The organism is Falsigemmobacter faecalis (assembly GCF_003863335.1).
GTDB classification, from domain to species: Bacteria; Pseudomonadota; Alphaproteobacteria; order Rhodobacterales; family Rhodobacteraceae; genus Wagnerdoeblera; species Wagnerdoeblera faecalis.
Map to the genome: position 1 here is coordinate 1 of NZ_RRAZ01000022.1, position 57,671 is coordinate 57,671.

The window sequence follows — 57,671 nt, forward strand, 5'->3', positions numbered from 1 at the left end:
CAAAACGGAGCTTGACTTATGAGCACCCAATAGAGAAGCCCCGCCGGATCGGGCGGGGCTTTGACAGGCAGCCTCAGAAAGCCTCAGACGTCGACATCTTCGGCATCCACGAAGCGGGCGTTTTCCTGGATATACTGGAAGCGCAGCTCGGGCTTTTTGCCCATCAGGCGCTCGACCAGATCACCGGTCTCGCCCGGTGCGTCTTCATCGATCGTCACCCGGATCAGCTGGCGGGTGGCCGGGCTCATGGTGGTCTCTTTCAGGTCCTTGGCGTCCATTTCACCAAGACCCTTAAAGCGGCTCACCTCGATCTTGCCTTTACCCCCGAGGCCCTTTTTGATCCATTCGTCCTTCTCGGCCTCATTGCCGCAATAGACGCGGCGCGCGCCCTGCGTCAGCCGGAACAGCGGCGGACAGGCGAGATAGAGGTGGCCCTTGTCGATCAGCGGGCGCATCTGCGTGAAGAAAAACGTCATCAACAGCGAAGCGATATGCGCGCCGTCAACATCCGCATCCGTCATGATAACGATCTTGTCGTAGCGCAGATCTTCGGTGTTGAACTTCGATCCCATCTGCACGCCAAGCGCCTGACAAAGATCGCTGATCTCCTGGTTGGAACCCATTTTGGCCCCGGCAGCACCCAGCACGTTCAGGATTTTGCCGCGGATCGGCATGACACCCTGCTTGTGGCGGTCCCGCGCCATTTTGGCCGAGCCGCCCGCCGAGTCGCCCTCGACGATAAAGAGTTCCGTGCCTTCGCGGTTGGTGGCCGAGCAATCGACCAGCTTGCCCGGCAGGCGCAGACGCTTGGTCGCCGATTTGCGCTGCGTCTCTTTTTCCTGTCGGCGGCGCAGACGTTCCTCGGCGCGCAGGATCAGGAAGTCCATGATCGCGCCCGCCGATTTCGGATCCGCTGCCAGCCAGTTGTCGAAGTGATCGCGCACCGCGCCCTCGACCCATTTCGCGGCCTCTTCGGTCGAGAGGCGGTCTTTGGTCTGCCCGACGAAGCTCGGCTCACGGATGAAGATCGACAACAGCGCACAGCCGCCCGTCATCAGATCATCGCGGGTGATCAGATCGGCTTTGCGGTTCTTGATCAGTTCGCCATAGGCGCGAACCCCCTTATAAATCGCGGCCCAGAAGCCCGATTCATGGGTGCCGCCATCCGGGGTCGGAACGGTATTGGTATAGGAATGGATGAAGCCGTCGCGCATCGGCGTCCAGTTCACCGCCCATTCGACCGAGCCCGGAACGCCATATTTCTCCTCAAAGGAGATTTTGCCCGAGAAGGGTTTCTCGGCATAGGTCATGGTATTGCCCATGGTCTCGCCGAGATATTGCGCGAGGCCCCCGGGGTAATGGAAGGTCGCCTCCAGCGGGGTCTCGCCGTCATTCACGGCCGTTTTCCAGCGGATCTCCACGCCCGAGAACAGATAGGCCTTCGAGCGCACCAGTTTGTAAAGCCGCGCGGGCTTCATATGCTGGCTGCCGAAGATCTCGGGATCTGCGTGGAAGGTGACCGAGGTGCCGCGGCGGTTCGGGGCGGAGCCCACTTTCGCCACCGGGCCCTTCGGCTTGCCGCGGCTGAATTCCTGCACGTAAAGTTCGCGGTTCCGCGCCACTTCCACCCGCATCAGATCCGAAAGCGCGTTGACCACCGAAGAGCCCACGCCGTTCAGACCGCCCGAGGTCGAATAGGCTTTGTTCGAGAATTTTCCGCCCGCGTGCAGCGTGCAGAGGATCACTTCCAGTGCGGATTTGCCGGGAAACTTCGGGTGCGGATCGACCGGAATGCCGCGCCCGTTGTCGCGCACGGTGACCGAGCCGTCTTCATGAAGCTCCACCTCAATGCGGCTGGCGTGGCCGGCCACGGCCTCATCCATCGAGTTATCGAGGATTTCCGCCACCATATGGTGCAGCGCGCGTTCATCCGTGCCGCCGATATACATGCCCGGGCGCTTGCGGACCGCCTCAAGGCCCTCGAGCACCTCGATGGAGGAGGCGTCATAGGTCTCGGGCTGTTGGTTCAGAAGGTCGGACATAAATACCCTGCACGCTCAAAGTGTTTCTCAGGCTCGCAATAGACCACTCCGCGCCGCCGCTCGCAAGGTCGCTTACCGCCGAAAGCGGCCCGCCCGCGCCGCGACCATGCGGCGCGGGCGGATCATTGCGCGCCAGTCACGCGGGCTCGGCGGCGCGGTCGGCCATGACTTTCACAAAAGCCGGGCGGCTTTGCGCGCGGGCCAGCCAGTCGGAGAGGCGCGGGTATTCGGCCAGCAGCTCCGTCGCGGTCTGCGCATAGCGCACGCATTCCGCCAGCATGATATCCGCCACGGTGAAGCGGTCCCCCAGCAGCCAGTCGCGCCCTTCAAGCCCCGCCTCAATCAGCGCAAAAGGACGGCGCAGCGCGGCCACATCGGCCTGCACCGCCGGATCCTTCATCGCCGCCTCATAGCCCATGAGGGTCACCGCTTTGGTGATCCTGAGGCCCGCATCCTCAACCGCAGTGCCGCCCACAAAGCCCCACTGCAGCGCCATGGCCTCTTCCTGCGGGGTCCGGGGGGCAAGATCGCCGCCATAGACCCGCGCCAGATACCAGGCGATCGCCAGCGATTCCGTCATCATCAGATCACCGTCCTGCAGCGCCGGAACCAGCCCCTGGGCGTTGACCGCCAGAAACTCCGGCGAGGCGGTGTTCAGCGGCGCGCCCGCTGCCCGCGGCTCCGCCAGCCGATAGGCCTGGATCACCGGGATCTGCTCAAAGGCCACATCCGCCTCATAAAGCACCCAAAGCGGGCGCGTTGCACGCGAACGTGCCACTCCGTAAAGCCGGATCATCTTTCTTCTCTCCCTGTTGACGCCGTGCCCTTGCCCCCCGGAATAGGCCGGGGTCTCTGACCATATACCTAAGATGGATTGTCAGCGGGGGGCATGGCGGGCAGTCTTGATATATCACCAGTGGCAACAGGCGTAGTTGGATCATGGATGAAGCGGGAGGTCTACCACGGGCAGAGGCACTCTCAGGCGATATCCTGCATGCGCTTTATGATCTGGCCGCACGACCCGAGCGGCTGCAGCGGTTTCTGGAAATCTGGGAGGCATGGGCCGCCCCGCAGCGGCTTTTGCCGCCGGCCGCGCAGTCCTGGCCGCTCGCCCATATCGCCCTGGCGCTGGAGCTGATGGAGCGTGGCAGCCGGGCTGAACAGACTTTTGGTGCGGGCTCGGTGCTTGATCTTTATCCCGGCGTCGCAACTTTCCTGGCTGATGGCGGTCCCCGGATCGCGAAGGTTAATCAGGCGGCCACCGGCGCGCTGTCGCTCTGCGACGGGGCGGAGCTGTCACGTCTGCCGCTCGACATACCGGATCTCAACAAGCTCCGGCAGATGATCCGCCTGGTCGCAGAGGGGCGGATGGAGGGGCCGATGACGCTGCGCCTGCGCCATCAGGGCAACGGCGGGCTGCTGATCTGCCGCATCGCGGTGTCGCCGGTGCCGGCCTTTCCGCCCATGGCGCTTATCGTGACCTCAGAGCTGAACTGGACCGAGGAGTGCAGCCGCACCCTGCGGGCCGCTTTTGGCCTGTCGCCCGCAGAGGTGGATATCACCCGCTCGATCTGCCGCGGCCAGAGCCTTGCAGAAGTGGCCGCGCAGCGCGGCCGCTCGGCAGAGACGGTGCGCACACAGCTGCGCACGGTCCTGACCAAGACCGAGACCCACGGCCAAAGCGATCTGGTGCGCGTCGCCCTGACACTGCTGCAGGGCGCGCATCTGCCCAAAGCCCCCCTGCCTGAGGCGCAAAGCCGTCCCTCTCGGGCGGGAGTCAGCCGGATTGAGACCTCTGTTCTGCGGCTGCCGGGCGGACGGCGGCTGGACTATCTGGAATTCGGCACCCCCGAGGGATCACCGCTTCTGTTTTTGCATTCCGACTGGGGGCTTGCGCGCTGGCCCGCACGGGCCGAAGCTGCCGCCGCGGCGCGCGGTCTGCGGGTGATTGTGCCGTTCCGGGAAGGCTATGGGGCAAGCAGCCTGCTGCCGGGCAGCGTCAACCAGCTCGACGGGGTCACCGCAGATCTTTCGGCGCTGCTGGACCATCTCGGGGTGCCCGAGGCGATGGTGCTCAGCCTTGGGGGCGATCTGCGCTTTGCGCTGAACCTTGCCGGGCGCCGCCCCGATCTGGTGACCGCAATCTTAGGTGCCGCCCCGCTTTTGCCCTTCCATGAGGCGACAGACTGGAGGGCCCTCACCGGATGGCCGCGCTGGCTGAGAGCCAATGCGCGCTTCACGCCGGATCTGATGCCGCTGTTGACCCGCGCCATGCTGGCCGCCTCTCCGGCGCACGCGGGCGTGATCGAGACCCTCCTGACCGCCCAGGGCCCCGATCAGATCGCCGCCACCGACCGGGAGATGCGCAGCGCCCTGCAGGCGGGACTTCTGCAGACCCTTCTGCGTCCGCAAAAAGGCCGCTCCGGCGCGCTGGCGCGGGGGATTTTGGCCACTGAGGCGGACTGGAGCGGCCTTCTGGCGCAGAGCGTGGTGCCGCTGCATCTCCTTCACGGCACCGCAGATCCCTTTGCCCCGCCGGACACGTTCAGCCATCCCCTGCGGCGCGGAAACCCGGTTGCGATCCAAAGCCTGCCGGAGGCCGGGCATCTCCTCATGCTCACGCATTGGCACGTCATTCTGACGAAGCTGGACAGCATAATGCGCGCTCATACCGATCGTGCGGAGTGAAGCTTCCGCCAGATCAACGCAGAAAGCCGCCGATTTCAGGCAAGAGCGCGCTGAAAATTGCCGATTATACCCCGAATGGGGTATGTCCCTCCCGCACATCTGCGGCAAAGTGACACTATAGAGCCAAGAACTTCGCCAGCATCATTCATCAAGATATTTGCATAGCAGGGGTGGCGGGAATTTGTTCCCGTCACCCTTTTTTAGTGCCGGATCGCCAGAAAATTCCGGCCTGAACATACCGCATACTGCGAAATTTTACCCTGAACCGGGTATGTGACACCTGACACCAGAAGATAGGCTGTAACTGTCGGCAATCTTTGTTTGGTAACCAGTGGCAGCTTTATTGAACAGGACGGCGGTCCCACCCCAGGGGACCGCCGTTTTTCGTGGTCTTTGGCCCCTGCGATCTCCCCGCGCTGCCGCTGGGGCCATGTTGGGGCGCAGCCGCCTGAAAGCTGCGGAGACCGGCAGTTGAAGTGTTCATGATGTGTGGCAGGCGCGAAGTGAGCGCAGTCCGGCAGTCCCCCGCAGTCCGCCCCCCCCCCCCGCGCGGTGGATGCGCCGCGTCTCATTCTCCGCGCTGCGCCCCCCCTGATCGCCCTGCCCGGCTGAGATATCCACACCGCTCTGCGTGGCCCTCGCCTGGTGCCTTCACGGATCTGGAACGGCTCACCCTCGATCTGCACGGAAGCCTTCTCTCGTTTTTCAAATCTCCGATGCCGCCCGACATTCAGGACGACGGGTGAAGGCCGTGCAGGACGGTTGGCTACGCGCTGAATGCGCCCTGCCTGTCAGCAAAGCATGCTGCGGGCGCCGTCTCCGGTCACGGTGGCAATCCCCCATCGAGCGACAAGTGAGGCGACACCGGACTGTACGAGGTAAAGTCCATCGGTTGCTGTCTCTGTCGCGCGGGCCTGATCTTCCCCCCTCCGGTTCGCCCTACAGCAGCGGGCAGGATCAGGCCCGCGCGTCATATGTCTTCGTCGAAAGCCCCCCGCTGACCAGGAGCGCCTGCCCAACACAAAACAGATTGCGCACCAATCCGCATCGCCCACAGCGACGCCCCAATCGCCCCACAACCTGCACTTGCATCGGCGGGTTCCTGCCGGAATCGGCAGCATCCCGCCCCCGCTGCGCCGCTGCGACCCTAAAGCGGTTGCGCCAGGGCGGACCGGGCGGGTAAATCTTTGCCGGGGAGAGGTCATGCCGCAGGCGGCAGGCCGGGACGGAACCGGGCGCGGCACCAGCGCCTGTCAGACGGAGACAGCCGGCCAATGCCGCAACGCCTTTTGCAACGGGTGAACCATGCCCTCGAGCACCGGTTCCCTGAACAACGGCTTTTCCTGAAGTCGGACCGCGACACGCGGTTCATTCGGTTTCGCCCGCTGACGCAGGCTGCGATGCTGGCGGTCTCGGTCGCGGCGGTGGGCTGGATGATTGCTGCCACCTCCATTGTGATGATTGACCACCTGAGCGCCGGCAATGCCCGCGAACAGGTCGAACGCTCGGTCGCAGATCTGGAGCGCCGTCTCGACAGCCTCTCGCGGGAACGCGATGAGCGCGCGCTTGAAGCGATCCGCGCGCAGGAACGCTTCAACCAGGCGCTCTCCAAAGTCTCAGAGATGCAAAGCCTGCTGCTGGCCAGCGAAGACCGCCGCAAAGAGGTTGAGACCGGGCTTGATGTGGTGCAGCACACCCTGCGCCGCACCCTGCGCGAACGTGATGCGGCCCGCACCGAAGTTACCGAGCTGCAGACCGATCTGGTGGCCCGGGGCGGCGATGGTGTGCCCGAAAAAGACCGCGCCCGCGAGACAGAGGCCACGCTGGATATGCTGGCCTCGACGCTCTCCTCCACCGCGCTGCAGCGCGACCTGATGGTCAGCACCGCCGAAGAAGCCCGCAGCGATGTGCGCGCCGTGGCGGATGAAAAGAAAAAGCTTGAGCAGCGCAACGATCAGATTTTCCGCCGGCTCGAAGAGGCGGTCACCGTCTCGATGGAGCCTTTGAATAAAATGTTCCGCAATGCGGGGCTGAAGCCTGACGATGTGCTGCGCTCGATCCGATCGGGTTACTCGGGACAGGGCGGCCCTTTAGGGGCACTCCGGATCTCGACGCGCGGCCATGAGATTTCGGAGGATGAAGACCGGGCCAACGCCATCCTTGAGGGGCTGGACCGGATGGCGCTTTATAAGATTGCCGCTTCAAAACTGCCCTTCGCCATGCCGGTCAGAAGCAATTTCCGCTTCACCTCGCCCTTCGGCTTCCGGCGTGACCCCAAGGGTGCGGGGCGGCGGATGCATTCGGGCACGGATTTCGCCGGACCGCGCGGCACCCCGATCAACGCAGCCGGAGACGGCACGGTGGTCAAAGCGGGCTGGCAGGGTGGCTATGGCAACACCGTGGTGATCCGCCACGCCTTTGGCGTCGAGACGCTCTATGCGCATATGTCCCAAATCCGGGTTAAATCCGGACAAACAGTCTCGCGCGGGGATAGAATCGGTGATATGGGCAGTACTGGGCGGTCTACCGGCAACCATTTGCATTACGAAGTGCATGTGAACGGACGACCCACAAATCCGATGACTTACATCAAGGCAGCGAGTGATGTTTTCTAAATCCAGGATTAATGAGCCCGGCCCCAAGTCGACCGAGCCTGAGAAGAAATCGACCGATATGGCTGCCAGCGGCGCTCCCCAGACGAATTATTCCGGCGGCGCTCCGCGCACAAAGCCGGCAGCTTCCATTCTTTCCGCCGATCTGACGGTGGTGGGCAATCTGAAAACCACCGGCGATATTCAGGTCGAAGGCGTGGTTGAGGGCGATATCCGCGCCCATCTGCTGACCGTGGGCGAAAGCGCCACGATCCGTGGTGAGATCGTGGCGGATGACATCGTCATCAACGGCCGCGTCATCGGCCGCGTGCGTGGTCTGAAAGTGCGGCTGACCTCGACGGCGCGGGTTGAGGGCGACATCGTCCACAAAACCATCGCCATCGAAAGCGGTGCGCATTTCGAAGGCTCGGTACAGCGTCAGGATGACCCGCTGCAAACCGGCGTCAGCGGCTCGGGCTTCGTCCCCGGCTGATCCGGAACATCGGCTCTCAAAAGCCCCCCTGCCACCGGCACGGGGGCTTTTTGCTGTCACGGCAGCGCGCGGCGGTAAAGATGCCAGCTCGCATGGCCCAGCCAGGGCAGCACGACAAAAAGGCCCAGAAACCCCGGCAGCATGGCGCAGAAGACCAGCACCGCGATCAAAAGCCCCCAGGCGGTCATCACCCCCGGATTGGCCTTCACCACATCCAGTGAGGTGAGCATGGCGGTGACAAAATCCACCTCCCGATCCAGAAGCAGCGGCAGCGCCACCACCGTCAGGCTGTAGAGCAGCCAGGCAAAGACCGCCCCCGCCAGGGTGCCAAAGCCCAGCATGGCCAACCCCTCAGGGCTGAGGAAAACCTCAAAGGAGCTGGAGATATTGGTCATCACCTTCGTCCCCAGAAACAGCGCAAAGACGACATGCGACAGGAAGTTCCAGAACAGAAAATATACCACAATCACCGCAGCGATGGAGGGAAGCTGCCGGTTGCGCTGCGCGAAGATCACCCCCAGAACGCCACCCCAGCTCAGCGCCTCGCCCTGCGACAGGCGGCGGCTGACCTCATATAGCCCGACGGCGATGAAGGGCCCGAGCAGCGGAAAGCCAAAGCTTGCGGGGATGGTCCACCAGATCCGCCCGGTGAGGGTGAGCGCGGCCAGCAAAAACCAGCCCCCCGCCACCCAGAAACTCGCGAAGAAAATCCCGTAAAGCGGCGCAGCCCTCAGGTCGCGCCAGCCCTCTGCCAGGGCCGCGCGCAGATCCGCGGTGGTGAGCTTTGCTGGCTTTGGCAGCTTTGAGGCTGCCGGCAGTGACACAGTCATTCTTCTCTCCCCGTCCTGTCGAAGAGAGCGTGCCACAGGCGGAACGCGGGGAAAATATATATCCGTGGCGGAGATTTAGCGGGCAGCCACCCTGCCCAGGATCTGAGAAAGCCCCGCCGGTCAACGGCGGGGCTTTTGCAACCCGGACGGCCTGAAAACGGCCCGTCAGATCAATCGTCGCCCTGAGCCTCAGCGCGGCTTTTGCCCACCACGTCCTGCGCCAGAGTGGCGGCCATGAACTGGTCCAGATCGCCGTCAAGCACCCCTTGGGTGTCCGAGGTTTCCACCCCGGTGCGCAGATCTTTCACCATCTGATAGGGCTGCAGCACATAGGACCGGATCTGGTTGCCCCAGCCCGCATCGCCCTTGGAGGCGTGCTGCGCGTTCACAGCCGCGTTCCGGCGGTCAAGCTCCATCTGATAAAGACGGGCCTTCAGCGCGTTCATCGCCGCTTCGCGGTTCTGGTGCTGCGACTTCATCGAGGAGGTCACGACGATATTGGTCGGCAGGTGGGTGATCCGAACGGCCGAGTCGGTGGTGTTGACGTGCTGACCACCGGCCCCCGACGAGCGGTAGGTATCGATGCGGATCTCATTGTCGGGGATCACGATCTCGATGTTGTCATCGACCACCGGATAGACCCAGACCGAGGAGAACGAGGTGTGACGCCGCGCCGCCGAATCGAAGGGCGAGATGCGGACCAGACGGTGCACACCCGATTCCGACTTCAGCCAGCCATAGGCATTATGGCCCGTGATCTTATAAGCAACCGAGCGGATGCCTGCTTCTTCGCCTGCGGTCTCCGACTGCTGCTCGACCGTATAGCCCTTTTTCTCGGCCCAGCGGACATACATCCGCGCCAGAATAGAGGCCCAGTCGCAGCTTTCCGTGCCACCGGCACCGGCGTTGATCTCAAGGAAGGTGTCGTTGCTGTCGGCCTCACCGTCCAGCAGCGCCTCAAGCTCTTTTTCGGCGGCATCTTTGACGAGGTCTTTCAGCGAGGCTTCCGCCTCGCGGATGATCTCATCATCGCCTTCCATCTCGCCCAGTTCGATCAGCTCGACATTGTCTTTCAGACCGGCTTCGATGCGTTTGTAAGTCCCGACGGCATCAATCAGCGCCTGACGCGAGCGCATCAGTTTCTGGGCCTTGGCGGGATCGTTCCACAGGTCCGGAGCTTCGATCAGAGCGTCGAATTCCTCCAGACGATGCGGAGCAGTTTCCCAGTCCATCCGCTGCGCCAGAAGCTTCAGCGATTTCTCGATGGCAGAGACATGGTTCTGAGTTTCGGCGCGCACAGGGTTCTTCCACAACGAAAAGGTCAGGCCCCGAAATACACCATCGGAGCCTGAGAGCAAGCGTTTCAGATGCCGCAAGCCCGGGGATCTGCCCCGCAGGCGGCACCTCGATTAATAAAGGCCGCCCGAAGAAACGGTTCCGAAATCGGCCTTTTTCGGGATCGCCCGGGTCTCGCCGGTGGCGGTGGTCATGGTGGTGGTATCGCTGCCGTCGCTTTCACCATAGGCAAAGAGCGGCAGGTTCGAGCCCATGGCAAAGCCACCGTCCACAAAAGAGCCAAAGCCGTAAAGATCTTCCTGGCCTTCGCGGAAATATTCCGAGATCACATTCTCACCGCTGGCGCTGTCATCCAGACGCATGCCGGTGTGACGGTCGATCTTCACCCAATAGCCGCCCGGCGGCACTTTGAATTTACCGCTGCCGTATTTCTTCACGGCTTCGCGCATGAAGGCCTGGAAGACCGGGCCGCACATGCCGCCGCCCGAGGCCGAGCCCAGGCTGCGCGGGGTGTCATAGCCGATATAGCAGCCCGCCGCGATATTGGAGGTATAGCCCACGAACCAGACGTCTTTTGCGTCATTGGTGGTGCCGGTTTTCCCCGCCACCGGTGCGCCGACCGAAATGCCGCGACCGGTGCCGCGCTGAACCACCCCCTCCATCATGGAGGTCAGCTGATAGGCGGTGATCGGATCCATCACCCGCTCACGCTGCGCGTCAATCGTCGGCACCTGACCCCGGGTCAGCGTGGCCACCGAGCAGTTTTCGCATTTGCGCTGGTCGTGGCGATAGATCGTGCGGCCCCAGCGGTCCTGCACCCGGTCGACAAGCGTCGGCTCGACCCGCTCACCGCCATTGGCGAACATGGCATAGGCCGCGACCATCTTGGCCAGCGTCGTCTCTTCCGAGCCGAGCGAGTTCGACAGGAAGTGGCCCATATTCTTATAAACGCCAAAGCGTTCGGCATATTCGGCCACGACATCCATGCCGATTTCCTGCGCGATCCGCACGGTCATCAGGTTGCGCGACTGCTCAATCCCGGTCCGCACCGGAGTGGGGCCGTAAAAGCGGTTCGAGGCGTTCCTCGGCTTCCAGAGGCCCTGGGGCGTGTTCACCTCAATCGGGGCATCGACCACGATGGTGGCCGGGCTGAAGCCGTTATCAAGGGCCGCCGCATAGACAAAGGGCTTGAAGCTGGAGCCGGGCTGACGCTGCGCCTGGGTGGCGCGGTTAAACACCGTGTCCTGATAGGAAAAGCCGCCCTGCATTGAGATCACGCGGCCGTTGTTCACGTCCATCGCCATAAAGGCGCCCTGGATCTCCGGCACCTGCCGCAGCGACCAGCGCTGGAAAGCGCCGTCCTTGGTCACCGCGCGCACGAGGACGATATCGCCAACCTCCAGCAGATCCGCAGGCACCTTGGCTTTGGCACCCAGGCGACCGTTTTCCAGGCGCTTACGGGCCCAGGTCACATCCGCGGCCGGGATCTCATGATCGACCCCCTCCTGGCCCTCAATACCGATGCGGGCCGTGTTGCGGGTCAACTCCAGCACAACCGCCGGGAACCAGCCCTCAACATCGCGGGGCAGCTCCAGCTTGCCAAGCGCCTCACGCCAGGCGGCTTCCGAGCCAAGCTGAGCCTCCTCAAGCTTTTTGCGGGTGCCGCGCCAGATACCAAGGCCACGGTCATATTTCTCAAGCCCGTCGCGCAGCGCCTTGGCGGCGACTTCCTGCAGTTCGGGATCCACGGTGGCGCGGATGGTCAGACCACCGCCGAAAAACTCTTTTTCGCCAAAGCTCGACGAGAGCTGACGGCGGATCTCATCGGTGAAGTAATCGCGCGGCGGCAGCGCCTGGCGGAAAGAGACGTAATCGCCGCCCTGCACCGTGCGCAGCGGCGCAGCGGCCGCCTGATCGTGCTGCTCGCGCGTGATATAGCCGTCTTCCATCATCCGGCGCAGCACATAGGCGCGCCGCTCCAGCAGCCGCTCACGGCCACGGACGGGGTGGAAGTTCGAAGGCTGCGTCGGCAATGAGGCCAGCACCGCCGCCTCTTCGATCGAAAGCGCATGCAGCGGTTTGTTGAAATAGGTCTGCGCCGCCGCCGCCACCCCATAAGAGTTCTGCCCGAGGAAGATCTCATTGAGGTAAAGCTCAAGGATCTTGTCCTTCGACAGCGTCTCCTCAATCCGGGTGGCAAGGATCAGCTCTTTGATCTTGCGCTCGCCGGTTTTCTCACCGCCGAGAAGGAAGTTCTTCATCACCTGCTGGGTGATGGTCGAGGCGCCGCGCACACGCTGGCCCCGCGTCATGACCGCTTCGACCAAAGCCGCCGCCATGCCTTTGGCATCATAGCCTTTGTGGGTGTAGAAGTTCTGATCTTCTGCCGCGACAAAGGCCTGTTTCACGATCGGCGGCACATCCTCAATGGGGACGTAAAGACGACGCTCATGGGCGAATTCATCAATGATCTGCCCCTCAGTGGAATAGATCCGGCTGATGGTCGCGGGCGTATACTGCGCCAGCGATTCATGGCTCGGCAGATCGCGCGAATAGAACCACAGGACCCCCCCCACGGCGAGCACGCCGATCAGGCTGCCAAGCGTCAGGAATGTGAAAATCGCCCCGAAGAACGAGGTAATGAATCTGATCACGCCGCAGAGTCCCTTGTGGTCCGAGTCTCCCCTTTACACGGCCCCCCGGCCCTGGTCAAAGCAAGCCCGCGTCAAAGTCGCGCGACCGGCAGCCCTCAGCGCGCCGGACTTAGAAAAAACTCAACTGATCGCCGGGCCTGGGCGGCGGGCGAAACCCCTCAAGGCTGAGAGGGATCGGGCTGCGATCATAGCCCAGCCGGGTTAAGGCAAGCTTTATGCGCGCCTTCAAAAGATCCGCCCAAAGCCCCTGCCCGCCCATCCTGCGGCCAAATTCAGGGTCATAATCGCGCCCGCCATGCATCTCGCGGACGCGGTTCATCACATGGGCGGCGCGGTCGGGATAATGATGCGCCAGCCAGTCCTGAAACAGCCCCGAGACCTCACGCGGCAAGCGCAGCGGAATGCAGGTCGCCCGGCGCGCCCCGGCCTTATAAGCCGCCTCCAGGATGGCCTCGGCCTCGTGATCACTGAGGCCAGGCACGAGGGGCGACATCATCAGCCGCACCGGGATCCCCGCCTCAGAAAGCCTGCGGATCATGTCCAGCCGCCGCGCGGGCGGCGGGCAGCGCGGCTCCATCCGCCGCGCCAGATCGGGATCAAGCGTGGTCAGCGAAATCCCCACCCCTGCCTGCCCCCGCGCCGCCATCTCCGCGAGCAGATCAATATCGCGCTCAATGAGCGTCCCCTTGGTGGTCACGGCCACCGGATGGTGAAAGTCTGACAGCACCTGCAGGATCTGCCGCATCAGGCCGTAGCGCGCCTCAATCGGCTGATAGGGATCGGTATTGGTGCCAAGAGCGATCACACCCGGTTTATAAGATTTCGCCCGCAGCTCTTTCGCCAGAACTTCGGCGATGCCGGGTCGCGCGATCAGCCGGGTTTCAAAATCAAGGCCCGGCGAGAGCCCCAGAAAAGCATGGCTGGGCCGCGCGAAGCAATAGACACAGCCATGCTCACAGCCGCGATAGGGGTTGACCGAGCGGTCAAAGGGCAGATCGGGCGAGCGGTTAAAACTGAGGGCCGAGCGCGGCACCTCTTCGCGCACCTCGGTGCGCAGCAGGCGCTCGTCCTCGGGGATGTCCCAGCCGTCCTCAAACCGCTCACGCGTCTGCCGCTCAAAGCGCCCGACGGCGTTTGAGGCGGTGCCCCGCGCCCGCAGGCGCAGATGGGCTGGCAGAGTGGGATCCGGATCAGACATCGAACATGTCTGGAACATTTCACGAACAGAATCAAGTCACACAGGCGTTAGCGCCCGGTCCCGGCCCCATGGCATGGACTGGTGCGTCAATCGGTGCCCGGTCTGCGCAACCCGTCCAGTGGCCCAGGGGCTCAGGGGCTCAGGGGCTCAGGGGCTCAGGGGCTCAGGGGCTCAGGGGCTCAGTGAGTAAGGATCAGCCGGTCGCGGGCAATCTCAACCCGGGAAAAACGGTTCAGAAACTCCATCCCCAGAAGAGACACCCCCAAAGGCCCATCCCCGACCGAGGCCTGCAGATCGCCCATCGCCTGCCCCTCAAGGGTGACATTGCGCAAAGTAATCTGCGCGGTGCGGATGATGCCATTGGCGGTCCGCGCCTGCCCCAGGAAGGCGAGTTTTGAGCGCTCGATATTCAGCCTGTCGGTATCGCGGTCGGATAGCACGATGCTGCTCGCGCCGGTATCGACCATGAAGCGCACCGGCACCCCGTCCACGGCCAGCGCCAGATAGTAATGCCCGTCACCGCTGCGCTTAATCTCAAGCTGCCGCGCCTCGCCGCTGACCAGGGCCTGCTGGCTGCCAAAGTTGATGTCTTTGACCAGCCCGTAGCCCGCCGCCAGCCCGCCGAAAATCATCACCCAGGCCAGGGCCTGACGGGTGAACTGACCAAAGCGGCCCCGCGCCTCCACCAGTGCCCAGCCGCCAAGCGCGCCGAGCAGAAGGACGAGATAAATCAGCCGCCCGAGATTGTCTTCAAACATCTGGCCTTCCCTCAGCACGAAGGCCGGCCCCGGGGGGCCGGCCCTGCGCCGTCTTATGCCTCGGTGGAACCTGCGTCAGGCGGGCTGCCGCCTTCGGGAGCCGCTGCCGGGACCTCTGCCCCGACCTCTGCGCCAGCCTCAGTCCCGGCCTCAGTCCCGATGACATCTTCCTCAGCGGCTTCCGCGATACGGGCGACCGAGACGATCTCTTCTTCCGAGCCTGAGAGGTTCAGAACCCGCACACCGCCGCCCGAGCGGGCCATGAAGCGGATGCCCTCGACCGGGATCCGGATCGACTGCCCCGAAGAGGTGACCAGCATGACCTGATCCGGGCGCTCTACCGGGAAGACCGCGACCAGCGGGCCGCCGCGCATCGCACCATCGGTGGCGCGCACGCCCATGCCGCCGCGACCGCGCACCGGATAGTCATAGCTGGAGGTCAGCTTGCCCAGACCCTTAGAGGTCACGGTCAGCAGCAGATCTTCCAGCGCCGACATCTCGGCATAACGCTCTGTGTTGAGCGATCCGGCCTCGACGCCGTCTTCGTCATCGGCGACTTCGGCCTGATCCTCTTCAACCTGGCCCTCCATCGCGCGCTTCATGCGGATATAGGCGACGCGCTCTTCCGGGGTGGCTTCCGTATGGCGGATCACAGCCATCGAGACGACCTCATCGCCTTCGGCCAGTTTCACACCGCGCACACCGGTCGAATCGCGGCCCTTGAAGACGCGCACATCGGTGGTGGGGAAGCGGATCGCGCGGCCCATGCGGGTCACCAGCAGCACGTCATCGTTTTCATCGGCGATGCGGGCGTTCACCAGGGTCACCCCCTCGGGCAGCTTCATCGCGATTTTGCCGTTGCGCATGATATTGGTGAAATCCGACAGCGCATTGCGGCGCACATCGCCTTCCGAGGTCGCAAAGACGACCTGAAGGTTGTCCCACTCCAGCTCCGGCGCATCGACGGGCATCAGAGCGGCGACCGAAACACCCGGCTCAATCGGCAGAATATTGACGATGGCCTTGCCCTTGGCGGTGCGGCCCGCCAGCGGCAGACGCCAGGTCTTCAGCTGATAGACCATGCCGGTGGTGGTGAAGAACAGCAGCGCGGTATGGGTATTGGCCACAAAGAGCGTGGTCACCACATCGTCTTCTTTCGTCGCCATCGACGACAGACCCTTGCCGCCGCGACGCTGGGCGCGGAATTCGGCCAGCGGCGTGCGCTTGATATAGCCGCCCGAGGTGATGGTCACGACCATATCCTCACGCTCAATCAGGTCCTCGTCTTCCATATCGCCGCCCCATTCGGCGATCTCGGTGCGGCGCGGCACGGCGAACAGCTCTTTCACTTCGCGCAGCTCATCCGAGATGATGCCGAGGATGCGCTCACGCGAGCCAAGGATCGTCAGGAATTCTTTGATCTTCGCGGCCAGCTCTTCGAGCTCGCCGGTGACTTCCGAGACACCCAGCTGCGTCAGACGCTGCAGGCGCAGATCAAGGATCGCGCGGGCCTGGGTCTCCGACAGGTTATAGGTGCCGTCGTCGTTCATCTTATGCGACGGATCATCGACGAGGCGGATATAGGCCTCAATCTCAGCGGCCGGCCAGCGGCGCGTCATCAGCTTGTCGCGCGCTTCGGCAGAATCCGACGAGGCGCGGATGGTGCGCACCACCTCATCAACGTTGGAGACCGCCACCGCCAGACCACAAAGGATATGGCTGCGGTCACGGGCCTTGTTCAGCTCAAAGGCGGTGCGGCGCACCACAACTTCTTCGCGGAACTGCAGGAAATGCGTCAGGAAATCGCGCAGCGCCAGGGTTTCCGGACGGCCCCCGTTCAGCGCCAGCATATTGGCCCCGAAGCTCACCTGCAGCGGCGTAAAGCGGAAGAGCTGGTTCAGCACCACATCCGGCGTCGCATCGCGCTTCAGCTCAATGACCACGCGCACGCCGATCCGGTCGGATTCGTCCGCCACCCCGGAGATGCCTTCCAGGCGCTTGTCGCGCACCAGCTCGGCGATCTTTTCGATCATGGTGGCTTTGTTCACCTGATAGGGGATCTCATCCACGACGATGGCATAACGGTCCTTGCGGACCTCTTCGATATGGGTTTTGGCGCGGATGATGATGGAGCCGCGGCCTTCCAGATAGGCCTTGCGCGCCCCTGCCCGGCCAAGGATCAGACCGCCCGTGGGGAAGTCCGGTGCCGGGATGATCTCCATCAGACGCTCGGTCGAGAGATCGGGGTTTTCAATCAGCGCCAGGGTGCCGTCGATCACTTCGCCAAGGTTATGCGGCGGGATCCGGGTCGCCATGCCGACCGCAATCCCCTCAGCGCCATTGACGAGCATATTCGGATAGCGCGCCGGCAGAACCACCGGCTCGCGGTCTTTGCCGTCGTAGTTGTCCTGGAAATCGACGGTGTCTTTGTCGATATCCGAGAGCAGGAAATTCGCGGTCTTGGCCATCCGCACTTCCGTATAACGGAAAGCTGCGGCCGGATCGCCGTCCATCGAGCCAAAGTTGCCCTGACCATCCAGCAGCACCAGGCTCATCGAGAAGGGCTGCGCCATCCGCACCAGCGCGTCATAGATCGCCGAGTCGCCATGGGGGTGGTATTTGCCCATGGTATCCGCCACCGGGCGCGAGGACTTCCGATAGGATTTGTCGAAGGTGTTCCCGACCTCATTCATCGCATAAAGGATGCGGCGGTGAACCGGCTTCAGCCCGTCGCGCAGATCCGGGATCGCGCGTGAAACGATCACCGACATCGCATAGTCGAGATAGGCCGTTTTCATCTCTGCCGAGATATCGACCTGGGGCCCGGAATGGACGGGACGCTCAGGCAGTTCGGCGGAGGTATCGGTGTCTTCCGGAAGGTCGCTCACGTTTGCTCGATCTCTGGATTTGGGGTGCGGGCACCCTGGATATCATTGCCCCGGACTATAGCCACCCGCCACCGCAGGGGCAAGCGACGCGTGCCCCCGTAGGGGGCCACGGGACACAAAAGGCGGCCCTCAGCGGACCGCCCTTGGGATTTCTGCAACAGATCGGTGCGGATCAGGGGATAATGCGGGTGTATTTGATGCCCGCGAGGGTGGCGCCCGCGATCAGACCGGACTGCCCGAAGACCAAAGCCACAACCGGGGCCGTCTCGGTGCTCTCTTTGCCGATCGAAGCGCCCTGATCGGGCAGCGCGTAACGCGCATCCGCGCCCACCGCCCAGCCGTGGTTCTGACGGAACTCGCCCAGGGCCTGCTCGGTCATGAAGAAGAGCGCATGGGCATATTGCTGTGCGCCGATCTGAAAACCCACGGTGGCACGGGTGGCCGAATAATAATCAACGGTGATGTCATTGATGCGCAGAGCGCCCTGCCCGAAGCCCGCGCCAAAGCCAAATCCGGCCTCGGTGATCAGCGGCATATAAAGGATGCCCACCGATTTCATCGCCAGATCGCGGGTGCCGGGATAGCGGCTGAAAAGATAGTCCCGCGTGGCATCCACGCGCGCATCGATCGTCGCACCGCCGGTCGAGCCGATGCCATTGGCACAGGCTGCAAGGCCAAAACTCGCCCCGAGCCCCATAAGAAGCCCGCGCCGCTGCAGGAGGGTGGTGGCTGTCATTTGTCTGCTCCGCCTTTGTGCGGGATTGTTCCCGCTTATTACGGCTTACACTAGGCAGTATTTTCCGCTCTGTCACCCCGCAGGGCGACAAAGCGGCGAAGTGGCGCTGATCAGCCCTTCAGATAGTTCGCAACATCCACCGCGAAATAGGTCAGGATCCCGTCGCAGCCGGCGCGTTTAAAGCACAAAAGGCTTTCCAGCATGGATTTTTCGCCGTCAATCCAGCCGTTCTGCGCCGCCCCCTTCAACATCGCATATTCGCCCGAGACCTGATAGGCGAAGGTCGGCACCTGCAGCTCGCGCTTTACCCGCGTGCAGATATCGAGATAGGGCATCCCGGGCTTCACCATGACCATATCCGCGCCCTCGGCGAGATCGCGGGCCACCAGACGCAGCGCCTCATCGGAATTGCCGGGGTTCATCTGATAGGTCTTCTTATCGCCGACCAGACGCCCCGAGGCGCCCACCGCATCGCGGAACGGCCCATAAAAACACGAGGCATATTTCGCCGAATAGGACATGATCGTCACATCCTGATGGCCGTTTTCTTCCAAAGCCGCGCGCATTGCACCAATGCGGCCATCCATCATATCAGACGGCCCAAGGATATCCGCCCCGGCCTCAGCCTGGGCCAGCGCCATTTTCACCAGCGCCTCAACGGTTTCGTCATTGACGATGATGCCATCGACCACAAAGCCGTCATGGCCATTGGCGTTATAGGGATCAAGCGCGATATCCGTCATCACCGCCAGCGAGGGCAGCTCTTTTTTCAGCATGCGGATCGCGCGGTTGGTCAGGTTTTCCGGGCTCCAGGCCTCGGCGCAGTCTTCGGTGCGCAGCGATTGATCGGTATAGGGAAAAAGGCAGATCACCTGCACCCCCGCCTCATGCGCCTCCGTCGCGCGCACCAGCAGTCGATCAAGCGTCAGGCGCGAGACCCCCGGCATTGAGGCGATCGGCTCTTCAGCATTATGACCCTCGCGGATGAAAACCGGCCAGATCAGATCCGCCGCTGACAGGCGGTTTTCCTGCACCAGATCGCGAAGTGCCGGCGTGCGGCGCAGGCGGCGAAAGCGGGTGGCGGGGTAATCTGCGAAGGTCATGGCCAGGGTTCCATCAACAAAGATGCCCCGTCCTGCCATGATCCGCCCCGCCGCTCAAGCCTGAAGACCGCGCCCTGCCCTTCGCTCTATGGCGGAACTGTCTGGGCAAAGCCGCAGAGCGGCGTTAGACAGGTGCCGAGCCTTTCAGACGGAGCCTGACCCGGGTGGACATCCTGCGCCTGCTGCCGGAAATCATCGACTTCTACAGCTTCTCCAACCTCTGGTTCTGGATAGCGCTGGCCGTGATGTGGTCGCGCGCCAGCCATTTCGTGCTGGGCGTGCCCTGGGATCTGGTGACCCGGGCGCGGCGCAGCGGCGATCCGCAGGTCTTGCGCGATATCACTGCTTTGGCCGAAATCCACGCCCGCCGCATCTGCCATATTGCCCGCGCCGGGGGGGCCGTTCTGACCGGCGCGGTCTTTGCCCTGCTGACCCTGCTGGTCGTGCTGGGCTTTGGCTATGGGCTGCATCTGGCCCAGGCGCTGGCGCTTTTGCTGGTGCCTGCGATGCTGACATCCGTGCTCAGCCGCCGCGCCTGCCTGCGGATTGAGGCCGGGGCCGCAGCTGACGAGACTTTTCGCCTGCTCTCGCGTCACCGCTTCTTCGTACAACTGATCGGAATGATTGCGATCTTTGTCACCTCTATGTGGGGGATGTATCAAAATCTCTCCGTCTCGATTTTGGGAAACTGACCCATGCCTCTTTTGCTGACGGGCGGTGCGCCCGAGGGATTTGACGCCACCCGCGTTCTGTCCGAAGCCGACCGCGCCAAAGGCCCGGTGCTGCATATCGCGCGCGATGACAAACGCGCCGCCGCCATGATCGAAGCGCTTTCCGTTCTCGATCCGGCGCGGGTGGTGCTGCATTTCCCGGCCTGGGACTGCCTGCCCTATGACCGCATCTCGCCCAATCCTGAGCTGTCGGCCCAGCGGATGTCGGTGCTTGCCGCGCTCACCCACGGGCTGCCGGTGCCGCCGATCGTGGTCACCACGCTGTCAGCCGCCATGCAAAGGGTCCCCACCCGCGAGACCGTGCTGCGCGCGAGTTTCATCGCCCAGGTCGGCGATCGGGTGGATGAGGCGGCTTTGCGGGCTTTCCTCGTGCGGGCGGGCTTTTCCTATTCCCCCACCGTGACCGAGCCCGGCGACTGCGCGATCCGCGGCGGCATCGTCGATATCTGGCCGCCGGGCCATGACGCCCCGGTGCGGCTTGATTTCTTCGGCGATCAGCTCGACAGCATCCGCCGCTTTGACGCCGATACCCAACGCTCGGGCGAGCGGCTGACCTCGGTCGATCTGTCCCCGGTCTCTGAGATCATCCTTGATGAGGCGGCCATCGCGCGGTTCCGGCAGAATTACCGCGTGGAATTTGGCACCGGCGGCCAGGATGACCCGCTTTATGAGGCGGTGAGTGCCGGGCGCAAATATGCCGGCATGGAGCATTGGATGGGTTTTTTCCATGACAGCCTCGCCACGCTTTTCGACTTCCTGCCTGGTGCCACGATCACCATGGACGACCAGCTGGATGCCGTGCGCGATGCCCGCTGGCACCAGATCTCAGAGCAATATGACGCCCGCCGCGAAGCGCTGAGCAATAAGGCCCGCCTCGACAGCCCCTATAAACCGGCGCCGCCCGGTCTGCTTTACCTCGATGAGGAAGCCTGGATGGGGGCCATTGGCGACCGCCGGGTCGTGCGCTTTCACGGCGCGCCGCAGCCGCCCGGACCGGGGGTGATCGACACCCTTGCCCGCAAAGGCAAAAACTTCGCCATTGAGCGCCAGACCGAGGGGCTGAACCTCTTTGGAGCGCTGGCCGATCACATCCGCGCCCGCCGCCAGCACGGCCATGTGGTACTGACCCACCACTCTGAAGGCTCGCGTGAGCGGATGGCGGGGCTTTTGGCCGATCAGGGGCTGACCGGGGCCGAGATGGTCGCCGATCTGCGCGCGCTGCCCGAATATAAAAAGGGCAAGGGCCAGCTTTTCCTGGTGATCTGGGGTCTGGATCAGGGCTTTGAGGCCCCGGGCCTTACGGTTGTGTCCGAGCAGGATGTCTTAGGCGACCGCATGATCGGCCGCCCGCGCCGCAAAAAGAAGGCCGAGAACTTCCTGCAAAGCACCACCTCGCTCACCCCCGGTGATCTGGTTGTGCATATTGAGCATGGCATCGGGCGCTTTAAGGGGCTGGAGACCATCAATGCGCTTGGTGCGCCGCATGACTGTCTGGCGCTGGAATATGCGGGCGGTGACAGGCTTTACCTGCCGGTTGAAAACATTGAACTGCTGTCGCGCTATGGCCACGAAGAGGGCCTGCTCGACAAACTCGGCGGCGGTGCCTGGCAGGCCCGCAAGGCCAAGCTGAAAGAGCGGATCCGCGAAATCGCCGACCGCCTGATGCGGGTGGCAGCGGAACGCAGCCTGCGCGCCGCCCCGATCCTGACCCCGCCCGAGGGGCTTTGGGATGCCTTCTGCGCGCGCTTTCCTTATGTCGAGACCGACGATCAGCTCAGCTCCATCGCCTCGGTGATTGAGGATCTCGGCCAGGGCAATCCGATGGACCGCCTGGTCGTCGGCGACGTGGGCTTTGGCAAAACCGAAGTGGCGATGCGGGCGGCTTTTGTGGCGGCGATGGCGGGCATGCAGGTGGCGGTGGTCGCCCCGACCACCCTGCTCGCGCGGCAGCACTTCCGCAGTTTTGAAGCTCGTTTCAAAGGCTTCCCGCTGAATGTTAAACCACTTTCGCGTTTTGTCACCGCCAAAGAAGCCGCGAAAACCCGCGAGGGTCTGGCCGATGGCACGGTGGATATCGTCGTCGGCACCCATGCGGTGCTGGCCCAGGCGGTGAAATTCAAAAACCTTGGCCTGCTGATCATCGACGAAGAGCAGCACTTCGGGGTGACCCATAAAGAGCGGCTGAAGGAACTCCGCTCAGACATCCATGTGCTGACGCTGACCGCAACGCCGATCCCGCGCACGCTGCAACTCTCGCTCTCAGGGGTGCGGGACCTTTCCGTCATCGCCACGCCCCCGGTCGATCGTCTGGCGATCCGGACTTACGTATCGGAATTTGACGGCGTGACGATCCGCGAGGCGCTGCTGCGCGAGAAATACCGCGGCGGGCAAAGCTTCTTCGTGGTGCCGCGGATCTCGGATCTGCCGGATATGGAGCAGTTCCTGCGCGACCATGTGCCGGAGGTCAGCGTGATCGTGGCCAATGGCCAGCTCGCAGCCGGAGAGCTCGACCAGCGGATGAACGATTTCTACGACGGCAAGGCCGATGTGCTGCTGGCCACCACAATCGTGGAATCGGGCCTCGATATCCCGACCGCCAATACGATGATTATCCACCGCGCCGATATGTTCGGCCTGAGCCAGCTTTATCAGATCCGCGGTCGTGTGGGCCGCTCCAAGACCCGCGCCTATTGCTATCTGACCACCAAACCCCGCAGCCCGCTGACGCCCCAGGCCGAGCGCAGACTGAAACTTCTGGCGAGCTTTGACAGTCTGGGTGCCGGATTTAACCTTGCCTCCCATGACCTTGACCAGCGCGGCGCCGGGAACCTGCTCGGCGAAGAGCAGTCGGGCCATATCAAAGAAGTGGGCTTTGAGCTTTACCAGCACATGCTGGAAGAGACGATCGCCAGGATCCGCTCGGGCGAGATTGAGGGGCCGCAGTCCTTCGACAGCGACTGGGCACCGCAGATCAATCTGGGCGTGCCGGTGCTGATCCCCGAGGCCTATATCCCCGATCTCGACGTGCGCCTTGGTCTTTACCGCCGCCTGTCAGGTCTGACCGGAAAGGTCGAGCTTGAGGGCTTTGCGGCAGAACTGATTGACCGTTTCGGCCCGGTGCCGAAAGAGGTGAACACCCTGCTTTTGGTCATGCGCATCAAGGCGATGTGCAAACGTGCCGGAATCGGCAAGCTGGATGCCGGGCCAAAAGGCGCGACCGTGCAGTTCCATGCCGATAAATTCCCCAATCCGGCAGGGCTTGTTGAATATCTGCAGGCCGATCCGCATAATGTAAAGCTGAAGGACAACAGGCTGATCATCGCGCGCGACTGGCCCAATGACGCCGAAAAGATCAAAGGCAGCTTTGCGATTGCCCGCGATCTGGCGGAAAAGGCAAAGCCCTCCTCCGCCGCGCCAAAAGCGCCGCCGAAAGCCGTGCCGCCGCCGATCCACAAGCCCGCAGCGCCGCCCAAAGCCCCCGCAACGCCGCTGCGCCGCGTGCCGGTTGAGCGTCGTCCCCCGCCACGCAGCAAAGCCCCGAAACGGTGGGAGTAAACTCTGCGCCGGTCCTGCAGGACCGGCTGCCGCAGATGCCCTGGATGGACCCGGTGGGCGCAAAGCTGCCGGGCATCCGCCCGCTGGACCCCGAGGCCTGGATCTTTCAGGATGAGGCGTTCACAGGCCAGATGCGGCAGCGCGATGCGCTGATCCGCACCCGGCCAGCGGAGATCCACGCCCTCTTGCCCGAGGCAGCGGAATCCGCCCGGGAACTGCTGTCAGAAACACTCATTCTTTTGTTGAAGAACGCCGCGTATAGTGTTGAATCTGATAGAATAATCCGTCCTGACGGCGAGGCGGTTGAGATCGATTTCACCGCCCCGCTGCTCACCCTTGGACGGCTGGTGCAGGAGGATTTCGTCCTTCATCTGCCCGAGGGCCGCGAGCATGTGATGAAAGCGGCGATCCTGTGCTTTCCCGCAAGCTGGTCTCTGTCAGAAAAGATCGGCAGGCCGCTGACCGGGATCCATCGCCCGGTGAAGGAATATGACGAGAATCTTGCGCTGCGGGTGCAGCGGCTGTTTGACGCCATCCGCCCCGGACAGCCGCTCTGGCGCTCAAATGCGCTGCTCTATGAGGATCCGGCGCTGTTTCAGCCGCGCCGCGAGGGGGAGGTTCGCCCCAAACCCCTCAGCCGCAATTATCTGCGCTCAGAGCGGCAGGCCCTGTTGCGCCTGCCGCAGACCAAAGCGGTGGTCTTTTCGATCCACACCAGCATCCTGCATGTGGATCGGGTCCCGCCCGAGGCCCTTGCGGCCTTTCGGGCGCTGCACCCTTAGTTTTGCAGGAAGCGCCCGGATTCCTTCAGCGCATAGCTTTTCAGCGCCGCACCATGCTTTGCAATGAAGGCCCGCGCGCGGTCCGCATCATGGCGCGAAAGATCCGCGATCCAGCCCGAAACTGCCTTCTGGATGAACCAGTTACGATCCGAAATTAAAGTCTCTGCCCAGGCCAGCGCGCGGTCACGGATCACCAGATCCGCGTCCTTGGGGTTGTTCATCTTGGCCCAGGGGCTGAGCATCAGGAAGGCCGCCCGGCGGCTCCAGCGGTTCTCAGCGGTGATGAAAGCCTCCAGCGCTTCGACGCGCGCGGGATCGGCCAGCAGACGCTTGGCCCCCGCAACGGCAAGCTGATCCGCGAGCGCCGCGCCCTCGACACCCGGCAGCCAGGCAAGGATCAGCGCAAAGGCTTCGTCATCCGAGGGACGGATGCGGGCCTGCTCCAGCAGTTTGGCGGCCGCCATCATCGCATCGTGAACGCCGCTCTGCCAAAGGCCGTCCGCCAGCGCCAGACGCGCGTCCAGCGGCAGGCTTTGGCGCCATTCGCGGGCCAGCGCGTCGATTGCGGCGGGGGCAATGCCCAGGTAAGGGCGGTCCACCTTGTGCCAGGCAGCAGCTTCGGCAGCTTTTTGCACATCACCAAGGGTTTTCAGATGCTCAAGCGCGTCTTCAGCCAGCATTTCACTCTCCGTGTCCGGGTCAGGCCGGGATACCGGCAGAAAAAGCCTCGGTAAAGCCCGGCGCGTCTGGTCACAAGAGCGAAATCCCGACGCGGCGCTATGGCGCGGCGGCCACAAGCGGAACCGACGGCTGAGAAACTGCTTTTCAATCGGGTCCGGCAGGGTTAGGCCCTGCGCCAGGCGCAGCCGCGCGACAGCTAAAGCGACAGGACGTTCCATGCGCTCAGTTATCTTCGACCTCGACGGAACGCTTGCGGATACGGCAGCGGACCTGCTCGCGGCGGCCAATCAGGCGTTCGATCTGGCCGGCCATGGCCGCCCTCTGACCGCCGCCGATGCCCCGGTCGCGGGGTTTGGCAGCCGGGCGATGCTGAAGCACGGCGCGGCGCGGCTTAATCTGGGCTGGGGCGACGGGGATCTCGACCGCTGGCAGCCAGTGCTGCTGGCCGCCTATGAGGCTGAGATCTGCGCGCAGACCCGGTTTTTCCCTGAAGCGGAGAGCACCATTGAGGCGCTGAAGCGCGAGGGCTGGCGGATTGGGATCTGCACCAATAAACCCATTGATCTGGCTGAAAAACTTCTGCTGGCGCTTGGCACGCGGGATCTTTTTGATGCGGTGGTGGGCGCCAATACCCTGCCCGTCCGCAAGCCCGACCCCGCGCCTTTGTGGCACGCGATTGAGCTGGCGGGCGGGCGGCGGGACCGGGCGGTTCTGGTCGGCGATACGATCACCGACCGCAAAACCGGCGCCAATGCCGGGGTGCCGGTGATTCTGGTCACCATGGGCCCCGAGGGCGATCTGGTGCGCGACATGGCTCCGGAAGGGGTGATCACCGCCTATCCTGAGTTGCCCGGCCTTCTGTCACAGCTTTGCCCCGCGGTCTGAGCTCATGAAGACCCCCATTGCCCCCGCTTTCGGTTTCGTGCTGATCACGGTGTTGATCGATATGATCGGCTTTGGGATTATCATCCCGGTGCTGCCGGCCCTTGTCGAAGAGGTCGGGCAGCTTGGCCTCGAAGATGCCGCCGTCATCGCGGGATGGATGTATTTCGCCTATTCCATGGCGCAGTTTCTGTTTGCGCCGATCATGGGCAATCTCTCGGACCGCTTTGGGCGGCGGCCGATGCTTTTGCTGGCGATTTTCGGGCTGGGGCTTGATTATCTGCTCTCCGCGGTCGCGCCGACGCTGTTCTGGCTCTTTGTGGGGCGGATGCTGGCGGGGATCTGCGGCTCAAGCTGGGTGATCGCCAATGCCTATATCGCCGATGTGACCACGCCGGCGAACCGGGCCAAAGCTTATGGCCTGATGGGCGCGGCCTTTGGCACCGGGTTCATCATCGGCCCGGCCATCGGCGGTCTGCTGGGGGAACTGGGTCCGAGGGTGCCGTTCTGGGTGGCGGCGGGGATTTCCTTTGCCAATTGTCTCTACGGTTGGTTCGTGCTGCCCGAGACCCTGCCCAGGCGCAAACGCCGCCGCTTTGACTGGAAGCGCGCCAATCCTTTCGGGGCCTTCCGCGTCTTCACCACCTACCCCGGCGTGCTTCCGATCTGCGCGGTTCTGGTGACGTTTTACTTCGGCTCAGCGGTTTATCCCGCGATCTGGCCCTTCTGGGGCATGGCGAAATTCGGCTGGACCGAGGCCACCATCGGGCTGACGCTGGCGATTTTCGGGCTGATCCTTGCGGGCTTCCAGGGCGGGCTGACCGGCATTTCCGTGCGCCGCCTCGGCGAGCACCGGGTGGCGATGATCGGGCTGATCTGCGGCGTGATCGCGGCGGCCTGCTATGGCATCACCGGCACCATGTGGGGTGTGGTCCTGCTGATGTTCGTCCACGGCCCCGAGGGCTTTGTGCAGCCCATGCTGATGGCGCGGATGACGCGGATGGTGCCGGATAATGCCCAGGGAGAGCTGCAGGGCGGCATTGCTGCGCTGACCAATCTGGCCATGCTGGCGGGCACCGTGACCTTCACGCAGATGTTCAGCTATTTTATGTCACCGGCGGCCCCGGTGCGGACGCCGGATGCCGCCTTCTTTCTGTCCTCGGCCGTGCTGGCTCTGGCGCTGGTGATCTATCTGGTCGCGGTCAAAGACCCGAGCCGCGATCCGCGTTAATCGCAGGCGCCGCGCCCCTCCACCTCCCAGGTGGTTTTGCCGATGCCCTTGGGCGGCAGGGCGCGCAGGCGGACCACCATGCGGCAGTCCTGGCTTTCGACCTCCCACAGATCCGCGCCGTCTTTATCGGTGCCGATGTTTTCGATCTTTCGCAGCGGCATCTGGCGGTGCTGATCGGCCAGCGCCGCATCGCCAAGGATCGCGCTGATCTTTTCCGCGCTGTCATACCAGCCCGACAGTGCCGCCGCCGCGGGAGACGCGCAGAGCCCGGCCCCCAGCACTACCCAAAACGCCTTCATCCCATCCTCCTCAGGATTTACGGTTGTCCGCTTCTTTGCGCCACTGGCCCGAGGCCTCGGACCAGAATTCCGCCTCTGCCCCCGCCCCGGTCAGCGCGCGCCACTGGCTGCGCGCGACCTGAAGGGCCAGATCGTCATTGCCGTCAAAGACGATCCAGACCCGTTCCAGTTCAGCGATCTCTTCCGGGCTGACTTCGGCCCCTTCGAGCGTGATCAGCGCATGGGCCCCATTGGGTCGCTCAGAGCCCAGGGTCAGCAGCACCGGCTGGGCCGCATCATGCGGCCCGCCCGAAAGGCCATGGGGCAAAAACCCATCCGCCGGATCACGCCAGAGCGCCTCATCGAGGCGGTCGAGGGCGCTGATATCGCGCCCCCGGATCACCACGCGCCAGCCCTGCGCCAGCGCGCGGGTGGTGGTGATGCGCACCAGCTCCTCCGCAGGGGTGTGAGACAGCCGGAAGAACAGCGCATAGCCCAAGAGTTAAACCTCGCGGGCGGCGATCAGGCGGTTGATCGCGCGCACGCCCCAGCCGGTCGCGCCTTTACCCGCGTAATCCGTGCCGGTTTTCGTCAGCGTGGTCCCGGCGATATCGAGGTGGATCCAGGGCATATCGGCCTCAACAAAGCGCTGCAGGAAGCAGGCGGCGATGCCTGCGCCGCCGTAACGCGAGCCGGTCGAGTTGCGGATATCCGCGAGATCAGATTTCAGCGTGGCATCGAGCTTGTCATCCATCGGCAGACGCCATGCGGATTCCTGCTCGGCTTTGGCGGCGGCCATAAACTCGTCGCAAAAGCGGTCGTTGTTGGAAAAGACGCCCGTATTGTCCATCCCAAGCGCGACCATCACAGCCCCCGTCAGCGTCGCCAGATCAATGATCCCCGAGGGTTTAAAGCGCTGCTGGGTGTACCAAAGCACATCGGCCAGCACGAGGCGGCCTTCGGCATCGGTATTGGTCACCTCAATCGTGGTGCCCTTCATCGAGGTCACGATATCACCCGGACGCTGCGCGCGGCCCGAGGGCATATTCTCAACCAGCCCCACGATCCCCACGACATGCGAGGGCGATTTGCGCAAAGCCAGCGCGCGCATGACGCCCGAGACGACCGCCGCGCCGCCCATATCCATGGTCATCTCTTCCATGCCCGCACCGGGCTTCAGCGAGATGCCGCCCGAATCGAAGCAGACCCCCTTGCCGACCAGTGCCAGCGGAGCGCCCTCGCCCTTGCCTTTCCAGGTCATGACGACGACTTTTGAGGGGCAGTCCGAGCCCATGCCCACCGCCAGAAGCGTGTGCATCCCCAGCTCGCGCAGCTGCTCTTCCTCAAGGATTTCGACCTCAAGGCCCAGCTCCTGCATCGCCGCCAGACGGGCTGCGAAATCATCGGTGGTCAGAATATTGGCAGGCTCTGAGACCAGATTGCGGGTGAAGAACACGCCTTCGGCCACAGCCGCGAGGGGGGCCGCTTCGGCCGCCACGGCCTCAGGCTCGGTGACCAGAACGCGCACCGCGCCCTTTTGCGGGGCCTCACCGGATTTGCGCTCGGTGAATTTATAGGCCCGCAGCGCCAGCCCGAAAGAGACCTCGGCCGCGCGCTGAACGCCGGCCGCGATCACCGTGGCCGGACGCGCATCGAGTGCCGCGCCAATGGTGGCACCGGCGCGGCGCGCCGTGGCCACATCGGCCTTCGGCTCCAGCTTCACGAGTTGCAGCACATCGCAGGCAAGCCCGGTCGGAAAGCTGATCTCCAGCGCCTCACCGGCTTTGAGGTTCGCATAGGCCTCTGAGCTGACCGCCCGCTCAAGCTGGCCTTTGCCCAGACGGGCAAGCTTTTTCGCAGCCGTGCCTTTGATTTCTGCGCCGCAGAGCAGCACGAGACGGCCGGTTACAGCGGCAAGGCTCTCGGGCTCAAAGGCGTCAAACTGAATGGCAACTGGTGTGGTCATGTCACGCTCCGGATCGGTTCGGCGCGAAGCCTAACGCCCAGCCCAAAGCTTGACCAGAGCCCGCGGCCCGACGGACCTGCGACCCCTTGCCGAAGCGGCACCAATGCCGGAAAAACCGGTTTCCCCCGGGGGGGTTCCGGTCTAGAAATGGCCAAATCTCTGACCTTACCCAGGATGCCTGCTTTGTCCCGATTCGACAGATATCTGCTGTCACAGTTTCTGATGCTGTTCGGGTTCTTCGCATTGATCCTGGTGGCGGTCTATTGGGTGAACCGGGCGGTCTCGCTGTTTGACCGGCTGATCGGGGACGGACAATCCGCGCTGGTCTTTCTGGAGATGACCGCGCTGACCCTGCCCAATGTGATCCGCATGGTGCTGCCGGTCGCGGCCTTTGCGGCTTCGGCCTATGTCACCAACCGTCTGAGCCGTGAATCGGAACTCGTGGTCATGCAGGCGACCGGGTTTTCCTCGTTTCGGCTGGCGCGGCCGGTGTTTTATTTCGGGCTGATCGTGGCGCTGATCATGATGGTGCTGGTCAATGTCCTGGTTCCCGCCAGCCGTCAGGCGCTGAGCGAGCGTCAGGCGGCGATCACCGAAAATGTCACCTCGCGGATGCTGCGTCCGGGGGTTTTCCAGTTCCCCGTGGACGGCATCACGCTTTACATCCGCGACATCACCGAGACCGGCGAGCTGCGCGATATCTATCTCTCCGACGCCCGCAACCCCGAGGCGCGGACCTCCTATACCTCAAAGCGCGGCTATCTCTCAAAGAATGTCTCGGGGCCAAAGCTGGTGCTGGTTGAGGGCATGGCGCAGACGCTGAGCTTTGACGGTATGCGGATCTCCATCACCCGCTTTGCCGATTTCACTTATGATCTCGATACGCTTTTCGGGCCAGGGGCGGCGGCGCGGCGCGATGACGGCACGCTTTCAACCTGGGAGCTGCTGACCGCTGATGAAGCGCTGGCGGCTGAGACCGGTCGCAGCCGCTCGCTGCTGATCTGGGAGGGGCATAACCGCCTGGCGCAGCCCTTCCTTGCGACGGCGGCGGCGCTGATCGGCTTTTCGGCCCTGCTGATCGGGGCGTTTTCGCGCTTTGGCCTCTGGCGGCAGCTGCTGGGCGGCTCTGTCGGGCTGGTGGTGGTGCAGATGATCGCCAATAGCGCGGAATCCGTCGGGGTCCGCGATGCGCGGCTCTGGCCGCTGGTCTGGGCGGCACCGCTGATGGGGATCGCGCTCTCTGCCGTTCTTTTGTGGTGGTCGCAGCGGGAAACCCGGCCCCGGAGGGCGCTGACATGACGCTGAGCCTTTATCTGCTGCGGCGCTTTTTCACCTCCTTTCTGCTGGTGGCATCGGTCTTTGCCGGGATCCTGCTGCTGATCGATATGGTCGAGCAGATCCGCAAGCTGGCCGCGATCGAAGAGGCCGGGGTCTGGTCTGCGGCAGAGGTCGCGGCGCTGAACCTCTCCGGCGGGCTTTACCGTATTCTGCCGCTGGTGGCGCTTTTTGGCGCGATCGCGATGTTTCTCAGCCTTGCGCGCAGCTCTGAGCTGGTGGTGATCCGTGCGGCGGGCCGCTCGGCCCTTCGGGCGGTGGCGGCCCCGGTCTTTGGCGCGCTGGTGCTGGGGGTGGTCTGTGTGACACTGCTGAACCCGATGGTCGCCGCGACCGCCCGGGTCTCGGATGAGCTGGTGACCCGGCTTTCGGGCGGCAATCCTTCGGTGCTGTCGGTCAGCCGTGAGGGCCTCTGGCTGCGTCAGGGAAGCGCTGAGGGTCAGGTGGTGATCCGCGCGGACCGCGCCAATCATGACGGCACGCATCTCTACGGCGTCTCCTTCCTGGCTTTTGACATCGAGGGCCTGCCCGTCAGCCGCATCGAGGCGCGTGACGCGCAGCTTCGCCAGGGCTCCTGGCTGCTGAGCGATCTGAAAGAATGGCAGTTCAGCGACGCCAATCCCGAAAAGACCGCCCGCAGCCGGACGAAAGCCGAGCTTGCCACCGATCTCGATGCCGCCAAGATCCGCGAAAGCTTCAGCACACCCGATGTGATTGCGATCTGGGATCTGCCCGAGTTCATCGAAGGTCTTGAACGTGCAGGCTTTTCGGCCCGCAAGCACCAGGTCTGGCTGCAGCGTGAACTGGCGCTGCCGCTGACCCTGGCGGCCATGGTGCTGATTGCCGCGGGCTTTACCATGCACCACACCCGGGGCGGGCGCACCGGGGTGCGGGTCCTGATGGCAGTGCTGGCGGGCTTTGCAGTGTTCTTTTTGCGCAACTTTGCGCAGGTTTTGGGTGAGAATGGCCAGATCCCCGTTGATCTTGCAGCCTGGGCACCGCCCACTGTGGCTGTTCTCGCCGCACTTGGTTTATTGTTGCACCTGGAGGATGGCTGATGCGGCCGGCTTTGCGCAGACTGATCCTTTCGAGCGCGCTGGTCGCGGCCACTGCCCTCAGCACGGCGGCGCAGCAAAGCGATCCCGCCACCCTGGTCGCCGATCAGGTGCAGCTGACCGGCACCAGCACGCTGATTGCCAAAGGCGGCGTGGAGGTGATCCACAAGGGCGCGGTCCTGCGCGCCACTGAGGTGCGTTATGACAGCACCACCGGCGGCCTTGAGATCCTCGGCCCGATCACCCTGACCGAGCCGGACGGCACCGTGGTCCTGGCCAGTGCGGCAGAGCTGTCGGCCGATCTGCGCAATGGCATTTTGCAATCCGCCCGCGTGGTGATGGACCGCCAGCTGCAGCTGGCCGCCAGCGAGATGCAGCGCGTGGAGGGCCGCCACACGGTGCTGAGCCGCGCCGTTGCCTCATCGTGCCAGATCTGCGCCGACAATCCCACGCCGCTTTGGGAGATCCGCGCCCAGCGGATCATCCACGACCAGCTTGAGCGGCAGATCTATTTCGACAATGCGCAGCTGCGGATGTTCGGCGTGCCGGTGGCTTATCTGCCCCACTTCCGGATGCCCGACCCGTCTCTGGACCGCGCGCGCGGTATTCTTTCGCCGCGGCTGATCTCAACCTCGCGGCTCGGCTTCGGGATTGAGGTGCCTTACTTCATCCCGCTCGGGTCTTCGCGGGATCTGACGCTGCTGCCGCTGCTGGCCAGCAAAGATGTGCAGTCGCTGGGGATGCGCTACCGCCAGGCCTTCCGCACCGGTCAGATTGAGCTGAACGGCGCAGCCAGCCGCGATCAGTCGCTGTCGCGGGGCCGGGGCTGGCTGGCCGCGACCGGCAGTTTCACCCTGCCGCGCGGCTTTTATCTGTATTTCTCCGGGCGGGTGGTCAGCGATGACGCCTATCTGCGTGACTACGACCTTTCTGAGGATGACCGCCTCGATTCAACGCTGCAGATCGGCCGGGTGCGCCGCGATGAGCTGATTGAGGCGCGGCTGCGCCACAGCCATTCGATCCGCGAGGGCGAAGCCAATTCCCGCCTGCCCCAGCTGATCGCCGATCTGGACTGGCAGCGCCGCTTTGATGCGCCGGGGATCGGCGGCAAGCTGACCTTCGGGATCAATATTCACAGCCACCGCCGCAGCTCGGATGAAAATATCCTCGGGCGGGATATGTCGCAGGCGCGGCTGAGCCTGCTCTGGCGGCGCGACTGGCTGCTGCCGCAGGGGATCCTCGCAGCGGCAGAGCTTGGCACGGCGGTTGATCTGAACCGGGTGTCCCAGGACAGCAGATACAGCAGCCGGGTCTATACCGCGACCCCGATGATGCGCGCAGAGCTGCGCTGGCCCTGGGCGCGGACCGGCGCAACCGGCATCTCGGATGTCCTTGAGCCGGTGGTGGAAATGGTCTGGTCGCGCCAGCACAATGCGGGCGATATCCCCAATTCCGACAGCGAGCTGGTGGAGTTTGATGAGGGCAACCTCTTTGGCTTCAGCCGCTTCCCCGGCTATGACCGCCGCGAAGGCGGACGGCGCATCAACGCCGGCGTCTCCTGGACGCGGATTTACCCCGGCGGCACCAGCCTGATCGCAAGCGCCGGCCGCGTGTTCCGCTTCTCGGGCTATGATCAGTTCTCGCCGGTCAGCGGGCTGAACGGTGACCGCTCCAGCTGGGTCAGCGCGCTGCATCTGCAAACCGCAAACGGCATCCGCTTTCAGGGCCGTGCCACCTTTGACGACAGCTTCGATCTGTCGCGCGGTGAGTTGCGCATGGGCATTGCGCGGGCGCGCTATGGCCTTGATGCCTCCTGGATCTGGGCGGATGCCGACCCTTCGGAAAACCGCCTTGTCGATACCTCGGAATGGTCGCTCGACGGTCGGGTCAAGCTGGCCTCCAACTGGACGGCGCTGGCATCGGGCCGCTATGACTTTGGCGTCAATGAGGCGACCCGCGCCGGTGTGGGACTTGAATATCTCAACGAATGTCTGAAAGTTGAGATGGCCCTGACCCGGAAATTCTCCGGAACCGCCGCGATCCGGCCTTCGACGAATTTCAGCCTGTCGATGGATCTCTTAGGCTTCGGCGGGCGGCCCTCAGGATCGGCGGCGACGCGCAGCTGCAGCTTCTAGGGGCTGGTATTTGCAGCGCGTATGACGCACATAAGTGACAGAACAGACGGAACGGGACAGATCCTGATGCGCCAGACCTTCACCGCAGCGACCGCCCTCCTGGCCCTGGCCCTTGTCAGCGCGCCGCTGCAACCGGCTGCTGCGCAGTCCTCTCCCTATGCCCCCCGCCTGCTGGTCGATAATAAGGTCATTACCTATTACGAATATGACCAGCGGCTGCGCTTTATGCGCCTGCTGAATGCGCCCGGCGATCCGGCCAAAGAGGCCGAGAAATCGCTGATCGAAGACCGCCTGCGCCTGATCGCGGCGGACCGCATCAAGCTGCGCATCTCGCCAAAGCAGATCGATGACGGCATGGCGGAATTTGCCGGTCGCTTTGAGCTGCCGGTGGATCAGTTTGTGGCGATCCTTGGCCAGAACGGCATTGCGCGCGAGACCTTCCGCGATTTCGTGCACGCGGGCATGGCCTGGCGGGAGCTTGTGGGCGCGAAATTCGGCCCCTCTGCGGTCGCAGCGATCTACGAATCTGATGTCGATCTGGCGCTCTCGACGCTGGCGCTGCGCGGCACCACGCGGGTGCTGCTGTCGGAAATCATTCTGCCCGCTGACAAGCGCGTCACAGCGCAGGATCTTTCGGCCGGGCTGAAGGGCGAGGCCGCCTTTGCCGTCGCCGCACGCAACCAGTCGCTGGGGGAGACCGCGCAGGACGGCGGCCGCACCGACTGGCGCGATGTCGGCACCATGCCCCAGGCGGTGCTCGGGGCGCTGAACGGGCTTCAGCCTGGTCAGGTCTCGCCGCCGGTGCGTCTTTCGGACGGGCGCTATGCGGTTTATCTGCTGCGCAACATTGAGCAAAAAGACAGCGTGACCCCGGCTGCAACCGGTGTGGATTACGCGGTCCTGCGCCTGCCCGGTGCCGGAACCCCGGCCACCGAGGCAACGCTGGCCAGCCTGCAGGCGCGGGTCATGACCTGCACCGATCTCAATGCCTTCGGCGGGGAGCTGACCCGTCAGACGGTGGCGAAATCCGCGCTGCCGGGGGATGTGGCGGGCCGCCTGGCCGGGCTCGATGAAAATGAGATGAGCTTTTATAAGCAGGGCACTGTTCAGGTCGTGCTGATGCATTGCTCAAGCCGGGTGAAAAGCGCCGCAGAGCCGGACCGCAATACCGTGCGCACCCGTCTGGCAGAGCGCCGCATCGGCGGTCAGGCCGATCTTTACATGCAGGAACTGCGCTCCAACGCGCATATCCGCCGTCCCTGAGCCATGGCATTTGCGGCTGAACCGATCGCCCTGACCTGTGGCGAGCCCGCTGGCATCGGCACCGAGCTTGCGATCCGCGCCCGCGCCCTGCTGGCTGCGGATCTGCCCTTCGCCTGGATCGGCGATCCGCGCCATCTGCCGCCGGGCACCCGCTGGCAGGCGCTCGACAGCATGGCAGAGGCGCATGATGTGGCGCCCCATACGCTGCCGGTGCTGCCCCATGAATTCCAGGGCGATGCGGTGCCGGGGGTGCCTGATCCGCGCAATGCGGCGGGCGTGATCTCAGCGATTGAGCGTGCGGTGGCGCTGGCGCAGAGCGGGGCGGCCTCCGCCGTCTGCACGCTGCCCATTCACAAAAAAGCGCTGAAGGACGGGGCGGGGTTTGCCTATCCCGGTCATACCGAGTTTCTGGCCGCCCTTGGCGGCGGTGCCGATGTGGTCATGTGCCTTGCATCAGATGCGCTGAAGGTGGTGCCTGCCACCATTCATATCGCGCTTTCCGAGGTGCCTCAGGCGCTGACACCTGCGCTGCTGGAGACCACGCTGCGCATCACCCATGCCGCCATGATCCGCGATTTCGGCATTGCTGCGCCGCGCATCGCGGTGGCGGGTCTGAACCCCCATGCGGGCGAAGGCGGGGCTATGGGGCGCGAAGAACTGGACTGGATGGCCGCGCTGATCGCGAAGCTGAAGCGCGAGGGGCTGGACCTGAAAGGCCCGCTTCCGGCCGATACGATGTTTCATGCCCGGGCGCGTGCGGGCTATGATGTGGCGGTCTGCGCCTATCACGATCAGGCGCTGATCCCGATCAAGACCCTGGCTTTTGATGAGGGCGTCAATGTGACGCTGGGCCTGCCGTTCATTCGCACCTCGCCGGACCATGGTACGGCGTTTGACATTGCCGGCAAAGGCATTGCAGAACCAGGCTCCCTGATCGCGGCATTGCGCATGGCCTGGAAGATGGCCGGTGCCGCCCGGCGGGGCTGAGGAAAGGATATCCCATGGCGGCTCTCGATGGCCTGCCCCCGCTGCGCGAGGTGATTGCCACGCATGAGTTGGTGGCGAAGAAACAACTTGGGCAGAACTTCCTGCTCGACCTGAACCTGACGGCAAGGATCGCCCGCGCGGCCGGCGATCTGAAGGGTTGTGACGTGCTGGAAGTGGGCCCCGGCCCTGGTGGTCTGACCCGTGGTCTGCTGGCCGAGGGGGCGCGCAAGGTGCTGGCGGTGGAAAAAGATCCCCGCTGCATCCCGGCTCTGGAAGAGATTGCGGCGCATTATCCCGGACGTCTGGATTATATCCTTGGCGACGCGCTTGAGGTTAATGTGCTGGAGCATCTGCAGGCCCCGGTGCGGATCTGCGCCAACCTGCCCTATAACGTCGGCACCGAGCTTCTGGTGCGCTGGCTGACCCCGAAGGTCTGGCCGCCGTTCTGGCAGAGCCTGACCCTGATGTTCCAGCGCGAAGTGGCCGAACGGATCGTGGCGAAGCCCGGCTCGAGCCATTACGGCCGTCTGGCGATTCTGGCGCAGTGGCGCACCGATGCGCGCATTGTGCTGTCGCTGCCGCCTGAGGCCTTTTCGCCGCCGCCCAAGGTGCATTCGGCCGTGGTGCATCTGACCGCGCTGCCGGAGCCGCGTTTTCCGGCCGATCCGAAGGTGCTGGAGCGGGTGACCGCCGTGGCCTTTAACCAACGCCGCAAGATGCTGCGCTCGGCGCTGAAGAGCATTGGGCCGGATATTGAGGACCGGCTGCGTGCGGCGGGGATTGAGCCCACGAAGCGCGCCGAGGAGATCCCGCTGGAGGGCTTTTGCGCCCTTGCCCGCGAAATGGCCAAATGAGAGTAACCCCCGCTGCGGCGGGGGTTTTTATTTGGATTTTGCGCGGGCGGGCGGCCGGGGCGGCGCTTTGCGCCGCGGCCTCCGGCGGGAGTATTTTGAAAAAGCCAAAGCCGGGGGGCTGCGCCTTTTCAGAGGCGTTGCGGCGGATATGGGGGGCGGTTTGCGGGACTGCAAAAAGCCCGGGCTTTTGGGCTCGGGCTGCTGTCGGCAAAGGGGGAAGGATGGTGGCGGGGGGGGGACTCGAACCCCCGACCCCATGATTATGAGTCATGTGCTCTAACCAACTGAGCTACCCAGCCACTTGCCTGCTTCCTAGCGGTCGCAGGCGAGACCTTCAAGCGGAAAATCCGCACCACATCTTTTGGTTATTCAGGTTGCCCCGAAGAAGATGTGGTGGCGAGGGGGGGACTCGAACCCCCGACCCCATGATTATGAGTCATGTGCTCTAACCAACTGAGCTACCTAGCCGATGGGCGCTTTCTAGCTTCAGGAGGTGAGAGCCACAAGAGGAAAAAGCGACCATTTTCCAAGCACCTGCAGTTTTTTCTGTCGCAGCACATGCGCGGGGTAAAAATGAAACCACCGGCAGGGGGCGGCCCTGCCGGTGGTTTCTGCCGGATGTGGGAGCGATCAGCCGCGCAGGGTGGCGAGATCGTCCGGAGTGCCGAAATTGCGCTGTGCGCTCTCTTTTGAGATGCGTTTGACCATGCCGGAGAGTGCCTTGCCGGCGCCGATTTCCCAGAATTCGGTGACGCCCTGAGCGGCCATCCAGAGGACGGATTCGCGCCAGCGCACCGAGCCGGTCACCTGCTCGATCAGGAGCTGGCGGATCAGGTCGGGGTCGGTCACGGCCTCGGCGCGGACGTTGGCGACCAGCGGCACTTTCGGGGCCTTGATGGTGACGCCTGCAAGGGCCTCGGCCATTTTATCGGCGGCGGGCTGCATCAGCGCGCAGTGGAAAGGCGCCGAGACCGGCAGCAGCATCGCGCGTTTGACGCCCTTTGCTTTTGCGATCTCCACCGCGCGTTCGATCGCGGCTTTATGGCCGGATATCACCACCTGCGAGGGATCGTTGTCATTGGCGGCCTGGGCCACTTCGCCCTGAGCGGCCTCAGAGGCGATCTCGGTGGCAAGGGCGAAGTCAGCGCCGAGAAGGGCGGCCATGGCGCCGACGCCGACCGGGACGGCAGCCTGCATGGCCTCACCGCGCAGGCGCAGCAGGCGGGCGGTGTCGGAGAGGCTGAGCGCCCCGGCGGCGGCCAGCGCCGAATATTCGCCAAGGCTGTGGCCTGCGACGAAGGCCGCATCGGTGATGCTGACGCCTTCTGTTTCCATGGCACGCAGGGCGGCCAGAGAGGTGGCCATCAGCGCGGGCTGGGCATTGGCGGTGAGCGTCAGGACCTCCTGCTCGCCCTCCCAGATCAGCGCGGAGAGCTTTTGCCCGAGCGCCTCATCGACCTCGTCGAAGACGGCTTTCGCGGCGGGATAAGCCTCAGCCAGGGCTTTGCCCATGCCGATGCTTTGGGCGCCCTGCCCCGGAAAAATGAATGCTTTCATGGGTTTCACTCTGCAAGTTCAACCACGACCAGATCGCGCTCTGAGGCGCCCCGGGCATGATTGAGTGCTTCCTGATATTCGGGTGAATGGTAGCAGGCCACCGCCGCATCGAGCGAGGGGAACTGCGCCACCACATTGCGCGGCCGATCCCGGCCTTCGAGCTGGTGATAGCGACCAGCCCGGGCCAGGAATTTGCCCCCGTGAAGCGCAATCGCAGGACCCGCGAGGGCGGCATACTTCGAGTAAGCTTCCGTATCGGTCACTTCGACATGTGCAATCCAGAGGGCTGCCGGCATGTTACACCTTTGCGAGAATGGCCTCGGCTGCGGCAATCGCAGCTTCGGCGTTGTCAGCACTGGCCCCACCGGCCTGCGCCATATCCGGACGGCCACCGCCGCCTTTGCCACCAAGCGCCTCAGCCGCTGCCTTCACCAGCGTCACAGCCGAAAGACGTTCTGTCAGATCGGCGGTCACACCTGCAGCCACAGCCGCTTTGCCGCCCGCATCCGCGATCAGCAGCACCGCGCCCGAGCCGAGGCGGGTCTTGGCTTCATCGATCAGCGCCGGAAGGTCTTTGCCCGAAACACCCGAGAGGGTCTGAGCGAGGAACTTCACGCCATTGATCTCTTTGGCTTCCGGGCCATTGCCCGAGCCGCCGCCCATGGCGAGTTCGCGGCGCAGCTGCGCCACTTCGTTCTGCAGCGCCCGGCGCTCATCCGAGAGAGCTTTGACACGCTCAGCCAGCTCTGCTGCCGGGGCTTTCAGAACGGCAGCGGCTTCCGTCAGACGGGCTGCCTGCTCGCGCAGATAGTCGAGGGCGGCCTGACCGGTCAGCGCCTCAAAGCGGCGCACGCCGGCCGAAGAGGCCGAATCGCCCAGAGCCACGAAAGCGCCGATATCGCCGGTGCGGGTGACATGGGTGCCGCCGCAGAGCTCAAGGCTGTAGGTCGCAGCATCCGCGCCCTTGCCCGAGCCCTCTTTGCGGCCCATCGAGACCACGCGGACCTCGTCGCCGTATTTCTCACCAAAGAGCGCCTGAGCCCCGATGGCGCGCGCGTCGTCCGGCGTCATGATACGGGTCTCAACCGGGGTGTTTTGGCGGATATAGGCGTTCACCTCGGCCTCAACGGCGGAGAGTTCCTCTGCGCTCAGGGCCTTGGCATGGCTGAAGTCAAAGCGCAGGCGGTCTTCGGCGTTCAGCGAGCCCTTCTGCGCGACGTGATCGCCAAGCGCGAGGCGCAGGGCTTCGTGCAGCAGGTGGGTGGCCGAATGGTTGGCGCGAATGGCCGAACGGCGGGCGTGACCGACGGTCAGGGTGACGCCCTGCCCGCGCTCAAGACGGCCCTCGGTGACTTCGGCAACATGGATGAAGACGCCGGCCGATTTTTTGGTCTCGGTGATGCGGGCCACACCCGTCGCCGAACGGATCTCACCGGTGTCACCGACCTGACCGCCCGATTCCCCATAGAAAGGGGTCTGGTTGACGATGATCTGGACCTTGCCGTCAGCCGAGGTCACTTCCGCACCCTCGCTGACCAGGGCGGTGATCTGCGCCTCAGCGGTCTCGGTGTCATAGCCGAGGAATTCGGTGGTGCCGTTTTTCTCAGCCAGCTCGAACCAGATGGCGGCGTCCTTGGCCTCACCGGTGCCCGACCAGGCGGCGCGGGCTTTGGCTTTCTGCTCGGCCATGGCCGAATCAAAGCCTGCGGTTTCCACCGCACGGCCCTTTTCGCGCAGAGCGTCTTCCGTCAGATCGAGCGGGAAGCCAAACGTGTCGTAGAGTTTAAAGGCGGTGGCGCCAGGCAGCGGTGCGCCCTCGTCCAGACCCTCAAGCTCTGCGTCCAGCAACTTCAGACCGCGATCAAGGGTCTGTTTGAAGCGGGTTTCCTCCAGCTTCAGCGATTCCTCGATCAGCGCCTGGGCGCGGCCCAGCTCGGGATAAGCACCGCCCATTTCGCGCACCAGCGCCGGCACCAGCTTATACATCACCGGGTCTTTCGCCCCGAGGATATGGGCGTGGCGCATGGCGCGGCGCATGATACGGCGCAGCACATAACCACGGCCTTCGTTCGAGGGCATGACGCCATCGGCCAGCAGGAAAGAGGTCGAGCGCAGGTGGTCCGCGATCACGCGGTGGTGCACATTGCCCTGATCGACATCGCCATTGGTGACATTGGCCGAAGCCTCAATCAGCGCGCGCATGAGGTCAGTGTCGTAGTTGTCGTGCTTGCCCTGCAGCAGCGCGCCGATCCGCTCCAGCCCCATGCCGGTGTCGATCGACTGCATCTCCAGATCAATCATCGAGCCGTCTTCAAACTGCTCATTTTGCATGAAGACGTTGTTCCAGATCTCGATGAACCGGTCGCCGTCTTCATCCGGGCTGCCCGGAGGGCCGCCGGGGATATGCTCGCCGTGGTCAAAGAAGATCTCGGTGCAGGGGCCGCAGGGACCGGTCGGCCCCATCTGCCAGAAGTTATCCTTGGTCGCGATGCGGATGATGCGGTCATCCGACAGGCCAGCGACCTTTTTCCAGATCTTCGCCGCTTCGTCATCGGTGTGATAGACCGTGACCAGCAGCTTATCCTTCGGGATATCGAAGTCTTTGGTCAGCAGTTCCCAGGCGAAATTGATCGCGCCCTCTTTGAAGTAATCGCCAAAGGAGAAGTTCCCCAGCATTTCAAAGAAGGTGTGGTGACGCGCGGTATAGCCGACGTTGTCGAGGTCATTGTGTTTGCCGCCCGCGCGCACACATTTCTGCGCCGAGGTGGCCCGCACATAGTCGCGTTTCTCAACACCGGTGAAGCAGTTCTTAAACTGCACCATACCGGAGTTGGTGAACATCAGCGTCGGGTCATTGCGCGGAACCAGCGGTGAGGACGGCACAACCTGGTGCCCGTTACGCGCGAAGAAATCAAGAAAGGTGGAACGGATATCGTTCAGCGAGGGCATTTGGGCGGGGCCTCCTGGCAAGTACTTGCCCCCCGTTTAACGCTGGCTGCGGGGGCTGTCCACTGTGACAACCCCCGCAACCGTTTTCAGGCTTATTCCGTGAGGTCTTCTTCCGTCGGCGGCACCGAGAAATCGAGACCATTGGCCGAGCGGATCTTCCCCTCAACATCGGCAGCAACCGAGGGGTTCGAGCGCAGGAAGTTCTTTGCGTTCTCACGACCCTGGCCAATACGCTCATCGCCATAGCTGTACCAGGAGCCGGATTTCTCAATCACGCCCGCTTTGACACCCAGATCCAGCAGTTCCCCGGTTTTCGAGATGCCTTCGCCATACATGATGTCGAATTCAACCTCCCGGAAAGGCGGCGCCACCTTGTTCTTCACCACTTTCACGCGGGTCGAGTTGCCGACGACTTCATCGCGGTCCTTGATCGCACCGGTGCGGCGGATATCCAGACGAACAGAGGCGTAGAACTTCAGCGCATTGCCGCCCGTCGTGGTCTCGGGGTTGCCGAACATCACGCCGATTTTCATACGGATCTGGTTGATAAAGATCACCATGCAGTTCGACTTACCGATCGAGCCGGTCAGTTTGCGCATTGCCTGGCTCATCAGACGGGCCTGGCTGCCCATCTGCATATCGCCCATATCACCCTCAATCTCCGACTTCGGGGTCAGCGCCGCCACCGAGTCCACGATCACCAGGCTCACCGCGCCCGAGCGCACCAGGGTGTCGACGATTTCAAGCGCCTGCTCACCGGTGTCGGGCTGCGAGATCAGGAGTTCATTCAGATCGACGCCCAGCTTTTTGGCATAGCCCGGATCGAGCGCATGTTCGGCGTCAACAAAGGCAACCACGCCGCCTTTTTTCTGCTCTTCCGCCGCCACATGCAGCGTCAGAGTGGTCTTACCCGAGCTTTCCGGCCCGTAAATCTCAATGATACGGCCCTTCGGCAGACCGCCAATCCCAAGCGCGATATCAAGGCCCAGCGAACCCGTCGACGTCGCCTCGATCTGCGCCACAGGATTATTGGTCCCAAGCTTCATGATCGAGCCCTTGCCGAACTGTCGCTCAATCTGCGCCAGTGCGCTTTCCAGTGCCTTGCTCTTGTCCATGTCCCGTTTCCCGCCGAAGTCCAGAAGGGCTGCGCCCGCCATCATACTTCCCCTTATCCCACAGGCGCCCCAACACGGCAATCACCCGTTTGTTTCACTTTTGTTCGCATGAAATTGGGGGCGTAACAAGAACATTCAAGATGCCCCGGGCCGGATGTTGCCAATAATTGCTTAATGAAGCCTTACTGCCGCAGGGCGGACACGCAGGGGCCGCAATCTCTCCGCTTTCCCTGTGTATCCGGTTGTGCGGCGATCACTGAGGGAGCCATCATGCTGATTTTCTGGGACCAGAAACTGGTCTGCCTTGCCACGCCGAAAACCGGCACCACGGCGCTTGCGGCCGCCCTTGAGGCGCGGGCAACGATCTCGATGCAGCGGCCTCCGGTGGTGAAACATACCACCTCACAGCGCTATCACCGCTTCATTGCGCCCTATCTGCGCGCCGCCTCCGGCGAGGAGTTCACCACGGTCGCTCTGATGCGCGAGCCGGTTGACTGGCTGGCAAGCTGGTACCGCTTTCGGCTGCGCGAGGATCTGGAGGGCGGGCCGAATTCCACCAAGGGCCTCAGCTTTGATGCCTTCGTCCGCGGCTGGTGCAGCGATCCGCAGCCCGAATTCGCCCGTGTGGGCTCTCAGGCACGGTTTCTTGCGCCGCCGGGAAAACCGCGGGTCGATCAGATCTTTCGCTATGAAGACATGCCGCGCTATGTGGCCTTTCTGGAAGCGCGGCTGAACTGTCGCCTCGATCTTCCAAAACTGAACGTCTCTCCCCCCGCCGAGGTCACGCTTTCACCTGAGGCGCGCGCTCTGCTGCGCAGCCATATGGCTGCGGATTTCGCGCTTTATGAAAGCCTGTCTTCCTGATCCGACAGCGCCGCACCCACCGCGACGTTCAGATCGGCCAGGGAGAAGGGTTTGGCGAGGAAATTCACCCTGGGCATATCGGCGAGCACATCAAAGAAGGTCTCCGCCGCATAGCCCGAGATAAAGATCACCGGCACCTCGGGGCGCTGCTCGCGGGCAATGCGGACCCAGGCGGGACCTTCCAGCCCCTGCATGATGACATCGCTGATGAACAGCCGCACATCCAGCGCAGGATCGCTCAGCAGCTCAAGGGCGTCCTGGCCATCCTCCGCCTCCATCACCGTATAGCCGCGCAGCCGCAGCGCCCGCGCTGCAAAGGCCCGGACCGGGGCCTCATCTTCCACCAGAAGGATCACCCCTTCGCGCACCAGTGGCAGGCTGGCCTGCGGACGGATCTGCGGCGTCACCGGAATGTCGATCGTTTCCCGGTCATGGATCGGCAGATAGACGCTGAACTCTGCGCCACCAGAGGCTGCGTTCTGCACGAAAATGAAACCGCCTGACTGTTTGACGATGCCGTAGGCGGTCGACAGGCCAAGGCCGGTGCCCTCTCCTGCGGGTTTGGTGGTGAAGAAAGGCTCAAAGATTTTCTCCAGCGCCTGCGGTGAGATACCCGGGCCCTCGTCTGAAACGGTCAGCACCGCATAGGCCCCCGCCGGAAGGCTGACCTCGCCCATGGGGCGCGCAAACTCAAAGTCAGCCCGCGCACTGCGGATGCGGATTTCGCCCTCTGCCCGCATGGCGTCGCGGGCATTGACCACGAGGTTCATCAAAACCTGCTCAAGCTGGCGACGATCGGCGCGGATCAGGGTGGGACCATGCTCATGGCTCACATCAAGGCGGATTTTTTCTCCCACCAGGCGCGACAGAAGCTGCGTCATATCCCGCACAACATCCTGCAGATAAAGATATTCCGCATGAAGGGTCTGCTTGCGCGAAAAGGCCAGAAGCTGGCTGACCAGCCCCGCGGCGCGATTGGCATTCTGCCGGATCTGCGACAGATCCGCATATTCCGGATCGAGCGCATCATGATTGAGCAGCAACAAGTCACAATGGCCCGAAATCGCCGTCAGCAGATTGTTGAAATCATGCGCGACGCCGCCCGCAAGCTGGCCAACCAGCTGCATTTTCTGGCTTTGGGTGAACTGCGCCTGCAGCGAGCGTATCTCGGTTGCATCGACCAGAAGCGCCAGCAGACCATTGCGCGCAGCCTCCCCCCAGGGCCGCAGGGTCAGGCGCACAAAGCTGTCGGGGCTGCTGGCGCGCAACAGGCGCAGCGTCTCTGTTCGGGCGGGCGCACGGTGGGCGGCCACATCGGCGATCCAGTCGCGCAAAGGCCGACCCGGCCCGTCCAGAAGCGCCGAGGCATTGATCTCTTCGCCCGGCGTCAGCCGCAGCATCTGCTGCGCCTCGGTATTTGAGGCCAGAATGGTCCCGTCAGAGCCCAGCCGCAGCAGCGCCAGCGGCAGATCTTCGAGGCCCTGCAGCGAAGCGATGGCCGGAAGGCTGCTGAGCGGCAGAAAATAGATCTCACGCCGCTCAGCCGCGCCATCGACCTCTATCATCACCGCCTGCACCGGCCCGGAGATGGCATTCAGCGCGATAATCCCGCCGCTGCCGACCGATGGGCCAGGGATCAGCTCTTCGAGCGTGCGGGGCCGTCCGCCCGTCAGATCACGCAGCGCTTTATTGGCATAAAGCACCGCCCCGCTGCGCCCGGCCATCAGCATCGGCAGGCTGATCCCCTCAGAGCCGCGGGCAAGACTGCTGCGCTCAAGAAAAAGATCAAACCGCCACAGAAGCGCTGAGCGGCGACAGCGGATGACCTGCAGGCGCAGCACTCCGGCGCGGGTCACCACATCCTCGCCCGTCACCCCCTCCGCCAGCGCCCGCGCCGACAGGCGCCGGATCACCGCAGAAGGATGCGCCGCATAATCGGTCAGCGCCGCGCTGAGCTGCGGGGTGTCGGTAAAGGGATAGCGGCTTCGGGCGGCGGCATTCAGCCAGATCACCTCGCCGCCCGTGTCGGTCAGAAAAGCGGCAGCGCTGTCAAACTCATAGACCGCGCTGATGCGCCGCAACAGCACCCCCCGGCTAAGGCTGCGCAGCAGCGCAGAGACCCCCGCCACCAGCCCGCTGAGCAAAAGCCCCGCACCCACCGCCGCCGCCAGCCACGAGAGCGGCAGTTGCATCGCCCCCGCCAGAAGCCCCAGCACCAAAAGGCCCGCCGCACACAGCAGGGACCAGCGCAGGCCATGGTGCGGCGCCGCAGGCGGCAGCACCGGGGGCGGGGCAGAAGATCGCACGGCAACTCCTTTCAGAACTGCCGTCAGCATCTCAGCCGCTGGTTAATATGTGCTTAACTCAGTCCGCATTGCGGCTGACGGGCGCGTGACGCGGAGGAACCGCCACAGCCCTCAGGCCCCCCAGGCCGGAGGCCGGACCGCAAAGCCCGGATCAAAGACGCTGTTCCGGCTTTGCGATGATCTCCGCGACCGGGGTCAGGCGCGCTGCAAAAGCGCCATATAGAAGCCGTCGCCGCCCTCGGCAGGCGTCAGGCGCAGCTCGTGCAGCAGGCGATACCCGGGGTTCGCCGCGAGGAAAGCCGCAATCTGCGCGCCGTTCTCAGCTTCCAGCAGCGAGCAGGTCGCATAGGCCAGCCGTCCACCCGGGGCCACATGCGCAGCTGCGGAGGCCAGCACTTCGGCCTGCAGCGCCGTAAGCCGCGCAAGGCCCGCCGCATCCAGACGCCAGCGCGCCTCGGGCTGGCGGCGCCATGCGCCCGAACCGGAACAGGGCGCATCGGCCAGAACCAGATCGTAATCGCCCGAGAGAGCCGCCGTTTCGACCAGAGTGATCTCAGCCCGCGCGCGCTCGGCCCGGGCAGGAAGATCGCTCATCCGCGCGAAGGAAATGTCATGCGCGTCGATCTGCAGATTTGCCAGCGCCGCCATCGCCAGCGATTTGCCCCCTCCCCCGGCGCAGAAATCGAGCACTCTTTGCCCGTCTGCCAGATCAAGCGCCGCAACCACCGCCTGGGAGGCCACATCCTGCAGCTCTACCACACCGTTCAGATAGGCCTCTGAACGGGCGATCTTTTTCGCGCCGGAAATCACTTCAAGCGCGGTTGCGGCCAGCGGATGCGGCCGGGTCTCAATCTCTTCGGCCGCCAGAATGCGGCGCGCGCCTTCAAGGTCTGACAGACGCAGGTTCACCCGCAGAAAAACCGCGGCGCGCGACTGCATGATGCCCATCACTTCGTCAAAACCCGCCCCAAGCGCCTCCCGGAGTTGCGGGGCAATCCAGTCCGCGCAGTCCAGCGCCTCAAGCCCCTCAGGGGCGCGCGCGGTCTCTGCATCGGTGACCGGAGCGGGGGCATGGCCCTGCCCGTTGAAAAGCGCCGCCTCATCGCCGCCCTGCGCCCGGATCAGACCCAGCATCAGCGCACGGCCCGAGGTGGCCTCCGGCCAGCGCCCGCCACCAAGCGCCGAGGCCGAGCGGATGCGGCGCAGCGCGTCAAAGACGTGATCGCGCACGGCCGAGCGGTCGCCGGATCCGGCAAAACGGCTGTTTCTCGCCCAGTTCACCAGTGCTTTTTCAGCAGGCTCCCCCGCGAGGATACGGTCGAGAACCGCAATGGCGGCGGCAGTACGGGCACCGGGGGTCATAATCTTCTCCTTTGGGCGGGCGCGAAAATGCCTGATAGCAGAAGCCCCGCCTGCCCGCAAACCGCCGCTCCGCGCGCTGAGGCCTGGCGCTGCGGGGGACCCTGATCCGGCGCTCCGATGCTCCCGGGGTGGGGTGCGGACTTTGCACGAAACAGGGCTTTGGGTCTTATGCTTAATTCAGCGCCACGTGGTCCGGGGGACTATCGCAGCGTCGCGGAGCGGCGGCTGCGACAGGCAACGCGCAGGTGAACCCTCCCCCACGCGCGCCCACACAGGCTGCGCCCAAAGCTCCCTCAGGTCAGCGCGATGGGCGCCAGCAGCGGCAGCCCGCCCGCCTCCCCGCGCCAGACGCGCAGGCCAAAGACCTGATCGAGCAGGCTGTCGCTCAGCACCTCTGCGGGGGGACCGTCGGCCACCAGACGCCCCTCCTGCAGCACCAGAACCCGGGTGCAGAACCGCGCCGCCAGCCCCAGATCATGGACCGAGGCCACCACGGCCCGCCCCTCGCGCGCGAGATCGGCAAAGACCTGCATGGTGGAGATCTGCCGCGCCGGATCAAGACCCGCGCCCGGCTCATCGGCCAGCAGCAGCGGCGTCTCCTGGGCCAGCAGCCTTGCGATCAGCGCGCGGGCGAGCTCGCCCCCCGACAGCCGGTCCGCCGGGCGGTCGGCCAGCGCCTCCAGCTCCATCCGGGTGAGGGCTGCGGCCACGGCGCGGTGATCGTCAGAGCGCGCGGCCCCCGTCCAGGGCAGACGGCCAAGGGCCACCAGATCGCGCACCGCCATGGGCCAGGCCAGATCCCGGGCCTGGGGCAGAAAAGCGGCCCTGCGGGCCCGCGCCTCAGCGGAGATCTGCGCCAGCGAGGAACGTCCCTCATGCGGCAAAAGCCCCTGGAGCGCGCGCAAAAGCGTGGTTTTGCCCGCGCCATTTGGCCCCAGAAGCCCCAGAAATTCCCCCGGACGCAGGGTGAAGCTGATGTCACTCAGCACCCGCTCGCCCTGACGGGTCAGCGACAGAGCCTCCACCTCAAGCGCGGTCATTGCGTGGCCTTTCTCAGGCTGAGGATCATATGGATGAAAAAGGGCGCGCCGATCAGCGCGGTCAGAACGCCGAGCTTCAGATCGCGCTCGGGCAGGATCAGCCGGGTGGCCAGATCCGCCGCCAGGATCACCGCCGCCCCGCCAAGCGCCGAGGGCAGCAGCAGCGCCGAGGGCCGCCCCCCCGTGGCGCGGCGCAGAAGATGCGGCACCACCAGGCCCACAAAGCCGATCCCCCCCGCCACTGAGGTCGCCGCCCCCGCCAGCGCCGCCACGCCAAAGACCACCCGCCGCCGCAGCCCCTCAGGCGAGATGCCGAGACTGCGGGCGACATCTTCGCCAAGGCTCAGCGCATCAAGCCCCCGCCCGGCCCCCGCCAGCGCCAGCGCGCCTGCCGCCATCACCGGGGCCGCCAGCCAGACATGCTCCATCGAGCGGTCCGCCAGCGAGCCCATGAGCCAGAAAATGATCTCAGAGGCCGCAAAGGGATTGGGCGAGAGGTTCAGCACCAGCGACATCAGCGCCCCCGCCAGCGCCGAAAGCGCCACCCCCGCAAGGATCACCGTCAGCGTGCCGCCGCGCGGGCCTGACAGCACAAACAAAAGCACCACCGCCAGCGCCGCCCCCGCCAGCGCCGCCAGCGGCAGCGCGGGCGCAAAAGCCGCCACCAGCCCGCTTTGCAGCGCCAGAACCGCCCCGAGAGAGGCCATGGGCGAGACGCCGATCAACCCCGGCTCCGCAAGGGGGTTGCGCAGCCAGCCCTGCATGGCCGCCCCCGCCAGCCCCAGCGAGGCCCCGGTCAGCAGCCCAAGGATCGCGCGCGGCAGGCGGATTTCGCGCATGACCAGCACCGTGGCCTCGCCCTCCCCGCGCAAAAGCGCCGAAAGCGCCTCAAGGGGCCCGAAGGCCGCAGGCCCGATCAAAAGAGAGGCGACAAAAAGCAGCGCCACCAGGGCCGCCAGGGAAAGCGTCAGCTTCATTGCGGCATCGCCTCTTTCAGATCACCAATAGCATGAAGGATCTGCGGCAGCCCGCAGACCCAGTCGGCGTCCCGCATCTTAAAGCCTGCCGTGTCGCGCCGCAGCGCCGCAAGGGCCGGATGGACCAGCAGATCTTCTGCCCGCGAGGCTCCGGGCCAGGGCGCTGAGGAGAGGATCAGATCCGGGCGCTCCATCACCAGACGCTCCAGCGGCAGATAGCCGCCGCCCGCGATCCCGGCCCGCGCGGCCAGATTGCGCAGCCCCGCCGCCCGCAGCACCTCATCGCTCAGCGTGCCCGAGCCGGAGGTATAGCCCCCCGCCTCCCAGACCGCGGCGCTGCGCCCGGTCTCAGGCCCGCGCAGAGCGGCGAGATTGCGGGTGAAGGCATTGGCCATGACCTCGCCCTCAGAGGTGCGGCCCAGAAGGGCCGCCAGTTCGCGGATCGCCGGGGCGATCTCTTCAAGGCGCTGCGCAGGGGCCAGCTCCACCACCTCAACCCCGAGGCGGCGCAGCAGCGACACCGTCTCGCGCCGCGTCCAGCTTGAGGCCAGCACCAGATCCGGGCGCAGCGCGAAGACCTCCTCTGCGCCGCCGCGGTTCAGCTGATAGCCCCGCGCCGCTTCCGGCATCACCGAAGAGCGCGGATCCGCCGCCAGCCAGGAGACCGAGACCAGCTGCCCCGGCGCCGCCAGCAGCATGGCCAGCTGATCCGTGCACAGATTGACCGAGACCACGCGCTGCGGCGCCGCCTCAGAGGCCGCAGGCCAAAGCGCCAGCACCAGGGCAAGGGCGCGCAGAAAACGGATGTGCCGCATGATCCCCCCTCCCCCTCAGAACCGGGTGCTCAGACCCAGATAGATCCCGCGCCCCGGCGTGCCATAGCCCGCCACGGTCTGATACTGCCGGTCAAACAGGTTTTCGACCCGCAGGCTCAGCCGCGTCTCATCCGTCAGCGCATAGCCCAGCCCGGCCGAGGCCAGCGCATAGCTGCCCATCCGCTGGCCGCTGTCTTCCGGACGCCCCGCCACCGCGCGCAGATCGGCGTTCACGGAAAGCGCCGGGGTAAGCGCGGCCGTCAGCCCCAGCGAGAGCGTGTGACGCGGCACCCGGCCAGGGCGCGCGCCCTGCGGGTCGCGGGCCTCGGTATAGCTATAGGCCATCTGCAGCTCTGAGCTTTGCGAAAGCGCCAGGGCGGCCGAAAGCTCCAGCCCCTCGCGGCGGCTGCGGCCCGGCGCATTCAGATAGCCCGCCTGCGGCCCGGTGATCGCCGGATCAAAGGGGGCGTTCACATCCCAGATGATCGCATTGTCACTGTCGAGCCGGAAGAGCGTCAGCCCGAGGCTGCCCCCCGCGCGGCGCAGATCAAACCCCAGCTCATAAGAGCGGCTCGTCTCGGGCGTCAGGCCAGGATTGGGCAGCACCCATTCATCGCCGTAAAGCTGATACAGCGAAGGCGAAAGAAAGCCGCTCGCCACCACACCGCGCAGCGTCAGCGCATCTGAAGCGGCAAAGGCAAAGGCCAGCCGCCCCGTGGTATGGCCGCCATAGCGCGAATGCGCGTCGCGCCGCAGCCCTGCCGTCAGATCAAGGCCCGCAATCGGCGACCAGAGCGCCTGGCCCCAAAGCGCCTGACTGCGGGTCTCATCCGAGGCCGCAACCCCGCCAAAACCGGCGGTCTCGCGACCCGCCTCCAGCCCGTAGACAAGGCTTAAGCCCTCGTGCAGGGGGCTCACCGCCTGCCAGTTGAAGCTGCGCCGCGTGGCGAAATTGCTGCCCGACTGAGAGAGCTTGCGGTCGATGTCATAGGCCCCAAGCTCAAAGCGATGCGCGGTCTGCCCGGCCTCAAGCTCTGCAAACAGGCTCGCGCCATGCTCGCGCCGCAGCGAGCGGTCGGGGGCATTCATGCCCACCGTGGAATCATTGTCATGCGCAAAGCGCATCTTCTGCACGAACCCCGAAGCCCCGAGCCGCAGGCTCTCTGAGACCGCATAGCGCGTCGAGAACGACAGCCGGTTGGTCTCAAAGCCATCGGCTTCGGCCCCCGGGCTGCGGGGCAGCGTGTCCATGGCGGAAAAGCCCGCGCTGCGCCGGTGCGAGAGGTGAAACACCGTCTCCATCTCTCCCTCACGCCAGGCGCTGGAATAGCGCAGCGCGCGGGTGCCGCGCGAGCCCGCCTCAGCCGCAAGGGTCTGGCGGTGGCCCTCGGCCTCTGCGCCGCGGGTGGTGATATGGATCACGCCCCCCATGGCCTGCGAGCCCCAGAGCGCGCCCTGCGCACCGCGCAGCACCTCTACCCGGCCGATATCGGCGGTGCTCAGCGCGCCGAAGTCAAACTCACCGCCGATGCCCGAAGGGTCATTGACCTTCACCCCATCGACAAAGACCGCGATATGGCGCGGATCGGCGCCACGGATGCGCAGGGCGGCATGGGTGCCCTCCGGCCCGCTCTGGCTGGCGCTGAGGCCCGGCAGCCGCGCGAGATAATCCACCAGCTGAATATCCCCCGCCCGCGCCAGCTCCTCGCCGGTGATGACCGAGACGGAGACACCACTGCGCGAAACCTCACGCGGGGTGCGCGCTGCGGTGAGGGTGATCTCGCTGAGATAGACATCCTCTGCGGCGGCCGTGCCTGCCAGCAGAGCGGCGAGAAGGAAAAAGCCCTCACGTTTCATAACCCGAACCCTGTGCCGACCTGAGCGCCACGCGGACCCTCAGACTGGTTGACGAATGGCCGGTGGCATCGCGAGAGACCCCGCCGGCGGTGATCCATCACCCCGACGGATCCTCCGTCGCCGCCCATGCCCCTCGCATGGCGGACAGGTGACACAGCCGGCAGGTCTCCTGGCTCGCGGGTCGCTGTTCGGGTCCGCCTTCCCGGGGAGCTCCCCCAGTGGCATTTCAGACCGTCACTCGCCGCTTACAGTTGCGGGGGCAGCTGTGGATTGACCGGAGAGATCTCCGCCACATTCCCTTTTCATCCCGACAGGCAGGCCCGCCGGAAACCGGTGCTGGCCGATCCCTGCCCGGATGCCCCCGCCCTGTCAAGCCTGCCCGCCACGGCAAGGCCCCCTGGTGGCTCTGCCGCAACCGCGTGACACCATCCGCACCGCTGAGGGGCCAGCCGTCGGCCAGAAGCCCGAGAGCCCTGGCCCTCTCAGGCTGCGGCAACCGCCCCCGCCAGCCAGTCGCGAAAGGCTGCCAGCGGCGGATAATCCGCCCGCGCCTCCGGCCAGACCAGGAAATACTGCCCCGGCCCCGTCAGCCGCCCGCCCGGCAGCTCCACCAGCCGCCCCGAGGCCAGCTCTTCGGCGACATGGAACTCCGGCAAAAGCGCCGCCCCCAGCCCATGCACCGCCGCCTGCGCCATGGCCGCGAACTGATCAAAGAGCATCCCCCCCGGCAGCGCACCCGCCACCCCCAGCGCGCCGAGCCAGTCTCCCCAGGCCCCGGGCCGGGTCTCAATCTGCAAAAGCGGCAGCGACAGCAGATCCTCGGCGCGCGCCACCGGATGCCGCGCCAGCAGCGCAGGGGCCGCACAGGGCACCAGCACCTCCGGAAAAAGCGGCAGATGCCCGGCGCCGCGCCAGTCGGCCTCTCCGAAATGCACAGCCGCGTCAAAACCCTCTGCGGCGAAGTTGAACTTCTTCATCCGCGTTGCAAGGTTCACCGTCACATCGGGATGCGCGCTCAGAAACCCGCCCATCCGCGGCGCCAGCCAATGCGTCGAAAACGCCGGCAGCACCGCCAGCGACAGCACCCCCCCTTCGGGATTGGCACTCAGCTCCATCGAGGCGCGCGCAATCAGATCCAGCGCCCGCGTCACATCGCGCCCATAGGCCTTCGCCGCCGCCGTGGGCACCAGACGCTGCCTCTCTCTCAGAAAAAGCCTTTGCCCCAGCTGCGTCTCCAGGTTCTGCACCAGCCGCGACACAGCCCCCTGCGACAGATCCATATCCCGCGAGGCCCCCGCCGTAGAGCCGGTCCTGAGCACCGCTTCAAAGGCGCTAAGCTGCGAGAGAGAGGGGATAAACCTGCGGGCGCGCGCCATATCACCTATGCCTTTACTGCATAATCTTAAATACAGATAGCGTTAGGCGATCCGCCACACCAGCCCTATACCCTCTGCAATACCCAGCGCATGTGGAGGCCAGAGATGACCGATCGCCCGAAACTGAAAGCCAAAGACGCCCCCGATCTGGCGCGCTTTAACTGGGAAGACCCCTTCCGCCTTGACGCCCAGCTGACCGAGGATGAACGCGCCCTGCGGGATGCCGCGCATAACTACGCGCAAAGCAAGCTGCAGCCCCGCGTCAAAGAGGCCTTCGCCAATGAGGTGACCGACCCCGAGATCTTCCGCGAAATGGGTGAGATGGGCCTTCTGGGCGTCACCGTTCCGGAAGAATACGGCGGTCTTGGTGCCTCCTACGTCGCCTATGGTCTTGCCTCGCGTGAGGTCGAGCGGGTGGATTCGGGCTATCGCTCGATGATGTCGGTGCAAAGCTCGCTCGTGATGTATCCGATCTATGCCTATGGCTCGGAAGAGCAGCGGAAGAAATATCTCCCGAAACTCGCCTCGGGTGAGTTTATCGGCTGCTTTGGTCTGACTGAGCCGGATGCAGGCTCCGATCCTGCCGGTATGAAGACCGTCGCGAAAAAGACCGATGCCGGCTATGTGCTCAATGGCACCAAGATGTGGATCTCCAATGCGCCGATCGCGGATGTCTTCGTGGTCTGGGCAAAATCAGAGGCCCATGGCGGCAAGATCCGTGGCTTTATCCTCGACAAAGGCATGAAGGGCCTCTCAGCGCCGAAGGTGAAAGACAAACTCTCCCTGCGCGCCTCGATCACCGGTGAGATCGTGATGGAGAATGTCGAGATCGGCGAAGACGCGCTCCTTCCCCATGTCGAAGGCCTGAAAGGTCCCTTCGGCTGCCTCAACCGCGCGCGCTATGGCATCTCCTGGGGCGCGCTGGGCGCGGCCGAGTTCTGCTATCATGCCGCCCGCCAATACGGCCTTGACCGCAAACAGTTCAACCGCCCCCTCGCACAGACCCAGCTCTTCCAGCTGAAGCTCGCCAATATGATGACCGAAATCTCGCTGGGCCTTCAGGCTTCACTGCAGGTCGGCCGCCTGATGGATGAGGCCAATGCCGCCCCCGAGATGGTCTCCATCGTCAAACGCAACAACTGCGGCAAAGCGCTTGAGATCGCCCGCTGGTCGCGCGACATGCACGGCGGCAACGGCATCAGCCAGGACTTCCACGTGATCCGCCATATGGTGAACCTTGAAACGGTGAACACCTATGAGGGCACCCATGACGTCCACGCCCTGATCCTCGGCCGCGCCATCACCGGACTGCAAGCCTTCTACTGAGCAACCTGCCCTGCCCCCCCCCGGACCGGCCCGCCCAGCGCGGCCGGTCTTTTCTTTTGGCCCCCTTCGCCCTCTTCAGCCAGCCTCAGAACACCCCCCGCCTTATAAGCTGCCCCACAGACACGCTCCTGCCAGCAGGTGACAGCATCTCCTGATATAAAAATAAGGCGCCGCCCCCCTCATTTCATTCGCCGATTTGCACCCGAAAACGCACACCGTCCCGGGCAGCAACACCCAGCGCAACAGGCGTTTTTCTTTGCACCCGGGCGTTCTCAGTCACCCTAAGCCTGTCAGCGAGGGAGTTGGCATCTGGGCAACCTGAACGCGCTCCAGCATATGACGCGGCTTTACGACGCCGGGCGTGCATGGTCACCGGCGTCAACAGCCTCTGCCAGCGCCCCACTGCACAGGGCTCTGCTGATGCTCAGAGCAAAGCGGCACATCTCCTCCCCCTTCAGGCCTTTCTCATCACCGGGCGGGCAAAGCTCAGACCGGAAATGACTGAACCCGAAACACTCCGAAACCAGCCTGCGAAGCGTTACAGATCTGAAAAGGCTTCGCTGTCCTGCCTTATCTTCGCTCCGGCTCTGCGGGAGATGTCGCGGGTCGCTCTCGACAGACAGACGTCTGATCGGTGGAAACGGCTCACCAAGGCAAATGAAGCCTGGGAGGAAACCTCACCACACCACCGCAACCTTGCCCCACCTCATGACCTCGCTGAAACCCACCCTGCCCTTCACCAGCACAGCCTTCTCATAAAATCCGCTCACACAGCCGCTGACCTGCGCCTCCTGCACCTGAAGACCCGGCCCGAAAACTCCGACCCCGGTGATCCCCGCAATCACACCCGCCCGCTCCCGGAGTATTTTTCCTGACACCCCGCTCCACTCCCCCACAACCCGCGCGCCGCGCCCCTTTGGCTTTTCTCAAATACTCACCTTTCCCCGCCCACCACCGGAACCACAATATGCCAGATAAGACACCACATTCTGCCGGAACATTTCCCGCAAACCGCCGAACTGACGAGACACATCGTCAGGACGCCATGCCATCCTCAGGTTGAAACGACGGGCCGGGATCGGCCCCAACGACAGGGATAAGTCATGTCTTTTGAACGGGTTGCAGTTTTGGGTCTGGGCAAGGTCGGCCATCTGGCCGCCGAACTTCTGAAAGATGCCGGGTTTACCGTGACCGGCATCGACGCCCGCGGGCTGAAAGATGCGCCCTTTGAGGTCAAAACCCTCGACGTGAGCGATATCGACGCCCTGCGCCAGGGGCTTGAGGGGCAGCAGGCCGTGCTCTCCTGCCTGCCCTATCACCTCAATATCGGCGCCTCGACCCTCGCGCATGAGATGGGGCTGCATTACTTCGATCTCACCGAGGACGTGCCCACCACCAATCACATCCGCAAACTGGCCGAGACCTCGAAGGGTCTGATGGCGCCGCAATGCGGTCTTGCCCCCGGCTTCATCGGCATCGTCGGCGCGGATCTCGCGAGCCATTTCGACAAGGTCCGCTCGCTGCGCCTGCGCGTGGGCGCTCTGCCGCAGCATCCCACCGGCACGCTCGGCTATGCCTTCAACTGGTCGCCCGAGGGCGTGGTGAATGAATACCTCAACGACTGCGAAGTGATTGAAGACGGTCAGCGCAAACTGGTCTCGGCAATGGAATGGGTCGAGACCATCCATATCGACGGTCTGCAGCTTGAGGCTTTCACCACCTCCGGCGGCCTTGGCACCATGTGCGAGACCTATCTCGGCAAGATCGACAACCTTGACTATAAGACCATGCGCTTCCCCGGCCATGTAAAGCTGATGAATTTCTTCTTCCATGAGCTTTTGATGCGCGAAAACCGTGCCGAGGCCGGCCGCATTCTGACCAATGCCAAGCCTCCGGTCGATGAAGACGTGGTCTATGTCCATGCCGCCGCCGAAGGCCATATCGACGGCCAGCTGAAGCGCAAAGAGTTTGTCCGCGCCTATTATCCCATTGAGGTCAATGGCCGCGCCCGCACTGCCATCGCCTGGACCACTTCGGCCTCGGTCGTCGCGGTGATTGAGATGGTGCGCGCGGGCAGCCTGCCGGCCAAAGGCTTCCTGCGTCAGGAAGACATCCCGCTCGGGGATTACCTCAAAACCCGCACCGGCAGCCTTTACGACAAAACCCCCTCGGGCAGCTGCTGCTAACCCCGCATTAAGCCTCACCCCCTAATCTCACCACAGAGAGACTGAGGGGGTGAGCATGGCACAGGGTCTGAACCGCGCAACCGTCACGCGCCTGACGCCGCCGCCCCCGTCCGCGGGGGAGGCTTTGAGCAGCCGGGAGAAGGCTGCGATCATCGTGCGCCTGCTGCTGGCCGAGGGCGCGCCGATCAAGCTCTCGGCGCTGCCCGATCACATGCAGGCCGCGCTGACCGAGCAGATGGCCAGTATGCGGCTGGTCGACCGCAGCACCCTGGCCGCCGTAGTCGGAGAATTTCTTCATAAACTCGAATCCGTCGGCCTTGCCTTTCCGGGCGGGATTGAGAATGCGATTGCGCTTCTCGATGGCCATATCAGCAGCTCTGCCGCCTCGCGTCTGCGCCGCCTTGCGGGCAATTCCGGCCGCATTGACCCCTGGGAGCGGCTGATCCCGCTGTCGCCGGAGAAGCTTCTGCCCATCCTCAACGGCGAATCGGTCGAGGTGGCGGCCGTGGTGCTCTCAAAACTGCCGGTTTCACGTGCGGCGGATCTGCTGACCCGCCTGCCCGGAGAGCGGGCGAGACGTGTCACGCATGCCGTCTCCCTGACCGGCAATATTGACCCTGAAACGGTGCGCCGCATCGGCGCGGCCCTGGTCTCTCAACTCGACGCCCAGCCGCCGCGGGCCTTCGACCATGGCCCTGTTGAGCGGGTGGGCGCGATCCTGAATGTCACCACCGCCGCGCTGCGCGATGATCTGCTGGAAGATCTCAGCACCCAGGACGCCGATTTCGCCGACAAAGTGCGCCGCGCGATCTTTACCTTTGCCCATATCCCGTCCCGCATCCTCGCCCGCGATGTGCCAAAGATCACCCGTGTGGTCGAGCAGCCGGTCCTGATCACCGCACTCGGCGGGGCGCTCAGCGGCACCCTCG

At 64.3% G+C, this 57,671-nt stretch carries 44 protein-coding genes, 2 tRNA genes and 1 riboswitch (1 of these 47 running past the window's edge); of the genes, 18 read left to right on the forward strand and 28 right to left on the reverse strand.

Translation table 11 applies throughout. The features are described from left to right. Positions 1 to 83: 83 nt before the first annotated feature. Together parE and EG244_RS14240 are read right to left on the reverse strand one after the other, a co-directional pair. Positions 84 to 2,042 carry a DNA topoisomerase IV subunit B gene (parE, locus tag EG244_RS14235; protein WP_124965660.1) on the reverse strand — a complete coding sequence of 653 codons (1,959 nt, stop codon included), beginning with the start codon at positions 2,040 to 2,042 and terminating at the stop codon, positions 84 to 86. 136 nt (positions 2,043 to 2,178) lie between these two features. Next, positions 2,179 to 2,838 (reverse strand): glutathione S-transferase family protein, encoded by a 660-nt coding sequence (locus EG244_RS14240; RefSeq protein WP_124965661.1) that lies wholly within the window; start codon positions 2,836 to 2,838, stop codon positions 2,179 to 2,181. Positions 2,839 to 2,981: 143 nt separating this feature from the next. Between EG244_RS14240 and EG244_RS14245 the strand changes: the two genes are divergently transcribed. The 3 genes from EG244_RS14245 (at position 2,982) to EG244_RS14255 (ending at position 7,814) form a co-directional block, all read left to right on the forward strand. Then, the gene (locus EG244_RS14245; protein ID WP_124965662.1) at positions 2,982 to 4,730 is read left to right on the forward strand and encodes a LuxR C-terminal-related transcriptional regulator; all 1,749 of its coding nucleotides are present in this window, start codon (positions 2,982 to 2,984) and stop codon (positions 4,728 to 4,730) included. 1,274 nt (positions 4,731 to 6,004) lie between these two features. Beyond that, complete coding sequence (locus EG244_RS14250; protein WP_124965663.1) at positions 6,005 to 7,345, forward strand: M23 family metallopeptidase; 1,341 nt, start codon at positions 6,005 to 6,007, stop codon at positions 7,343 to 7,345. Beyond that, positions 7,335 to 7,814 (forward strand): bactofilin family protein, encoded by a 480-nt coding sequence (locus EG244_RS14255; RefSeq protein ID WP_124965664.1) that lies wholly within the window; start codon positions 7,335 to 7,337, stop codon positions 7,812 to 7,814. The genes EG244_RS14250 and EG244_RS14255 overlap by 11 nt, the downstream gene beginning before the upstream one ends. Positions 7,815 to 7,870: 56 nt before the next feature. Here the strand turns inward: EG244_RS14255 and EG244_RS14260 are convergent, their stop codons facing one another. From EG244_RS14260 to hemB, 8 genes are all read right to left on the reverse strand, one after another. Next, on the reverse strand, positions 7,871 to 8,644 hold the full coding sequence (locus EG244_RS14260; RefSeq protein ID WP_124965665.1) for a DUF2189 domain-containing protein: 774 nt from the start codon (positions 8,642 to 8,644) through the stop codon (positions 7,871 to 7,873). A gap of 170 nt (positions 8,645 to 8,814) precedes the next feature. Continuing rightward, positions 8,815 to 9,942 carry a peptide chain release factor 2 gene (gene prfB / locus EG244_RS14265; protein ID WP_124965666.1) on the reverse strand — a complete coding sequence of 376 codons (1,128 nt, stop codon included), beginning with the start codon at positions 9,940 to 9,942 and terminating at the stop codon, positions 8,815 to 8,817. 111 nt (positions 9,943 to 10,053) lie between these two features. After that, positions 10,054 to 12,594, reverse strand: a complete 2,541-nt coding sequence (locus EG244_RS14270; protein ID WP_124965667.1) for a penicillin-binding protein 1A — start codon at positions 12,592 to 12,594, stop codon at positions 10,054 to 10,056. A gap of 109 nt (positions 12,595 to 12,703) precedes the next feature. Further along, complete coding sequence (locus tag EG244_RS14275) at positions 12,704 to 13,792, reverse strand: PA0069 family radical SAM protein (RefSeq protein WP_124965668.1); 1,089 nt, start codon at positions 13,790 to 13,792, stop codon at positions 12,704 to 12,706. Between the two features lie 179 nt (positions 13,793 to 13,971). Continuing rightward, on the reverse strand, positions 13,972 to 14,550 hold the full coding sequence (locus EG244_RS14280) for a retropepsin-like aspartic protease family protein (RefSeq protein ID WP_124965669.1): 579 nt from the start codon (positions 14,548 to 14,550) through the stop codon (positions 13,972 to 13,974). 53 nt (positions 14,551 to 14,603) lie between these two features. After that, positions 14,604 to 17,438, reverse strand: coding sequence for a DNA gyrase subunit A (gyrA, locus tag EG244_RS14285; protein WP_124965670.1), 2,835 nt, complete (start codon positions 17,436 to 17,438; stop codon positions 14,604 to 14,606). 172 nt (positions 17,439 to 17,610) lie between these two features. Then, positions 17,611 to 18,135, reverse strand: coding sequence for a lipid-binding SYLF domain-containing protein (locus EG244_RS14290; RefSeq protein WP_233589023.1), 525 nt, complete (start codon positions 18,133 to 18,135; stop codon positions 17,611 to 17,613). A gap of 149 nt (positions 18,136 to 18,284) precedes the next feature. Further along, the gene (gene hemB / locus EG244_RS14295; RefSeq protein WP_233589019.1) at positions 18,285 to 19,316 is read right to left on the reverse strand and encodes a porphobilinogen synthase; all 1,032 of its coding nucleotides are present in this window, start codon (positions 19,314 to 19,316) and stop codon (positions 18,285 to 18,287) included. A gap of 125 nt (positions 19,317 to 19,441) precedes the next feature. Here hemB and EG244_RS14300 point away from each other — a divergent pair, with 125 nt between their 5' ends. Genes EG244_RS14300 through EG244_RS14310 form a run of 3 tightly spaced genes read left to right on the forward strand, consistent with a single transcriptional unit; the run spans position 19,442 to position 24,345 of the window. Next, complete coding sequence (locus EG244_RS14300; protein WP_124965672.1) at positions 19,442 to 19,969, forward strand: component of SufBCD complex; 528 nt, start codon at positions 19,442 to 19,444, stop codon at positions 19,967 to 19,969. 3 nt (positions 19,970 to 19,972) lie between these two features. Beyond that, on the forward strand, positions 19,973 to 23,563 hold the full coding sequence (gene mfd, locus EG244_RS14305; protein ID WP_124965673.1) for a transcription-repair coupling factor: 3,591 nt from the start codon (positions 19,973 to 19,975) through the stop codon (positions 23,561 to 23,563). After that, entirely contained in the window at positions 23,554 to 24,345 is a 792-nt protein-coding gene (locus EG244_RS14310) for a heme-dependent oxidative N-demethylase family protein (RefSeq protein WP_233589020.1), read from the forward strand. The genes mfd and EG244_RS14310 overlap by 10 nt, the downstream gene beginning before the upstream one ends. Here the strand turns inward: EG244_RS14310 and EG244_RS14315 are convergent. Next, positions 24,342 to 25,025 (reverse strand): DNA alkylation repair protein, encoded by a 684-nt coding sequence (locus EG244_RS14315; protein WP_124965674.1) that lies wholly within the window; start codon positions 25,023 to 25,025, stop codon positions 24,342 to 24,344. The two genes, EG244_RS14310 and EG244_RS14315, sit on opposite strands and share 4 nt — an antisense overlap. A 217-nt stretch (positions 25,026 to 25,242) precedes the next feature. Here EG244_RS14315 and EG244_RS14320 point away from each other — a divergent pair, with 217 nt between their 5' ends. Both EG244_RS14320 and EG244_RS14325 read left to right on the forward strand, forming a co-directional pair. Continuing rightward, entirely contained in the window at positions 25,243 to 25,911 is a 669-nt protein-coding gene (locus EG244_RS14320) for an HAD-IA family hydrolase (protein WP_124965675.1), read from the forward strand. A 4-nt stretch (positions 25,912 to 25,915) separates the two neighbouring features. Further along, positions 25,916 to 27,139: a TCR/Tet family MFS transporter gene (locus EG244_RS14325; protein ID WP_124965676.1), complete on the forward strand. Its 1,224-nt coding sequence runs from the start codon at positions 25,916 to 25,918 to the stop codon at positions 27,137 to 27,139. Here the strand turns inward: EG244_RS14325 and EG244_RS14330 are convergent. The 3 genes from EG244_RS14330 to EG244_RS14340 are packed head-to-tail and all read right to left on the reverse strand — an operon-like array spanning position 27,136 to position 29,383. Then, entirely contained in the window at positions 27,136 to 27,438 is a 303-nt protein-coding gene (locus EG244_RS14330) for a hypothetical protein (protein ID WP_124965677.1), read from the reverse strand. The genes EG244_RS14325 and EG244_RS14330 overlap by 4 nt on opposite strands. A gap of 10 nt (positions 27,439 to 27,448) precedes the next feature. After that, entirely contained in the window at positions 27,449 to 27,916 is a 468-nt protein-coding gene (locus EG244_RS14335; protein WP_124965678.1) for a DNA polymerase III subunit chi, read from the reverse strand. A gap of 3 nt (positions 27,917 to 27,919) precedes the next feature. After that, positions 27,920 to 29,383 (reverse strand): leucyl aminopeptidase, encoded by a 1,464-nt coding sequence (locus EG244_RS14340; RefSeq protein WP_124965679.1) that lies wholly within the window; start codon positions 29,381 to 29,383, stop codon positions 27,920 to 27,922. 183 nt (positions 29,384 to 29,566) lie between these two features. On the opposite strand from EG244_RS14340, the gene lptF reads away from it, so the two are divergent. The 6 genes from lptF (at position 29,567) to rsmA (ending at position 37,012) form a co-directional block, all read left to right on the forward strand. Beyond that, positions 29,567 to 30,682 carry an LPS export ABC transporter permease LptF gene (gene lptF, locus EG244_RS14345; RefSeq protein ID WP_124965680.1) on the forward strand — a complete coding sequence of 372 codons (1,116 nt, stop codon included), beginning with the start codon at positions 29,567 to 29,569 and terminating at the stop codon, positions 30,680 to 30,682. Further along, positions 30,679 to 31,776: an LPS export ABC transporter permease LptG gene (gene lptG, locus EG244_RS14350; protein ID WP_124965681.1), complete on the forward strand. Its 1,098-nt coding sequence runs from the start codon at positions 30,679 to 30,681 to the stop codon at positions 31,774 to 31,776. The genes lptF and lptG overlap by 4 nt, the downstream gene beginning before the upstream one ends. Further along, positions 31,776 to 33,908, forward strand: a complete 2,133-nt coding sequence (locus EG244_RS14355) for an LPS-assembly protein LptD (RefSeq protein ID WP_124965682.1) — start codon at positions 31,776 to 31,778, stop codon at positions 33,906 to 33,908. Before lptG ends, EG244_RS14355 begins: the two co-directional genes overlap by 1 nt. A gap of 66 nt (positions 33,909 to 33,974) precedes the next feature. Beyond that, positions 33,975 to 35,171, forward strand: coding sequence for a peptidylprolyl isomerase (locus tag EG244_RS14360; RefSeq protein WP_158617316.1), 1,197 nt, complete (start codon positions 33,975 to 33,977; stop codon positions 35,169 to 35,171). 3 nt (positions 35,172 to 35,174) lie between these two features. Beyond that, positions 35,175 to 36,158 (forward strand): 4-hydroxythreonine-4-phosphate dehydrogenase PdxA, encoded by a 984-nt coding sequence (gene pdxA, locus EG244_RS14365; protein ID WP_124965684.1) that lies wholly within the window; start codon positions 35,175 to 35,177, stop codon positions 36,156 to 36,158. A 14-nt stretch (positions 36,159 to 36,172) separates the two neighbouring features. Beyond that, positions 36,173 to 37,012, forward strand: a complete 840-nt coding sequence (gene rsmA, locus EG244_RS14370; protein ID WP_124965685.1) for a 16S rRNA (adenine(1518)-N(6)/adenine(1519)-N(6))-dimethyltransferase RsmA — start codon at positions 36,173 to 36,175, stop codon at positions 37,010 to 37,012. A 222-nt stretch (positions 37,013 to 37,234) separates the two neighbouring features. Here rsmA and EG244_RS14375 read toward each other — a convergent pair. The 6 genes from EG244_RS14375 to recA form a co-directional block, all read right to left on the reverse strand. Next, positions 37,235 to 37,311: transfer RNA gene (locus EG244_RS14375), tRNA-Met, on the reverse strand. 92 nt (positions 37,312 to 37,403) lie between these two features. Further along, positions 37,404 to 37,480, reverse strand: a tRNA-Met gene (locus tag EG244_RS14380). 162 nt (positions 37,481 to 37,642) lie between these two features. Beyond that, entirely contained in the window at positions 37,643 to 38,569 is a 927-nt protein-coding gene (gene fabD, locus EG244_RS14385; RefSeq protein ID WP_124965686.1) for an ACP S-malonyltransferase, read from the reverse strand. Between the two features lie 5 nt (positions 38,570 to 38,574). Beyond that, positions 38,575 to 38,865 (reverse strand): DUF1330 domain-containing protein, encoded by a 291-nt coding sequence (locus EG244_RS14390; RefSeq protein WP_124965687.1) that lies wholly within the window; start codon positions 38,863 to 38,865, stop codon positions 38,575 to 38,577. Between the two features lies 1 nt (position 38,866). Then, positions 38,867 to 41,518 (reverse strand): alanine--tRNA ligase, encoded by a 2,652-nt coding sequence (alaS, locus tag EG244_RS14395; RefSeq protein ID WP_124965688.1) that lies wholly within the window; start codon positions 41,516 to 41,518, stop codon positions 38,867 to 38,869. Positions 41,519 to 41,610: 92 nt separating this feature from the next. Beyond that, positions 41,611 to 42,675, reverse strand: a complete 1,065-nt coding sequence (gene recA / locus EG244_RS14400; RefSeq protein ID WP_124965689.1) for a recombinase RecA — start codon at positions 42,673 to 42,675, stop codon at positions 41,611 to 41,613. 228 nt (positions 42,676 to 42,903) lie between these two features. Here recA and EG244_RS14405 point away from each other — a divergent pair, with 228 nt between their 5' ends. Next, complete coding sequence (locus tag EG244_RS14405) at positions 42,904 to 43,497, forward strand: hypothetical protein (protein WP_124965690.1); 594 nt, start codon at positions 42,904 to 42,906, stop codon at positions 43,495 to 43,497. Here EG244_RS14405 and EG244_RS14410 read toward each other — a convergent pair. The 7 genes from EG244_RS14410 to EG244_RS14440 form a co-directional block, all read right to left on the reverse strand. Next, entirely contained in the window at positions 43,476 to 45,803 is a 2,328-nt protein-coding gene (locus EG244_RS14410; protein ID WP_158617317.1) for an ATP-binding protein, read from the reverse strand. The two genes, EG244_RS14405 and EG244_RS14410, sit on opposite strands and share 22 nt — an antisense overlap. 195 nt (positions 45,804 to 45,998) lie before the next feature. Then, positions 45,999 to 47,165 carry an RsmB/NOP family class I SAM-dependent RNA methyltransferase gene (locus EG244_RS14415; RefSeq protein ID WP_124965692.1) on the reverse strand — a complete coding sequence of 389 codons (1,167 nt, stop codon included), beginning with the start codon at positions 47,163 to 47,165 and terminating at the stop codon, positions 45,999 to 46,001. A gap of 293 nt (positions 47,166 to 47,458) precedes the next feature. Continuing rightward, complete coding sequence (locus EG244_RS14420) at positions 47,459 to 48,205, reverse strand: ABC transporter ATP-binding protein (RefSeq protein WP_124965693.1); 747 nt, start codon at positions 48,203 to 48,205, stop codon at positions 47,459 to 47,461. After that, positions 48,202 to 49,182 carry a FecCD family ABC transporter permease gene (locus EG244_RS14425; protein ID WP_124965694.1) on the reverse strand — a complete coding sequence of 327 codons (981 nt, stop codon included), beginning with the start codon at positions 49,180 to 49,182 and terminating at the stop codon, positions 48,202 to 48,204. Before EG244_RS14425 ends, EG244_RS14420 begins: the two co-directional genes overlap by 4 nt. Further along, on the reverse strand, positions 49,179 to 49,997 hold the full coding sequence (locus EG244_RS14430) for an ABC transporter substrate-binding protein (protein ID WP_233589021.1): 819 nt from the start codon (positions 49,995 to 49,997) through the stop codon (positions 49,179 to 49,181). Before EG244_RS14430 ends, EG244_RS14425 begins: the two co-directional genes overlap by 4 nt. A gap of 15 nt (positions 49,998 to 50,012) precedes the next feature. Next, positions 50,013 to 51,854 (reverse strand): TonB-dependent receptor plug domain-containing protein, encoded by a 1,842-nt coding sequence (locus EG244_RS14435; RefSeq protein WP_124965695.1) that lies wholly within the window; start codon positions 51,852 to 51,854, stop codon positions 50,013 to 50,015. A 142-nt stretch (positions 51,855 to 51,996) separates the two neighbouring features. Continuing rightward, a riboswitch (cobalamin riboswitch) is annotated at positions 51,997 to 52,204 on the reverse strand. A gap of 132 nt (positions 52,205 to 52,336) precedes the next feature. Next, positions 52,337 to 53,230, reverse strand: coding sequence for a LysR substrate-binding domain-containing protein (locus EG244_RS14440; protein WP_124965696.1), 894 nt, complete (start codon positions 53,228 to 53,230; stop codon positions 52,337 to 52,339). Between the two features lie 105 nt (positions 53,231 to 53,335). Between EG244_RS14440 and EG244_RS14445 the strand changes: the two genes are divergently transcribed. Next, on the forward strand, positions 53,336 to 54,556 hold the full coding sequence (locus tag EG244_RS14445; RefSeq protein ID WP_124965697.1) for an acyl-CoA dehydrogenase: 1,221 nt from the start codon (positions 53,336 to 53,338) through the stop codon (positions 54,554 to 54,556). Positions 54,557 to 55,233: 677 nt separating this feature from the next. Here EG244_RS14445 and EG244_RS14450 read toward each other — a convergent pair. After that, positions 55,234 to 55,434 carry a hypothetical protein gene (locus EG244_RS14450; RefSeq protein WP_124965698.1) on the reverse strand — a complete coding sequence of 67 codons (201 nt, stop codon included), beginning with the start codon at positions 55,432 to 55,434 and terminating at the stop codon, positions 55,234 to 55,236. Positions 55,435 to 55,659: 225 nt separating this feature from the next. On the opposite strand from EG244_RS14450, the gene EG244_RS14455 reads away from it, so the two are divergent. Then, a complete protein-coding gene (locus tag EG244_RS14455) occupies positions 55,660 to 56,742 on the forward strand; it encodes a saccharopine dehydrogenase family protein (protein WP_124965699.1) in 1,083 nt (360 codons plus the stop codon). A 55-nt stretch (positions 56,743 to 56,797) separates the two neighbouring features. After that, positions 56,798 to 57,671: the 5' portion of a flagellar motor switch protein FliG gene (locus EG244_RS14460; protein ID WP_124965700.1), read on the forward strand. Its footprint extends 194 nt past the window's final position; the window shows 874 of its 1,068 coding nt (coding positions 1-874); its start codon is at positions 56,798 to 56,800; its stop codon lies off the right edge, out of view.

Excerpts from the sequence above, each read along its gene's own strand:
- EG244_RS14430 (WP_233589021.1), bottom strand. The coding sequence starts at position 49,997 with ATGCGGCACATCCGTTTTCTGCGCGCCCTTGCCCTGGTGCTGGCGCTT.
- rsmA (WP_124965685.1), top strand. The coding sequence starts at position 36,173 with ATGGCGGCTCTCGATGGCCTGCCCCCGCTGCGCGAGGTGATTGCCACG.
- EG244_RS14405 (WP_124965690.1), top strand. The coding sequence starts at position 42,904 with ATGCTGATTTTCTGGGACCAGAAACTGGTCTGCCTTGCCACGCCGAAA.
- EG244_RS14275 (WP_124965668.1), bottom strand. The coding sequence starts at position 13,792 with ATGTCTGATCCGGATCCCACTCTGCCAGCCCATCTGCGCCTGCGGGCG.
- EG244_RS14250 (WP_124965663.1), top strand. The coding sequence starts at position 6,005 with ATGCCGCAACGCCTTTTGCAACGGGTGAACCATGCCCTCGAGCACCGG.
- EG244_RS14255 (WP_124965664.1), top strand. The coding sequence starts at position 7,335 with ATGTTTTCTAAATCCAGGATTAATGAGCCCGGCCCCAAGTCGACCGAG.
- EG244_RS14240 (WP_124965661.1), bottom strand. The coding sequence starts at position 2,838 with ATGATCCGGCTTTACGGAGTGGCACGTTCGCGTGCAACGCGCCCGCTT.
- fabD (WP_124965686.1), bottom strand. The coding sequence starts at position 38,569 with ATGAAAGCATTCATTTTTCCGGGGCAGGGCGCCCAAAGCATCGGCATG.
- hemB (WP_233589019.1), bottom strand. The coding sequence starts at position 19,316 with ATGGCAGGACGGGGCATCTTTGTTGATGGAACCCTGGCCATGACCTTC.
- EG244_RS14280 (WP_124965669.1), bottom strand. The coding sequence starts at position 14,550 with ATGTTTGAAGACAATCTCGGGCGGCTGATTTATCTCGTCCTTCTGCTC.
- EG244_RS14445 (WP_124965697.1), top strand. The coding sequence starts at position 53,336 with ATGACCGATCGCCCGAAACTGAAAGCCAAAGACGCCCCCGATCTGGCG.
- EG244_RS14355 (WP_124965682.1), top strand. The coding sequence starts at position 31,776 with ATGCGGCCGGCTTTGCGCAGACTGATCCTTTCGAGCGCGCTGGTCGCG.
- EG244_RS14325 (WP_124965676.1), top strand. The coding sequence starts at position 25,916 with ATGAAGACCCCCATTGCCCCCGCTTTCGGTTTCGTGCTGATCACGGTG.
- EG244_RS14315 (WP_124965674.1), bottom strand. The coding sequence starts at position 25,025 with ATGCTGGCTGAAGACGCGCTTGAGCATCTGAAAACCCTTGGTGATGTG.
- EG244_RS14420 (WP_124965693.1), bottom strand. The coding sequence starts at position 48,205 with ATGACCGCGCTTGAGGTGGAGGCTCTGTCGCTGACCCGTCAGGGCGAG.
- EG244_RS14415 (WP_124965692.1), bottom strand. The coding sequence starts at position 47,165 with ATGACCCCCGGTGCCCGTACTGCCGCCGCCATTGCGGTTCTCGACCGT.
- mfd (WP_124965673.1), top strand. The coding sequence starts at position 19,973 with ATGCCTCTTTTGCTGACGGGCGGTGCGCCCGAGGGATTTGACGCCACC.
- EG244_RS14390 (WP_124965687.1), bottom strand. The coding sequence starts at position 38,865 with ATGCCGGCAGCCCTCTGGATTGCACATGTCGAAGTGACCGATACGGAA.
- EG244_RS14425 (WP_124965694.1), bottom strand. The coding sequence starts at position 49,182 with ATGAAGCTGACGCTTTCCCTGGCGGCCCTGGTGGCGCTGCTTTTTGTC.
- EG244_RS14340 (WP_124965679.1), bottom strand. The coding sequence starts at position 29,383 with ATGACCACACCAGTTGCCATTCAGTTTGACGCCTTTGAGCCCGAGAGC.
- EG244_RS14360 (WP_158617316.1), top strand. The coding sequence starts at position 33,975 with ATGCGCCAGACCTTCACCGCAGCGACCGCCCTCCTGGCCCTGGCCCTT.
- parE (WP_124965660.1), bottom strand. The coding sequence starts at position 2,042 with ATGTCCGACCTTCTGAACCAACAGCCCGAGACCTATGACGCCTCCTCC.
- EG244_RS14330 (WP_124965677.1), bottom strand. The coding sequence starts at position 27,438 with ATGAAGGCGTTTTGGGTAGTGCTGGGGGCCGGGCTCTGCGCGTCTCCC.
- EG244_RS14260 (WP_124965665.1), bottom strand. The coding sequence starts at position 8,644 with ATGACTGTGTCACTGCCGGCAGCCTCAAAGCTGCCAAAGCCAGCAAAG.
- EG244_RS14290 (WP_233589023.1), bottom strand. The coding sequence starts at position 18,135 with ATGGGGCTCGGGGCGAGTTTTGGCCTTGCAGCCTGTGCCAATGGCATC.
- EG244_RS14455 (WP_124965699.1), top strand. The coding sequence starts at position 55,660 with ATGTCTTTTGAACGGGTTGCAGTTTTGGGTCTGGGCAAGGTCGGCCAT.
- recA (WP_124965689.1), bottom strand. The coding sequence starts at position 42,675 with ATGGCGGGCGCAGCCCTTCTGGACTTCGGCGGGAAACGGGACATGGAC.
- EG244_RS14320 (WP_124965675.1), top strand. The coding sequence starts at position 25,243 with ATGCGCTCAGTTATCTTCGACCTCGACGGAACGCTTGCGGATACGGCA.
- lptG (WP_124965681.1), top strand. The coding sequence starts at position 30,679 with ATGACGCTGAGCCTTTATCTGCTGCGGCGCTTTTTCACCTCCTTTCTG.
- EG244_RS14245 (WP_124965662.1), top strand. The coding sequence starts at position 2,982 with ATGGATGAAGCGGGAGGTCTACCACGGGCAGAGGCACTCTCAGGCGAT.
- EG244_RS14435 (WP_124965695.1), bottom strand. The coding sequence starts at position 51,854 with ATGAAACGTGAGGGCTTTTTCCTTCTCGCCGCTCTGCTGGCAGGCACG.
- EG244_RS14440 (WP_124965696.1), bottom strand. The coding sequence starts at position 53,230 with ATGGCGCGCGCCCGCAGGTTTATCCCCTCTCTCTCGCAGCTTAGCGCC.
- pdxA (WP_124965684.1), top strand. The coding sequence starts at position 35,175 with ATGGCATTTGCGGCTGAACCGATCGCCCTGACCTGTGGCGAGCCCGCT.
- alaS (WP_124965688.1), bottom strand. The coding sequence starts at position 41,518 with ATGCCCTCGCTGAACGATATCCGTTCCACCTTTCTTGATTTCTTCGCG.